The 57244-nt window shown below is 44.2% G+C and carries 59 protein-coding genes, 1 pseudogene and 1 other annotated feature (2 of these 61 running past the window's edge); of the genes and pseudogenes, 49 read left to right on the top strand and 11 right to left on the bottom strand.

Annotation, left to right across the window (positions count from 1 at the left end):
- From BQ5375_RS13620 to BQ5375_RS13540, 17 genes are all read left to right on the top strand, one after another.
- Positions 1-10: the 3' end of a glycosyltransferase family 4 protein gene (locus BQ5375_RS13620; RefSeq protein WP_076918076.1), read on the top strand. Its footprint begins 1256 nt before the window's first position; 10 of the gene's 1266 nt are visible here — the last part of the coding sequence; the start codon falls outside the window, past its left edge; it ends in the stop codon at positions 8-10.
- Between the two features lie 52 nt (positions 11-62).
- Complete coding sequence (locus BQ5375_RS13615) at positions 63-1205, top strand: glycosyltransferase family 4 protein (RefSeq protein WP_076918075.1); 1143 nt, start codon at positions 63-65, stop codon at positions 1203-1205.
- 12 nt (positions 1206-1217) lie between these two features.
- On the top strand, positions 1218-2420 hold the full coding sequence (locus BQ5375_RS13610; protein ID WP_022133656.1) for a glycosyltransferase: 1203 nt from the start codon (positions 1218-1220) through the stop codon (positions 2418-2420).
- A 75-nt stretch (positions 2421-2495) separates the two neighbouring features.
- Complete coding sequence (locus tag BQ5375_RS13605; RefSeq protein ID WP_022133657.1) at positions 2496-3806, top strand: O-antigen ligase family protein; 1311 nt, start codon at positions 2496-2498, stop codon at positions 3804-3806.
- Positions 3807-3846: 40 nt separating this feature from the next.
- Positions 3847-5166, top strand: coding sequence for an oligosaccharide flippase family protein (locus BQ5375_RS13600; RefSeq protein WP_076918074.1), 1320 nt, complete (start codon positions 3847-3849; stop codon positions 5164-5166).
- Positions 5156-6469, top strand: a complete 1314-nt coding sequence (locus tag BQ5375_RS13595; protein ID WP_076918201.1) for a nucleotide sugar dehydrogenase — start codon at positions 5156-5158, stop codon at positions 6467-6469. The genes BQ5375_RS13600 and BQ5375_RS13595 overlap by 11 nt, the downstream gene beginning before the upstream one ends.
- Before the next feature lie 355 nt (positions 6470-6824).
- Positions 6825-7898, top strand: a complete 1074-nt coding sequence (locus BQ5375_RS13590) for a Gfo/Idh/MocA family protein (protein ID WP_022133660.1) — start codon at positions 6825-6827, stop codon at positions 7896-7898.
- 421 nt (positions 7899-8319) lie between these two features.
- Complete coding sequence (locus BQ5375_RS13585) at positions 8320-8889, top strand: acyltransferase (RefSeq protein WP_022133663.1); 570 nt, start codon at positions 8320-8322, stop codon at positions 8887-8889.
- A gap of 34 nt (positions 8890-8923) precedes the next feature.
- Positions 8924-10057, top strand: a complete 1134-nt coding sequence (locus BQ5375_RS13580; protein WP_076918073.1) for a DegT/DnrJ/EryC1/StrS family aminotransferase — start codon at positions 8924-8926, stop codon at positions 10055-10057.
- A 60-nt stretch (positions 10058-10117) separates the two neighbouring features.
- The gene (gene galU, locus BQ5375_RS13575; RefSeq protein WP_022133665.1) at positions 10118-10996 is read left to right on the top strand and encodes a UTP--glucose-1-phosphate uridylyltransferase GalU; all 879 of its coding nucleotides are present in this window, start codon (positions 10118-10120) and stop codon (positions 10994-10996) included.
- 136 nt (positions 10997-11132) lie between these two features.
- The gene (locus BQ5375_RS13570; RefSeq protein WP_022133666.1) at positions 11133-11498 is read left to right on the top strand and encodes a hypothetical protein; all 366 of its coding nucleotides are present in this window, start codon (positions 11133-11135) and stop codon (positions 11496-11498) included.
- Positions 11499-11737: 239 nt separating this feature from the next.
- Complete coding sequence (locus BQ5375_RS13565) at positions 11738-13786, top strand: HlyD family efflux transporter periplasmic adaptor subunit (protein ID WP_022133667.1); 2049 nt, start codon at positions 11738-11740, stop codon at positions 13784-13786.
- Positions 13773-15011, top strand: coding sequence for an ABC transporter permease (locus BQ5375_RS13560; RefSeq protein WP_022133668.1), 1239 nt, complete (start codon positions 13773-13775; stop codon positions 15009-15011). Before BQ5375_RS13565 ends, BQ5375_RS13560 begins: the two co-directional genes overlap by 14 nt.
- A complete protein-coding gene (locus BQ5375_RS13555; RefSeq protein ID WP_205409038.1) occupies positions 14989-15873 on the top strand; it encodes a carbohydrate ABC transporter permease in 885 nt (294 codons plus the stop codon). Before BQ5375_RS13560 ends, BQ5375_RS13555 begins: the two co-directional genes overlap by 23 nt.
- The gene (locus BQ5375_RS13550; protein ID WP_022133670.1) at positions 15870-16709 is read left to right on the top strand and encodes a carbohydrate ABC transporter permease; all 840 of its coding nucleotides are present in this window, start codon (positions 15870-15872) and stop codon (positions 16707-16709) included. The genes BQ5375_RS13555 and BQ5375_RS13550 overlap by 4 nt, the downstream gene beginning before the upstream one ends.
- A gap of 11 nt (positions 16710-16720) precedes the next feature.
- Entirely contained in the window at positions 16721-17716 is a 996-nt protein-coding gene (locus BQ5375_RS13545; protein WP_022133671.1) for an ABC transporter ATP-binding protein, read from the top strand.
- Positions 17717-17962, top strand: a complete 246-nt coding sequence (locus tag BQ5375_RS13540; RefSeq protein WP_022133672.1) for a hypothetical protein — start codon at positions 17717-17719, stop codon at positions 17960-17962.
- Positions 17963-18058: 96 nt separating this feature from the next.
- Here BQ5375_RS13540 and BQ5375_RS13535 read toward each other — a convergent pair whose 3' ends face one another.
- Together BQ5375_RS13535 and BQ5375_RS13530 are read right to left on the bottom strand one after the other, a co-directional pair.
- Positions 18059-18580, bottom strand: a complete 522-nt coding sequence (locus BQ5375_RS13535; RefSeq protein WP_022133673.1) for an ATP-binding protein — start codon at positions 18578-18580, stop codon at positions 18059-18061.
- 19 nt (positions 18581-18599) lie between these two features.
- The gene (locus BQ5375_RS13530) at positions 18600-19292 is read right to left on the bottom strand and encodes a TVP38/TMEM64 family protein (protein WP_022133674.1); all 693 of its coding nucleotides are present in this window, start codon (positions 19290-19292) and stop codon (positions 18600-18602) included.
- A gap of 206 nt (positions 19293-19498) precedes the next feature.
- Here BQ5375_RS13530 and BQ5375_RS14435 point away from each other — a divergent pair, with 206 nt between their 5' ends.
- Genes BQ5375_RS14435 through BQ5375_RS13515 form a run of 3 tightly spaced genes read left to right on the top strand, consistent with a single transcriptional unit; the run spans position 19499 to position 22787 of the window.
- A complete protein-coding gene (locus tag BQ5375_RS14435) occupies positions 19499-21499 on the top strand; it encodes an alpha/beta hydrolase family protein (RefSeq protein WP_022133675.1) in 2001 nt (666 codons plus the stop codon).
- Positions 21500-21513: 14 nt separating this feature from the next.
- Entirely contained in the window at positions 21514-21948 is a 435-nt protein-coding gene (locus BQ5375_RS13520; RefSeq protein ID WP_022133676.1) for a hypothetical protein, read from the top strand.
- A 50-nt stretch (positions 21949-21998) separates the two neighbouring features.
- Positions 21999-22787, top strand: coding sequence for a DUF1835 domain-containing protein (locus tag BQ5375_RS13515; protein WP_022133677.1), 789 nt, complete (start codon positions 21999-22001; stop codon positions 22785-22787).
- Here the strand turns inward: BQ5375_RS13515 and feoB are convergent.
- Together feoB and BQ5375_RS13505 are read right to left on the bottom strand one after the other, a co-directional pair.
- Positions 22784-24922, bottom strand: a complete 2139-nt coding sequence (gene feoB / locus BQ5375_RS13510; protein ID WP_022133678.1) for a ferrous iron transport protein B — start codon at positions 24920-24922, stop codon at positions 22784-22786. The genes BQ5375_RS13515 and feoB overlap by 4 nt on opposite strands.
- A gap of 22 nt (positions 24923-24944) precedes the next feature.
- Entirely contained in the window at positions 24945-25187 is a 243-nt protein-coding gene (locus BQ5375_RS13505; RefSeq protein ID WP_022133679.1) for a FeoA family protein, read from the bottom strand.
- A 247-nt stretch (positions 25188-25434) separates the two neighbouring features.
- Between BQ5375_RS13505 and BQ5375_RS13500 the strand changes: the two genes are divergently transcribed.
- Positions 25435-26775, top strand: coding sequence for a uracil-xanthine permease family protein (locus tag BQ5375_RS13500; RefSeq protein WP_076918072.1), 1341 nt, complete (start codon positions 25435-25437; stop codon positions 26773-26775).
- A 37-nt stretch (positions 26776-26812) separates the two neighbouring features.
- Here BQ5375_RS13500 and BQ5375_RS13495 read toward each other — a convergent pair whose 3' ends face one another.
- The 4 genes from BQ5375_RS13495 to cutA all read right to left on the bottom strand — a co-directional run bounded on the left by BQ5375_RS13495 (position 26813) and on the right by cutA (position 30268).
- Positions 26813-27409 carry a hypothetical protein gene (locus BQ5375_RS13495; RefSeq protein WP_076918071.1) on the bottom strand — a complete coding sequence of 199 codons (597 nt, stop codon included), beginning with the start codon at positions 27407-27409 and terminating at the stop codon, positions 26813-26815.
- 67 nt (positions 27410-27476) lie between these two features.
- On the bottom strand, positions 27477-28985 hold the full coding sequence (locus tag BQ5375_RS13490) for a bifunctional ADP-dependent NAD(P)H-hydrate dehydratase/NAD(P)H-hydrate epimerase (protein WP_022133683.1): 1509 nt from the start codon (positions 28983-28985) through the stop codon (positions 27477-27479).
- A gap of 130 nt (positions 28986-29115) precedes the next feature.
- Positions 29116-29877: an arsenite methyltransferase gene (arsM, locus tag BQ5375_RS13485; protein ID WP_159438043.1), complete on the bottom strand. Its 762-nt coding sequence runs from the start codon at positions 29875-29877 to the stop codon at positions 29116-29118.
- Positions 29878-29920: 43 nt separating this feature from the next.
- The gene (cutA, locus tag BQ5375_RS13480) at positions 29921-30268 is read right to left on the bottom strand and encodes a divalent cation tolerance protein CutA (RefSeq protein ID WP_022133685.1); all 348 of its coding nucleotides are present in this window, start codon (positions 30266-30268) and stop codon (positions 29921-29923) included.
- Positions 30269-30464: 196 nt separating this feature from the next.
- Positions 30465-30693, top strand: a binding site (T-box leader).
- Between the two features lie 100 nt (positions 30694-30793).
- On the opposite strand from cutA, the gene pheS reads away from it, so the two are divergent.
- The 4 genes from pheS (at position 30794) to BQ5375_RS13460 (ending at position 35880) form a co-directional block, all read left to right on the top strand.
- Positions 30794-31813, top strand: coding sequence for a phenylalanine--tRNA ligase subunit alpha (gene pheS, locus BQ5375_RS13475; RefSeq protein ID WP_022133686.1), 1020 nt, complete (start codon positions 30794-30796; stop codon positions 31811-31813).
- Positions 31814-32072: 259 nt separating this feature from the next.
- The gene (gene pheT, locus BQ5375_RS13470; RefSeq protein WP_022133687.1) at positions 32073-34451 is read left to right on the top strand and encodes a phenylalanine--tRNA ligase subunit beta; all 2379 of its coding nucleotides are present in this window, start codon (positions 32073-32075) and stop codon (positions 34449-34451) included.
- 145 nt (positions 34452-34596) lie between these two features.
- The gene (locus tag BQ5375_RS13465; RefSeq protein WP_083687636.1) at positions 34597-35337 is read left to right on the top strand and encodes a class I SAM-dependent methyltransferase; all 741 of its coding nucleotides are present in this window, start codon (positions 34597-34599) and stop codon (positions 35335-35337) included.
- Positions 35338-35433: 96 nt separating this feature from the next.
- Positions 35434-35880, top strand: a complete 447-nt coding sequence (locus tag BQ5375_RS13460) for a hypothetical protein (protein ID WP_022133689.1) — start codon at positions 35434-35436, stop codon at positions 35878-35880.
- 71 nt (positions 35881-35951) lie between these two features.
- On the opposite strand, the gene BQ5375_RS13455 is transcribed toward BQ5375_RS13460, so the two are convergent.
- The gene (locus BQ5375_RS13455; protein ID WP_076918070.1) at positions 35952-37097 is read right to left on the bottom strand and encodes a DEAD/DEAH box helicase; all 1146 of its coding nucleotides are present in this window, start codon (positions 37095-37097) and stop codon (positions 35952-35954) included.
- A gap of 104 nt (positions 37098-37201) precedes the next feature.
- Between BQ5375_RS13455 and BQ5375_RS13450 the strand changes: the two genes are divergently transcribed.
- The 5 genes from BQ5375_RS13450 to BQ5375_RS13430 all read left to right on the top strand — a co-directional run bounded on the left by BQ5375_RS13450 (position 37202) and on the right by BQ5375_RS13430 (position 40100).
- Entirely contained in the window at positions 37202-38080 is an 879-nt protein-coding gene (locus tag BQ5375_RS13450) for an SPL family radical SAM protein (protein ID WP_022133692.1), read from the top strand.
- A gap of 20 nt (positions 38081-38100) precedes the next feature.
- Positions 38101-38583: a pyridoxamine 5'-phosphate oxidase family protein gene (locus BQ5375_RS13445; protein ID WP_022133693.1), complete on the top strand. Its 483-nt coding sequence runs from the start codon at positions 38101-38103 to the stop codon at positions 38581-38583.
- Positions 38584-38726: 143 nt separating this feature from the next.
- Complete coding sequence (locus BQ5375_RS13440) at positions 38727-38951, top strand: helix-turn-helix transcriptional regulator (protein WP_022133694.1); 225 nt, start codon at positions 38727-38729, stop codon at positions 38949-38951.
- Positions 38948-39265, top strand: a complete 318-nt coding sequence (locus tag BQ5375_RS13435) for a hypothetical protein (protein WP_022133695.1) — start codon at positions 38948-38950, stop codon at positions 39263-39265. The genes BQ5375_RS13440 and BQ5375_RS13435 overlap by 4 nt, the downstream gene beginning before the upstream one ends.
- Positions 39266-39611: 346 nt before the next feature.
- Positions 39612-40100 (top strand): hypothetical protein, encoded by a 489-nt coding sequence (locus tag BQ5375_RS13430; protein WP_022133696.1) that lies wholly within the window; start codon positions 39612-39614, stop codon positions 40098-40100.
- A gap of 140 nt (positions 40101-40240) precedes the next feature.
- Here the strand turns inward: BQ5375_RS13430 and BQ5375_RS13425 are convergent, their stop codons facing one another.
- The gene (locus BQ5375_RS13425; protein ID WP_022133697.1) at positions 40241-41470 is read right to left on the bottom strand and encodes an MFS transporter; all 1230 of its coding nucleotides are present in this window, start codon (positions 41468-41470) and stop codon (positions 40241-40243) included.
- A 286-nt stretch (positions 41471-41756) separates the two neighbouring features.
- Here BQ5375_RS13425 and BQ5375_RS13420 point away from each other — a divergent pair, with 286 nt between their 5' ends.
- The 17 genes and pseudogenes from BQ5375_RS13420 to BQ5375_RS13340 all read left to right on the top strand — a co-directional run bounded on the left by BQ5375_RS13420 (position 41757) and on the right by BQ5375_RS13340 (position 55223).
- Complete coding sequence (locus BQ5375_RS13420) at positions 41757-42605, top strand: M55 family metallopeptidase (protein ID WP_076918069.1); 849 nt, start codon at positions 41757-41759, stop codon at positions 42603-42605.
- Between the two features lie 101 nt (positions 42606-42706).
- Positions 42707-43234, top strand: coding sequence for a cysteine hydrolase family protein (locus tag BQ5375_RS13415; protein ID WP_022133699.1), 528 nt, complete (start codon positions 42707-42709; stop codon positions 43232-43234).
- Between the two features lie 105 nt (positions 43235-43339).
- Positions 43340-44374: a threonine aldolase family protein gene (locus BQ5375_RS13410; protein WP_076918068.1), complete on the top strand. Its 1035-nt coding sequence runs from the start codon at positions 43340-43342 to the stop codon at positions 44372-44374.
- 273 nt (positions 44375-44647) lie between these two features.
- The gene (gene ylxM, locus BQ5375_RS13405; protein ID WP_022133701.1) at positions 44648-45019 is read left to right on the top strand and encodes a YlxM family DNA-binding protein; all 372 of its coding nucleotides are present in this window, start codon (positions 44648-44650) and stop codon (positions 45017-45019) included.
- 21 nt (positions 45020-45040) lie between these two features.
- Entirely contained in the window at positions 45041-46408 is a 1368-nt protein-coding gene (gene ffh / locus BQ5375_RS13400; RefSeq protein ID WP_022133702.1) for a signal recognition particle protein, read from the top strand.
- Positions 46409-46499: 91 nt separating this feature from the next.
- The gene (rpsP, locus tag BQ5375_RS13395) at positions 46500-46742 is read left to right on the top strand and encodes a 30S ribosomal protein S16 (protein ID WP_022133703.1); all 243 of its coding nucleotides are present in this window, start codon (positions 46500-46502) and stop codon (positions 46740-46742) included.
- 13 nt (positions 46743-46755) lie between these two features.
- The gene (locus BQ5375_RS13390) at positions 46756-46989 is read left to right on the top strand and encodes a KH domain-containing protein (RefSeq protein WP_022133704.1); all 234 of its coding nucleotides are present in this window, start codon (positions 46756-46758) and stop codon (positions 46987-46989) included.
- A 151-nt stretch (positions 46990-47140) separates the two neighbouring features.
- Positions 47141-47956, top strand: a complete 816-nt coding sequence (locus BQ5375_RS13385) for an AAC(3) family N-acetyltransferase (protein WP_022133705.1) — start codon at positions 47141-47143, stop codon at positions 47954-47956.
- Between the two features lie 88 nt (positions 47957-48044).
- A complete protein-coding gene (gene rimM, locus BQ5375_RS13380; RefSeq protein ID WP_022133706.1) occupies positions 48045-48563 on the top strand; it encodes a ribosome maturation factor RimM in 519 nt (172 codons plus the stop codon).
- Entirely contained in the window at positions 48553-49308 is a 756-nt protein-coding gene (trmD, locus tag BQ5375_RS13375) for a tRNA (guanosine(37)-N1)-methyltransferase TrmD (protein WP_022133707.1), read from the top strand. The genes rimM and trmD overlap by 11 nt, the downstream gene beginning before the upstream one ends.
- 522 nt (positions 49309-49830) lie before the next feature.
- Positions 49831-50094: an HPr family phosphocarrier protein gene (locus tag BQ5375_RS13370; protein ID WP_022133708.1), complete on the top strand. Its 264-nt coding sequence runs from the start codon at positions 49831-49833 to the stop codon at positions 50092-50094.
- Between the two features lie 116 nt (positions 50095-50210).
- The gene (uvrC, locus tag BQ5375_RS13365; RefSeq protein WP_143529494.1) at positions 50211-52142 is read left to right on the top strand and encodes an excinuclease ABC subunit UvrC; all 1932 of its coding nucleotides are present in this window, start codon (positions 50211-50213) and stop codon (positions 52140-52142) included.
- A gap of 136 nt (positions 52143-52278) precedes the next feature.
- Positions 52279-52845: pseudogene (gene rsmD / locus BQ5375_RS13360) on the top strand (16S rRNA (guanine(966)-N(2))-methyltransferase RsmD); the annotation flags it as partial.
- 4 nt (positions 52846-52849) lie between these two features.
- Complete coding sequence (gene coaD / locus BQ5375_RS13355; protein WP_076918066.1) at positions 52850-53347, top strand: pantetheine-phosphate adenylyltransferase; 498 nt, start codon at positions 52850-52852, stop codon at positions 53345-53347.
- A gap of 27 nt (positions 53348-53374) precedes the next feature.
- Positions 53375-53860, top strand: a complete 486-nt coding sequence (locus BQ5375_RS13350) for a hypothetical protein (RefSeq protein ID WP_022133712.1) — start codon at positions 53375-53377, stop codon at positions 53858-53860.
- A 68-nt stretch (positions 53861-53928) separates the two neighbouring features.
- Positions 53929-54735 carry a TraX family protein gene (locus tag BQ5375_RS13345; protein ID WP_022133713.1) on the top strand — a complete coding sequence of 269 codons (807 nt, stop codon included), beginning with the start codon at positions 53929-53931 and terminating at the stop codon, positions 54733-54735.
- A 53-nt stretch (positions 54736-54788) separates the two neighbouring features.
- A complete protein-coding gene (locus tag BQ5375_RS13340) occupies positions 54789-55223 on the top strand; it encodes an EamA family transporter (RefSeq protein ID WP_076918065.1) in 435 nt (144 codons plus the stop codon).
- A 116-nt stretch (positions 55224-55339) separates the two neighbouring features.
- Here BQ5375_RS13340 and BQ5375_RS13335 read toward each other — a convergent pair whose 3' ends face one another.
- A complete protein-coding gene (locus tag BQ5375_RS13335) occupies positions 55340-56296 on the bottom strand; it encodes an RluA family pseudouridine synthase (RefSeq protein ID WP_022133715.1) in 957 nt (318 codons plus the stop codon).
- A gap of 135 nt (positions 56297-56431) precedes the next feature.
- Between BQ5375_RS13335 and BQ5375_RS13330 the strand changes: the two genes are divergently transcribed.
- The gene (locus tag BQ5375_RS13330; RefSeq protein ID WP_022133716.1) at positions 56432-57121 is read left to right on the top strand and encodes a JAB domain-containing protein; all 690 of its coding nucleotides are present in this window, start codon (positions 56432-56434) and stop codon (positions 57119-57121) included.
- 60 nt (positions 57122-57181) lie between these two features.
- On the top strand, positions 57182-57244 hold the 5' portion of the coding sequence (locus tag BQ5375_RS13325) for a hypothetical protein (protein WP_022133717.1). 831 nt of this gene lie beyond the right edge of the window; 63 of the gene's 894 nt are visible here — the first part of the coding sequence; it begins with the start codon at positions 57182-57184; its stop codon lies off the right edge, out of view.

Below are 57244 nucleotides of genomic sequence, written 5' to 3'. Positions count from 1 at the left end.
GACAAAATAAGATACAATAGGTATAATAATTACTTGATATTACAAAATGGAAGGGACAAGGTATGACCAAAGTTTGCCATTTTTCCAGCGCACATGCGCCAAACGATACCCGTATCTTTCACAAGCAGTGTGCGTCACTTGCAAGAGAAGGATACGATGTCACCTTTGTAGTCAAAGCAAAGGATTCCTCTTCGGTAGGAACTACAACCGAAAAGGGTGTGCAGATTATTCAGGTACCGGTGGACAGCTCGTCGAGACTCAAACGAATGCTTTTTGGAGCGAAGACAGTTTATCAAAAAGCTCTGGAAGTGGATGCAGATATTTATGAGTTTCATGATCCGGAGCTGCTTCCATATGGAGTAAAACTTGCGCGCAAAGGGAAAAAAGTAATCTTTGACAGCCACGAAGACTATCCGACCCAGATTATGGAAAAGGAATGGATTCCGGTCTTCCTCCGCAAGATTATCTCCGGCGTATATAAAGCGTATGAGACCCATGCGGTTAAGAAGTTTGATGCTGTATTGTTCCCGTGCACCAAGAATGGCGTGGATATCTTTGCGGGCAGAGCAAAGGAAACGGTCATCATCTCCAATGCAGTTATGGTGTCCGAGATGCTTTCTCCAGAGGAGTGCGGACAGGAACAGAAGGATGGAAAGACCATCTGCTGTACAGGAAGCCTTACCTACCAGAGAGGAATCACCCATCTGATCAAAGCTGCCCACAAAGCGGGTGTAAAACTGATTCTGGCAGGAAAGTATTCCTCCGATGCTTATCAGAAAGAACTGGAACAGATGCCGGAGTATTCCTGTGTAGAATATCTGGGATATCTGGGAAGGCAGGAGCTTGCAAAGGTATATGCGCGTTCGAGCATCGGAATGTCCACCATTTTGAATGTAGGGCAATATTCCAGTCTGGATAATTTCCCGACAAAGGTCTATGAATATATGGCAGCAGGACTGCCAGTTATCGTTTCTGATTATCCGTTTATGAGAAAATCGGTGCAGCAGGATGGTTTTGGTGTAGCGGTGGATCCGGCGGATGTGGATGCAATCGCTAAAACCATTCAGGATGTATTATCTGACCAACAGACTGCCCTTAAAATGGGAGAAAACGGCAGAGCTGCGGTACTGAACAAATATAACTGGGGTATCGAGGAAGAAAAGCTTTTTGCACTCTATAAAAAGCTTCAGAAAGGGTTATCTTAAAAGAGGTTTTCTATGTTAACGTTTCTATTATCCCGAGGGGTTCCGACACAGAAGTATTCCACCTATGGTGTATTCGAATTTGACCAGGCACGTGCGCTGACTCAGGCAGGATGCAAGGTCGTGTTTTTGGCGCTGGATCTGCGCTCGGTGCGCAGAGTGCGCAAATGGGGATTTTCCTCCTTTGAGCGTGACGGCGTACAGGTGCGGGTTTTAAGCATTCCTCTGGGCAACATTCCAAAGAAGATTTTTTATCCGATCGGTGAATGGGGATTAAAGATGTTGTATCGTCGGGCTGTCCGGGAATTTGGCCGTCCGGATGTGCTGCATGCCCATTTTACCGATTATGCATACCTTGCAGCGGAGCTGAAAAAACAGGAACACGTTCCGCTTGTTGTAACCGAGCATTCTTCGCTTGTCAATCAGGATACTCTGCCGTCTGACATTAAGCAGGCAGCAAAAACCGCTTTTCAGCAGGCAGATTGCCTGATCGCGGTAAGTCCTGCTCTTGCACAGAAGATGGAAGAACATAGCCATCGAAAGGTTCTGTGGGTGCCGGATATGGTGGACACCGAATTGTTTTCTTACAGCGATGAACACGAGCGCCAGAAAGCGCTGCGAGAAGAAGTAGAGATGGAGGAAGAAGGCGGCGAGTTTTCTTTCCTCAGCTGTGGAAATCTTCGCAAGATCAAGAGAATGGACGTCCTGATCAAAGCATTTGCAAAAGCATTTCGGGATTGTCCGAAAGTTACCCTTACCATTTGCGGACAGGGAGAGGAAGAAGCCTCTTTACATAAACTGATTACCGATTTGAACATGGATGGACGCATCGAGATGCTGGGACTTCGTCCAAGGGAAGAAATCGCCCATCGCCTGCAGCAGTGTGACTGCTTTGTTATGGCATCGGTATCCGAAACATTTGGTGTTGCGTACCTGGAAGCACTGTCCTGCGGAATCCCTGTCATTGCGACCCGCTGCGGCGGACCGGAGTGCTTTGTGAATGAGCATAACGGAATCATGGTAGATCCGGACGATGTAGATGCACTTGCAAAAGCGCTGCTTTCGATGTACTGTAATAATGGTTATTATAATCGTGCGGCAATTGCACAGGAGATACGGGAAAACTATTCCTCTCAGGCAGTTGCAGCAACTTTGATGAAACAGTATGAAAAGGTTGCAGAACAAAAAGATGAGGTTTTGCAAGGAGTTTTTGCTTAAATTTAAAAATAATTCCATAAATAGGTGTTACAATATAAAATGGGTAGAAGTGTAGAGGGGAGGTTTGAACAGGACATGCCAAAGTCAAGCTATATTCGGGAAAATAAAGGATACAGCTTTTTGCATCTTCCGCGCGAGCTGTGCGCAGCTTTTGTATTGCTGTGGGGAATCAACCCGGAATCTTTTTTATATAACTGGGCGCTCTATGCGGGAGTGGTTGTACTTTGGGCCTGTTTTGCAATGGCCTCTGACTGGATACACTTCTGGAAAACGGTGCTGCATCCAGGGATGTTATTAAGCTTTGGATGGCCGGTACTGCTTGCGGTTTATGCTGTTTTGGGGCATGTGGAGTTTCCGTTCCATCATCTTCTGATGCCGATTTTCTATCTTCTGTTTTGGTATTACGGGTCATTACAGGATCGCTTCGCCTTAAAACTTCTCAGCTTTGTGACGACGGGATATTATCTGCTGATTAATGTTGGAACTGTGTTTGCGCTCCGCCAGAATCCAGATGTATCGAGACTGCTTGCAAACGGAAACCCGGAACTGACCGGACCGCTTGCAAGTCCCTTTACCGGAGGATATCAGCACATTTACTCGCTGACCATGTTTACGGTAGCGATTGTGGGAATCATCTGGTACTATCGCCCCAAACTGTTTGAGACGATCGGGTGGGGGCTGACCGTACTGCTGGGACTGTTGGTCATCGTGATGTCCAACTATTCCTTTGCGATTTTGTTTGTGTTCAGCTTTTGTCTTCTGGTTCTTTGTCGACTGCCAAAAAGCGGAGGTGTAACTACGGCGATCCTGTTGGCATGTTGCCTTGCAGCGCTGGTAGTTGTGCCAAACCTTTACCGGATTTTCTATTTTATTGCGGAGAATACCGATAGTCTGAAGATGCAGCTTCGTTTTATGGAAGTTGGTAATCTTCTGAGCGGCAGTGGAATCACCGAAGGAAGTGATGCAGGAACCAGAATCGACCTGTACATGACCTCGATAAAAACATTTTTAACTGCTCCATTATTTGGAATTGGAGATCTTGTTTTAAAGACAGTGGAGAACCCGCGGGAGATTGTTGGCGGGCACTCGATTGTGTGCGACTATCTGGCTTACTATGGACTGGTGGGAAGTATCCTGTTCCACAGCATCCTGATTGTCAATTTTGCAAGAATTGAAAAACTGCTTGACCGCAGGGGAAGATTTTTATACTTTGCGGTATTTGTTCTTTATTATGCACAGATTACGGTAAATGCCGGATATAATGAGCCATTGATTGAAATTTTGTTCTTCCTGGTACCTTCTTTGCTGGTTCTGGTTGGAGAACATACCAAGAGAGAAGAGAAAGAGCCGATTTTACCGGCATTTTCTTCGCAGTATATCCGTTAAATCGGTCTGTGACAACCCGTGAAAGGAAGATCATGTGGGAATGAAAAAACAGCAGATCATGGGGCTTTGGGACAAGCTCTGGGATGGAATCGTTACCTTGCACAAAAAAGGTTTTTTCCACATTATTGCCGGTTCCACACTGGCAAAGATTGCAGGATTTGTCTCGGTATTTTTCCTGCCGCGATTTTTGTCCAAAGCTGACTATGGATTGCTTACCTATGTAAACAACATCCAAAGTTATGTCATGCTCTTTAATGGAATCGGTATCACCCAGGCAACTCTGCGTTTCTGTGCACAGAAGAGTGATGACGAGGTCAAAAAAGGATACTTTGTGACCTCACTAAAGGTAGGAATTATTGCAGATATCCTGTTAGTTGTGTTTACTACGGTAGCATATCTGGTGATTCCATTTCCGTATGAAGGTGCAAAGTTCCAATTAGTTATTTCATCGTGTCTTCCAATCCTATACTTTTTATTTACTGACATTCAGCTTTTGCTGCGTGCAACTTTTCAGAATCAGCGCTACTCGGTCTATAACTTCACCTACTCCTTTTTGCTGATGATCTTCCAGATTGTCTTTGCAGTGCTGTGGGGCGTTACTGGCGTTATGATTGGAAAATATATTTCCATGGGACTGTGCGTAATAATGGGGTATCTGTTGATCCGAGATCTGCCGATGATGAAGGTTAAGGCGGTGAAACTTAGCTGGCAAGAAACGAAGACAGCAATTCGATTCAGCGTAGTAATGCTTACTGCGTCTGCGACTTCAACGGTTATGAGCTACAATGAAACCTTCATTGTAGGACAGCTGTTAAAGGACAAGGAGCTGCTGGCAGAATATCGAGTAGCAGCAAATATCCTGTCCATCTCGCTGTTCTTATTGGAAGCGCTTCTGGTATTTATCCTGCCGTACTTTATCCAGCATATTGGTGATAGACGCTGGATCTGGGACAGCTATAAAAAGCTGTTTCTGATAAACGGTGTTGTTATGACAATCTTCCATTTAGGATTGTTTATCTTTGCAAAACTTTACCTGTTCATCTTTGCGGGACCCGAATATATGGGTGCAGTTAGTCTGGTGCGGATGTTCCTGGTGGCATCGTGGATCCAGGCGGTATTCCGCGGGCTCTCGGGCAATATTCTTGCCGTAACAGGAGAAGAAAAGTTTAACCTAAAAATCAACATTGTTTTCGTGGTTCTCCATGCAGTGATCGACATTGCAGCGGTCAAGATGCTGGGAATCTATGGCGCAGCAATCGCACTGATTGTTGTTTACTTCTTATCAGGGCTTATAATGAACATTCATTTAAGAAATATATGCAAATCACAGATAGGAGAGATTAACCATGATGAAAAATGAATTGCTCCGCAAGATAGAAAATAAGGAAATCGTTGTCGGAGTTGTTGGACTGGGCTATGTTGGTCTGCCTCTGGCTGTTGAGAAGGCAAAAGCTGGCTTCAAAACAATCGGCTTTGATGTACAGCCACAGAAGGTAGATATGGTCAACGCAGGTCATAACTACATCGGTGACGTTGTAGACAGCGACCTTGCTGAGATTGTAAAGAGCGGTATGCTTTCTGCTACCACCGATTTCAGCTTTGTAAAAGATGTTGACTTTATCGCAATCTGTGTTCCAACTCCACTGGATTCTCATCAGCAGCCAGATATCAGCTATGTTCGTGATTCTGCAACCGCTGTTTCCAAATACCTGAAAAAAGGTACTATGGTTGTTCTGGAATCCACAACCTACCCAGGTACTACCGAAGAGCTGATCAAACCAATTCTGGAAAATGGTTCCGGTCTCAAATGCGGTGAGGATTTCTACCTCGGCTTCTCCCCAGAACGTGTCGATCCAGGAAACCTCATCTATAAAACCAAAAATACTCCAAAGGTAGTAGGTGCAATCGGCAAAGATGCTACCGAAGTAATCGCTGCAATGTATCGTGCTGTTCTGGAAGGTGAAGTTTACGAAGTATCCTGCCCAGCAGTTGCAGAGATGGAAAAAATCCTGGAAAATACTTACCGCAACATCAACATCGGTCTGGTAAACGAGCTGACCATGCTCTGCAACGAGATGGGTATCAGCATGTGGGAAGTTGTTGACGCTGCTAAGACAAAACCATACGGCTTCCAGGCATTCTATCCAGGTCCAGGTCTTGGCGGACATTGTATTCCACTTGACCCATACTACCTCTCCTGGAAAGCAAGAGAGTATGGTTTCCATACATCCATGATCGAAAGCTCGATGATGATTAATGATAAGATGCCAGAATACTGTGTAGACCGTGCAGCTAAGATTCTCAACAAAGTAAAGAAAGCAATGAACGGTTCCAAAGTTCTGGTTCTGGGTGTTGCATACAAACAGGATATCGACGACTACCGTGAAAGCCCGGCTCTGAAGGTTATCGATGTACTCGAACGTGAGGGTGCAGAAGTTACCTTCTTCGATCCATGGGTAAAAGAATACAAACACAATGGTCAGACCCGTCAGAGCATTCCTGCATTGACCGAAGATGTCCTCAAAGCAGCAGATTTGGTTATGATCACAACTGCACATACCAATATCGACTATGATATGGTACAGAAGAATGCAGCACTGATCTTCGATACCAAGAATGCAATGAAGAACATCGCAAACCGCGAAAACATCGAAGTTCTGTAGCAGGCTATCCACCTTTTCTTTGCTAAAAAGAAAAGGTGGAGCCAAAAGAAAAGTGTTCGCCTACGGCGCCAAAATAAGTGGCATGGAAGCGAAAACAAAAATTTTTGGTAGTTGAAAACTTGTTTTCCAACTTGCTTTTCTACAAAAAGCTCACAGATTCCGAAGACAGCGTCTTTGGGCGCTCGTCGCAACGAGCGAAATATCCCAAAACAACTAAAACATAAAAAGCGATCGGGGCAGTTTGTAGTTTCGGTGCTGTGGTACGTCAGTACCCTGCCTGCGCTGCAGGCAGTCTAATATGACTCTCGTTTGAGAAAAACAGAAGCAGGCTGGGCCTGCAAGGAGGAAGATCAGGATGAAATATGCTTTAATCGGCTGCGGAAGAATCGCAACCAATCATATCAAGGCAGTACTCAACAATCATCTGGAATTTGCAGCAGTCTGCGACGTTGTGCCGCAGCAGATGGAAAATCTGCTTGCAAAGCATGAACTCAATCACGATGCATCCATCCATCGCTATACCGATTATAAAGAGATGATCGAAAAGGAACAGCCAGAACTGGTCGGCATTGCAACTGAAAGCGGTGTTCATGCAGAAATCGCTTTGTACTGCATCGACCATGGTGTCAATGTTATTATTGAAAAACCAATGGCAATGAGTATTGCAGATGCAGAAGAGATCATTCGCCGCAGTGAAGAAAAAGGCGTCAAGGTTTCTGCCTGCCATCAGAACCGTTTTAATGTAGCGGTTCAGCAGATGAGAAAAGCACTGGAAGCAGGACGCTTTGGTAAACTCTCTCATGGTTCCATCCATGTTCGTTGGAACCGCAACCGCGATTACTACGATCAGGCAAAATGGAGAGGAACCTGGGCACAGGATGGCGGCGCTCTGATGAACCAGTGCATCCACGGCATTGATCTGCTGCGTTGGATGATGGGCGGCGAGATTGATGAAGTATACGGTGTTACCAGACAGCAGTTCCATCATTATCTGGAAGCAGAAGATATCGGTATGGCAGTTGTAAAATTCAAAAATGGTGCAGTTGCTACCATCGAAGGTACAACTAACGTTTATCCAAAGAATCTGGAAGAAACCTTATATCTCTTTGGTGAGAACGGTACTGTAAAACTGGGCGGAAAATCCACCAACAACATCGATGTATGGGATTTTGCGGATGAAGGCGAAGAAGATCAGAAGAACAAAGGTCTTCAGGAAGCAACCAGCAACGTATATGGAAACGGTCATACCAGCCTGTATGCAGATGTAATCGATGCAATCGAGCATGACCGCAAACCGTATGTGGATGCATATGCAGGCAGAAATGCTCTGGAACTGGTACTTGCCATCTACAAGAGCCAGAAAGAAGGAAAACCAGTTAAACTGCCGCTGACCGATTTTGCAAGCATCGATATGAAAGGTGAATTCTAGTCCACCTTTTCTTTGCTAAAAAGAAAAGGTGGAGCCAAAAGAAAAGTGTTCAGCTTCGCCGCCAGCTTGAAGCTGGACCCTGTTTCGCGCTTGGGTTTTGTGTAAAATGACAGATACTATCCGCGGCAATCCCTCGTGTTAACACACTCGCTCGGCAAGCTAAGCCTGTACCCTGTTTGCTTATGATGCAAAGACTCCAGTTTAAAGCTGGACACTGTTTGTGCTCTGGTTTCAGCACGTGGTATTTGCTCGTTGGATAGAAAAGGTTGTAGAGCTACGAGGGTAAAACCTCTGTGACACTTAACTGAGCAGAAGAGAAACCAATCAAAAATAAACAATCAACCACAAAATAAAGCAGCCGGATCAACAGGCTGCTTTTGTGGCATACAATCCTAAAAACAGTACGAAAGGACGTTTTAAAATGTCAGACTATTTTGTACATGAGAGCAGCTATGTGGATGATAATGTAACCATCGGAAAAAACACAAAGATCTGGCATTTTTGTCATGTCCAGAGCGGTGCAGTGATCGGTGAAAACTGCTCCTTTGGACAAAACGTCAATATTTCCAGCAATGTAACAATCGGAAATGGCGTCAAGGTCCAGAACAATGTTTCCATCTACGAAGGGGTGGAATTGGAAGACTATGTGTTCTGCGGCCCTTCGATGGTATTCACCAATGACCTGACTCCCAGAGCGAAATACCCCAAAGGTTCTGCCGGATACAAAAAAACTCTGGTAAAACAGGGTGCTACCATCGGTGCAAATGCCACTGTTGTTTGTGGACATACTATCGGCAGCTGGGCACTGATCGGTTCTGGAGCAGTTGTAACCAAGGATGTGCCGTCTCATGCACTGATGGTAGGAGTTCCTGCACGTCAGATTGGATGGGCTTGTGAATGTGGTCAGGTGCTGGATGAACATCTGACCTGCCCGGACTGCGGCAGAAAATACCGTAAGAGTGATGACGGGCTGGTTGAAGAAAAAGAATAACAGATATCGTTAAAGAAGAGAGGGGAAAATCCTCATGGAATTTCGTGATTTAAAAAGACAATATCAGGTTTTGAAGCCACAGATGGATGCAGCAATGCTGGAAGTAGCAGAAAACTGTAACTTTATCAGCGGCAAGCAGGTAACAGAACTGGAACAGCAGCTGGCTGAATATGTTGGTGTAAAACACTGTGTTACCTGCGGTAACGGTACCGATGCACTGACTCTGGTTATGATGGCATGGGATATCAAAGCAGGAGATGCTGTATTTGTACCGACTTTCACCTTCTTTGCAAGTGCAGAGGTAGTTGCATTTGAGGGTGCAACACCAGTATTTGTGGATGTAGATGAAAGAACCTTCAATGTAGACCCTGTTAAGCTGGAAGAAGCAATCGAACAGGTAAAAAAAGAAGGCAAACTCAATCCACGAGCAGTGATTGCAGTTGACCTGTTTGGACAGCCGGCAGATTATACCAAGATTGAAGAAATCTGCAAAAAGCATGGCTTGCTTCTTCTGGAAGACGGTGCACAGGGATTTGGCGGAAAGATCGGTGACCGTACAGCGTGCAGCTTTGGCGATGCAGCAGCAACATCCTTCTTCCCGGCAAAACCTCTGGGATGCTATGGTGACGGCGGTGCAGTATTTACCAATGACGATGAGATGGCAGATTATATGCGCTCAATCCGTGTACATGGAAAGAGTCCTGCGGACAAATATGACAACCTCCGCATTGGTCTGAACTCCCGTCTGGACACCATTCAGGCAGCAGTGCTCAAGGTAAAACTGCAGGCATTTAAAGACCATGAGCTGGAGAGCGTAAACCGTGCAGCAAAACTTTATGACGAGTATTTGGGCAACGTTGTTAAAACACCAGTTGTTCCAGAAGGATTTTATTCCAGTTGGGCACAGTATACTTTGATTCTGGACAGCAAGGAACAGAGAACACATCTGCAGAAAGAGCTGAAGGAACAGGGAATTCCGACCATGGTTTATTATCCAAAACCGATGCATCTTCAGGGAGCATTTGCAGACCTGGGATACAAGAAAGGGGATTTCCCAGTAGCAGAATCTCTGTGCGAGAGAGTTCTTTCTCTTCCGATGCACCCATATTTAAACGAAGAAGATATTCGATTTGTAGCTAATGCAGTCAAAGCAGCACTGAACCTGTAAGAAGGATTCGGTCTGTATGGCTGCAAAAGTACAAAGCAGCGCAAAGCGATGGAGGAATGTATGAAAATTAAAAAAGCGGTAATTCCGGCTGCCGGTCTTGGAACCAGAGTTCTTCCGGCATCCAAGTCCATGCCAAAAGAAATGCTCCCGATTGTTGATAAACCGGCAATCCAGTATATTGTAGAGGAAGCGGTCAAGAGCGGAATTGAGGATATTCTGATTATCACCAGCCGAGGAAAGACGACCGTTGAGGACCATTTTGACCGCAATCCAGAATTGGAAGCAAGACTTCTTGCAAGCAAAAAACAGGAAGTTTATGACCAGATGGTTGCCATTTCCCATATGGCAAATATTCAGTATGTCCGCCAGAAAGAAACCAAAGGCTTGGGACATGCCGTGCTTTGTGCAAAAGCATTTGTAGGCAATGAACCATTTGCTGTTTTGTACGGCGATGATGTTATCCTCAACGGGGAACGTCCAGCCTGCCGTGAACTTTGTGAAGCTTATGAAGAGTTTGGCGTCGGTGTAGCGGGAATAAAACCGGTACCGATGGAAGATATCAGCAAATATTGCTCTCTTGCTATTGAAAAGGTGGAGGGAAAAGACCGCGTCTTTCATCTGACCGATATGATTGAAAAACCATCCCTGACCGAAGTGCTTTCCAATTATTCGATTTTGGGAAGAGTGGTGCTTCCACCGGAAATTTTCCCGATTCTGGAGAAGACCAGACCGGGTGCAGGCGGCGAAATTCAGCTGACCGATGCGATGAAAGTGCTGGCACAGACCAAAGGAATGATGGGTGTGGAATATACCGGAACCCGTTATGATATGGGCAATAAATTCGGTATTTTGCAGGCAATTGTGGAAGTTGCCCTGCAGCACCCACAGGTAAAAGATCAGTTCCGCGATTACCTGAAAGAAGTTGCAGCTAGACTGTAAACGATGATAAACGTAAAAAACTGGCAGAAGTATCTACTTTTGCCAGTTTTTTTTGGTTTAAAGTGACATTGAATCCGATAGAAGAAAGGTATATAATAAAATCAATAAAATTATTGTAATATTTTGAGGTGGTTTTATGAAGCGTGAACAAAAAGCATTTGCAATGTTAATGGCGGCATGTATGGCATTTGCAGGAATTTCCACAATCTCAACAGCATCTGCAGATTCTTTCTATCCAACATCATTTGAGCAGGTCCAGTTGGGTAACTATCTGCCGGATGAGGATGCTGCAAAAGAAGTTCCAAATGAGATTGTTTTGCCTTCTGGTCGCAAAGTGATCAAAAAATCCACCAATACTTCTTCTAAAAAGAAGACTACTGTAAAGGAAAAAGAAGAAGCAGAAAAAACAACAAAGAAAGCAAAAGTAATCAAGGCAAAGAAAAATACTGCTACAACAGAAAAACAGGTAAGAAAGAGCCTTTCTGCAGCAGCCAAAAACTAGAACTTGATGTTGTCGTTTAGTTTAACCCCCTTACAAATACAGATACAAAATAAAAGACGGTTTCGAATGTTCGAAACCGTCTTTTTACTGTCTTTATTTTGAAAAGCCCGCACCAAAATGGTGAGGGCTTTTCTTTTGTATTTCGTTTTTTACGCTTAAACAATTCCTGAAAAAGAATAACTTCCAGTTTTTTTAGAGAAAAAAATGATAGGATAACTTGATGACAGGAGGTTTATGGTATGGATTATCATTTGTTCGAAAATACAAAGCAGATTGCCGCAGATTCACAAGGAGCTATAAAGGATCGTTTGGAGTTGGAGAAGGAACGATTGCTTAGTGGAAAAAGGCCAGAACACCTTTTTCAAAATCCTCAGCAAAATAAAGCTTTAAAATTACTGGCAGCTTTTTTTGCTGTCATGTTAATCCTAACAGTAGTTTCCCGTACAGCAACAGCAATGGCCATTGCAGAAGTATCGGTGGAAACTTCAAAAGCAGGAATCTTAACACAACGATACACATTATCCGGAAGCGTTGCGTCTCAAAATACCGTTGATGTTGAGCTGCCAGATGAGGTTCGTGTAACCAGCATCCTGGTACAGGAAGGGGATCGTGTCAAAGCAAATGATCCTTTATTGGAGATGAATCTGGAAGATGTGCAGGATAAATTGGAGCAGGTTAACTATGAGATTCAGATTCTTGATCAAAAGATTGCAAACTACTCAATTGACATTTCTACTTCACAAGATGAGCAGATAAAGCAGGCAGAAGAAAAGGTAAAGGCAGCCCAACAGGATTATGATTTGTTGTTAAAAAGTTTGGAGTTATCGGAAAATCGCTCCAATGAAGATATGGATCAGGCAGAAGAAGATTACCAAAATGCATTGTCTGATCTTGATAAGGCAGAAAAAGAAGCAAAAGATTCGACCATAGAAAATGCGGAAAATAAATTAAATGATGCCTGGAATGCGCTGGAAGACGCACAATACGGAAGCGATTCTGCGATTGCTTCCGCCCAAAATGCGCTGGAAATAGCACAGGAATCCGCCAGCACAGCAGAAAGAAAATATAACAATGCCCTTACCGTTTATAATCAGTTCATGGATGCTTTAACAAAAGCGCAGGAAAGATTGGAAGAACTTCAGCAGCAGGACCCACCAGCTTCCCCAGAAGAAATAGAGCAGGCTCAAAAAGAAGTTACAGAAGCCAAGTTACAGGCAGACGAATTTAAGCCTACTCTAGAGGATGCTTCAGAGAATTTGGATCATGCTAATTCAGCAGTCAGACGAGCACAGGAAGAAGTGGATCGAGTAAGAGAATATCAATCAGAATTGGTTGATCGTGCAGATGAGTCAGTTGAATCAGCAGAAGATGACTTATTTTCTGCTCAAAATAGAACAGATTTCCGTGATGACGCATCGGTGAGCGGTGCAGAAGGAAAGGTTGATTCAGCAAAGTCTTCGCTGAAGACCGCAAACAGGAATGAAGAAGATCGACAACTTAATCAAGAAAAGGAACTTCTGGCAGCGCAAAGAGCAATTGATTTGGCAAAATCAGAGTTAAAAATGGCACAACAGCAAGCAGTGAAGGCAAAACAGAGCGATGAGTCTGCCAGATTACAGAATGAATCAGAAAAATTAAACTGTATTGCCCAGCGAAAAGAAAAACAGAAATTACAAACATTGCTTCGGGAGATCAGTGAAAATCAGGGTATCATCTTTTCTCCAGTTGATGGAACGATAAAAAAATTGCCGGAACAGACAGGCAATATACAGGACGGCTCCTCAGCAGTGACACTGGCACGTACTGATAAAAATTTTCAGTTTTCTGCAATGGTGGATGAAGAAACGGCAGAGCAGTTGTCGGTGGGTGATGAAGGAAGATTGTCCTATACAACTGGAGGAAAAACAAAAAATGAAACGGTTCAGATTGCTTCTATTGGTACAGTAAATGAAGAGGGAAAAGTTCGTGTTATTGTAAATTTACCAGAAGGCAGTGTATTTAACGAAGTATCGGCAACTTTGGAAATTGAAAAGAACAGTGAGCAGTATCAAAATATCCTTCCACTTTCTTCTCTTCGAAATATCGATGGAGCGGACGTTGTGCTGGTCATAAGGGAATATCAAAGCGTAATGGGTACAGAGCAGCAGGTAGAAGCTATAGAAGTAAATGTCAAAGCACAGGACAGTAAAAATATGGCAGTGGAAGGTCCTCTCATGCCTGATGATCAAGTTGTGGTTTCTGCCTCTAAGCCAATCGAGAAAGGGGACAGGGTGCGTGTCAAAGATTAAAGGAGCAGGAGCTTTTTTTATCTGCCTGTTGTTTGTTCTTGCATGGTATCTGGCTTCTTTCTACAGTGAATGGACATTATGGTATCAAAACGATATTTCTGTTCGGTGGGAAGAAACAAGCGGCGTTTCTCCAGCATATCTTTCCAAGGAACTCAGGTGGCAGCATCAAGATGGAGGATTTGTACCAGAGTTTGTGATGTGGAGGACCGAGCAGTCCCAGCAATTGTTGGGAGACCAAAATGACCGGAGTGTTACAGGAGAGATTTTAGAATACTATGGAGATATATCCCTATTATACCCAGTTAAATTTCTATCAGGATACTGGGCATCAGACGAAAGAGGATGTGTGATTGACAAATCAGTAGCGGACACTTTATGGGGCTCCAGTGAGGTTGTGGGACGATCTATTTTATGGAATGGAAAAACTTGGTATGTACGAGGTGTTATTGATGGAGATGAAAGCACCGCATTTTTTCCAGCCCAGGAAGATAATACAACAGAATTTTCAGGGATTTTGTTTCGTCTGCCAAAATCTCAGACAGGGGTTATGCAGGCAGAACAGATACTGAATCAATGCCATCTTCCAGCAGGCAAGATAACGGATCTGGGATTATTTTCATGGATTACAGAAGCGATGAGTAGTATACCAGTTTTTCTGATGTGGGGAAGTCTTACACTGAAACTGATTTATCAAATCTGGAAAGTGCGGAGTACGCAATTGATTCTATTGGTTACGATTCTGTTTGTTTTAATGCAGTTTCTTTTCATTTGTTGGGCAGCAGGATTTCCATGGACCATCCCAGATCGTTTTTTGCCTACACGATGGTCAGATACCAGTTTTGGGAGCGAATTGGGAAGAAGTGTTATTTATCCCATAAAGGAGATTCTTATCAAGCTTCCTTCTGTCTGGGAACAATGGTTTTGGAAACAATTTTTTTATAGTGGAGTTTTTTCCATCATTGCAGTGGTGTTGCTTTTATTTATTTTTAACTTGCAATATGTTAAGAGAGCAGGATTTGTCTTTTGGAAAAGTATTGTGTATTGGGGAATGGTGCTGATTTTAACCTGGATCTTTGGTGAGCGGATTTTTCAATATCCACCAGCTTCCATCTTAACAATGCCGCCAGTTTGGATGACATCACAGTGGATGATGGACAGATATCATAAGTGGCTTGATTTAATCAAAGAACAGGAAAAAGGAAATGACAAAAATGAAGAAGAGTAAGAGTACAGCACTGAGATTTTCAAAAGAAAAGATGGTTCCGTGGCTTTTTTTGCTGCCCAGCCTTATATTAGTCAGTATTTTTGTACTGATTCCTTTTGTGGATGTTGTGCGGCGTTCCTTTTTTTCATCTATGAGCGGACAATTTGTAGGATTAAAAAACTATGTGGCTGTGCTACAAAATGAAGCTTTTAAGCTTGCTGCTAAAAATACAGTTCGTTTTACCTTGGTGTGTATACCTTTGCTGCTGATTCTTTCGCTGATTTTAGCGTTGTTGATTGATGCAATCAAAGAACAAAAAGGGATTCTCAAAACCTCCTTTTTGATTCCAATGTCCATTCCAGTAGCTTCTGTCGTGTTGCTATGGAAGGTATTCTTTCATGAAAATGGACTGCTCAATCGGATTTTAGCAGGAATTGGAGCAGAAAAAATAGACTGGCTAAACAGTGAATGGGCGTTTGTTGTATTGATTTTTACATATATCTGGAAAAATGTTGGTTATGATATGGTGCTGTGGCTTTCGGGAATTACATCCATATCACCGGTTTTGTATGAGTCTGCTTCTCTGGATGGTGCAAATTCCTGGCAACGATTTTTAAAAATCACACTGCCTAATTTGATTCCTACCCTGTTTACTGTGACAGTACTGTCGCTCTTAAACTCCTTTAAGGTGTTTCGGGAAGCATACCTGATAGCAGGAAGCTACCCACATGAGAGTATTTATCTGCTGCAGCATCTTTTTAACAACTGGTTTACCAAGTTGGATGTTGACAAGATGTGTGCAGGAGCAGTTCTCATGGCAATAACAGTGGTTAGTGTGATTGGAATTTTGCAGTGGATGTGGGGAAGGGGTGAAGAGTCATGAGAAAGTGGCTGATTGCAATACTGCTTTGTGTATTGGCATTGCTTGTGTGGATTCCGTTGTGGATGATAATTTCGGCTTCCTTTATGGGAAGTGAGGAGATGACACAGAATCTGGCTCCGGTTTTATCTGACAAAACCGGTTATGCATTGTGGCCACTTTTGCCGCAGTATCCAACGCTTCATTCTTATGTGGAGCTGCTTTTGGATTCTCCAGAATTTTTCACCATGTTCTGGAATTCCTGTGGTCAGGTATTTCCGGTTGTGATAGGACAGATTTTGGTTGGAGCACCAGCGGCCTGGGCTTTTGCAAGATATGACTTTTGGGGGAAGAAGTTTTTGTATGCTATTTATATTGTGCTAATGCTGCTTCCATTTCAGGTAACGATGGTATCAAGCTATTTTGTTTTGGACCGACTTGGATTGATGAATACTGTCTGGGCAATTATTCTGCCCGGAGCGGTATCGACCTTTCCGGTATTTTTGATGATCCGTTTCTTTGCAGCGATTCCAACAGCGTTAACAGAGGCTGCTGCTTTGGATGGAGCAGGACCATGGCAGATATTCTGGTATATTGGACTTCCGCTCGGAGCTCCCGGAATCTTGTCTGCAGTTGTATTGGGATTTTTGGAATATTGGAACATGCTGGAACAGCCCATGACCTTCTTAAAGGATAAAACCTTGTGGCCGCTTTCGCTCTATCTTCCTGCAGTAACGTCAGAAAATGCAGGAGCATCTCTGGCAGCGTCAGTAATTATGCTTTTGCCAGCGTTGCTGATCTTCCTTTTTGGACAAAGATACTTGGAAGCAGGGATTTCAGCTTCTGGTTTAAAAGATTGAGGAAAATAATCATGAAGGATGTATTTTTAACATTAGAGCAGGTAAACAAATGGTACGATAACAAAGTTCATGCAGTCAAAGATGTGAACTTGGAGGTGAATGAGGGGGAGCTTTTGGTATTTGTCGGGCCATCCGGATGCGGAAAGTCAACGACTTTGCGTATGATTGCCGGACTGGAAGTGCTTGACAGTGGGGTAATTTGTATGGATGGAAAGATAATCAACCATGTTCCTCCGAAAGAACGGGATATTGCCATGGTGTTTCAAAACTATGCATTGTATCCTACCATGAACGTTTTTGATAATATTGCCTTTCCATTAAAAATGCGGCATATGAAAAAAGATGAAATCCGCTATCGTGTCACTGAGCTTGCCAAAACACTGGAGCTGACAGAATATCTTAAGCGAAAACCAGCTGCATTATCGGGTGGTCAAAGACAGCGTGTTGCTTTGGCGAGAGCAATGGTTCGCGAACCGAAATTATTTTTGATGGACGAACCACTGTCCAATTTGGATGCAAAATTGCGGGTTCAGATGCGAAGGGAGATTACTGTCCTCCAAAAAAATCTGGGGACTACAACAATCTATGTAACACACGACCAGACGGAAGCAATGACAATGGGGGATAGAATCGCGATCTTTCGGGAAGGTGTTCTTCAGCAGGTTGATACGCCGCAGAATGTATATCAGAGACCGGAAAACTTGTTTGTAGCACAGTTTATTGGCTCTCCTCCGATGAATATCTGGGAAGAAGAGGGAAAGATATGGGGGATTCGCCCCGAGCATATCTACATTACGTTAAACTCTGATCATATCCAAGCAAAAGTCATGACAGTGGAGCACACAGGAAGAGAGAAGATTCTCTTTGTTTTAACACAGAGGCAGGGCACTTTGGCCGTTTTAGCAGGTGTTGATTGCAGTTTAAAAGAGGGCGACAGATGCTTTTTGCAGATGGATAGAGAACTTTTGCACCAGTTTGATCCAGATAACGGAAGGAGGATTTTATAGATGGAAATAGAACATCTTGTGGAAGAATGCATTGGATCAGCGATGGCTGATACTCTGATGGATTTGGCAAATGATATAGATATTACTGCTGTCAGACATGGAGTGAATAGACTGGAAATTGCCAATGAGCTTTATCATATTGTCTTTGGTTCTGTCAATGAAGAGTTGGTTGCACGAAAAATTGTTTCTGTGCCACAAAATTTGCCGAAAGAAGGAAGATATTTTAAATGTATTGAACTGTATTAAGTATATGGTTATAATGATTTAGAGTATAATAAAAGCCAGCATCATTTGGATGCTGGCTTTTATTGCAGAAAGAAACGTTTTGGAGGGTTATTAGTTTTAAGAAAATGATGTTGTAATAAGTGAGATAATAGCTTTTGCAGCTTGGTTTGGTGTAAGGTTAGAAATATCGAGTTTTTGAGTAGAAAGTTTATCGTATAGGGCAAGGCGTGCCAGACTGCGTTCTATAATATCTTCTTCACGCAGTTGAGCGTCAATATCTTTTTGCAGATGTTCCCGAATAGCTTGGGGAGAAGCTGTGAGTGTAATACAAAAGAGAGAAGTATCTCCCAGTGCAGGTTCAATACGGGAAATGACCTCATCCAAAATACTGGGCTGGTCCATTACCCAGCAAAAGATAACATTTTGATAATCGGGGCATTTCAGAAAATTTTTCAGCGTAAAACCGATATTTTCCATAACAACCTGTTTGGTCTGTTCGGTAACGGTAAAAGGATGGCTGTACCAGCACCAGTCCCCGTCCAGAAATACGCTGGCAGGAAGCAGTTTCATCAGTTCCTTACATACTGTGGTTTTTCCAACGCCCATGGTTCCGTTAATTAAGATACAGTGTTTGGACATGCAGAATCCTCCCGTTAGATTATAGTGTCTTGTCAGGATTGGAATACTTTTTATTGAGTAGAACCGAAGAAACTACGGAAATACCAATTAATACCACGATGGTGACAAGGCTTTTCGGGGTAAGTGCGGACAGGAATCCGCCAGATAGACTTTGTGAGAACAGGTCAGCAAATAAAACATGGAGAATCATTACCGGAGAAAGTCCCAGCAGTGAGCCGATCAGATATCGTTTGTAATCCGTTGAGCAGGCTCCCAGAAAAAGACTGCACAAATCACCGGGAAGAACAGATACAATGCGAAGCAGATAGGAAAGCATGATCTGGTTGGAAATACCAAGTTTTTGAATCTGTTGTAGTTTAGGATATTTCTCAATTAAATGATCGATAAGATCGCTGCCGAAATGGTGACCAATCCAATAAGGGACCGAAACGCAGACGATAAGGCCAATATAATTGATGATAATTCCCCACAAAGTCCCAAACCAAAAGGCAGAGACAATATACAGAGCAGATAGCGGAAAAATTACCGAAAGAGATTTTACCGCAAACAGAACAACAATTCCCACAGCAGCGAGGATGATATTGGATGGTTGATAGGAAATCAGTCCGGAAAGGGACATACGGCTTCCAATTATGATAGAAATGATGACCAGAAGTATGGTAAGAATGGGCGGAAGGATTTTGAGTGTTTTTGTCAATTTGGATGGATGCAAGATGAATACGCTCCTTAATATATAAAATAAAAAAACAACAAACACGGCTGATAATGACTTAATTGTAGTATATAAAAGAGAAAAGTCAAGGAACTTTTTGTTAAATAGATTCAAAAATATCTTTCTATTTGAAAAATTATATGATAAAATGGAAAAAGAAATCGAAGAAAAAAAGATACCAAGTATATTAAAAGAGGTGTTTTTCGATGCAAGCAATCAAGCTGGATGAATTTTTAAACTATCACTTTTTGTCCAATGTAAAGCTCAGCCCAAGTGCAAACAAAGCTGCTTTTGTTGTAAGCAAAAGCAATGAGGAAAAAGATGGATACACATCGGGAATCTGGACTGTAGATTTGAACACCAAAGAGTGCAGAATGTTGACTGCCGGAAAAGATGAATCTTCTTTTTTGTGGTTAAATGATGATACACTGCTCTTTACTTCGCGCAGAGACCGTACAAAACCGGAAGAAGTGGACCAGTACTACACCGACTGTTTTGTAATCTCCCTGCACGGCGGTGAAGCAAGAAAGAGAATGACCATCGATGCTCCTGCAAGAGTTGTTGCATCTATTGATGCAGACACCTATCTGCTGGATGTATCTTATGATAATAACCTGCCGGAAAACTTTTTCACAATGAGCCGGGAAGAACGTCAAAAACTGCTTGCTTCCCGCAAGGAAGAAAAGGATTATGAGGTATTTTCCGAGCTTCCATTCTGGAGAAATGGTGCAGGAATTACCAACCTCCAACGCAGCCGCCTGTACCTGTACCATGCAGTAGAAAAGGTGATGGAGCCACTGACCGAAGCAAAATATCAGCTGGAAGGATATGACCTTTCGCAGGATAAGAAAAAACTGGTTTACTGTGGAAGCGATTTTCAGGGAGTAGAATCCCTGAAACAGGAATTGGTTGAAATCGATCTTGCAACCAAAGAGAAAACCGTACTTGTTCCACTGGCAACCTGGAACATTCACCATGTTGTATATGCTGGGGAAAAGATTGTGGTGACAGCCACCGAAAACAAAAAGTATGGCATCAATGAAAATGCAAATCTGTACTGCTATGACAGAGAAAATAAAAAATTACAGCTGATTTCCCAGCCTGACCGCTCCTATTACAGCAGCGTCGGTTCTGACTGCCGTTATGGCGGAGGAAAGAGCATGGTCGGTGAAGAAGACGGTATAACCTATATCACCACTGAGCGTAACTGGTCTAAAATCAACCACGTTTCTTTTGATGGTATGATTAGTTCTCTGACAGCAGATGAAGGTTCGGTTGACTGCATGGACAAAAAGAATGGTCGACTTGTTTATGTTGCGATGAGAAAAACCGGTCTTCAGGAGCTGTACACAGTAGAGCATGGAGAAGAGGTTTGTCTGACCCAAATCAACGCCATGGCATTGGAAGGCAAATCAGTGGTAACACCAAAGATGATTCGTTTTACCGATACCGATGGAGTGGAGATCGACGGATGGGTGCTCGAGCCGGTTGGATTTGACCCACAAAAGAGCTATCCGGCTATTCTGGATATTCATGGTGGTCCAAAGACCGTTTACGGAGCTGTGTTCTATCACGAAATGCAGTACTGGGCAAACTGCGGTTACTTCGTATTCTTCTGCAATCCACGCGGCGGAGACGGAAGAGGAAACCGCTTTGCAGACATCCGCGGACGTTATGGACAGGAAGATTATGATGACATCATGCAGTTTACCGATCAGGTGCTGTCTGCATATCCACAGATCGATAAAGGTCGTATCGGCGTTACCGGCGGAAGCTACGGCGGTTTTATGACCAACTGGATTATCGGTCATACCCATCGCTTTGCAGCAGCTGCTTCTCAGCGTTCCATTTCCAACTGGATCTCGATGGAGGGAACTTCGGATATCGGTCCTTACTTTGGTATGGATCAGGCAGGAGGAAACGCATGGGAGAACTTTGATCAGGCATGGTGGCATTCTCCGCTCAAATATGCAGATAAATGTACTACACCAACCCTCTTTATCCATTCAGATGAAGACTACCGCTGCTGGATGGTAGAGGCGTACCAGATGTTCTCAGCTCTAAAGGTACATGGAGTGGAATCGAGAATCTGTCTGTTCCACGGAGAAAACCATGAACTTTCCCGTTCAGGTAAACCAAACCATCGTATCCGCAGACTGAAAGAGATCACAGATTGGTTTAATCACTATCTCAAAGAAGAAAAGTAGCGGGAGGAGTCATCATGCTGTCGATTTGCGGCAAGGACTGCTGTGAAAAGTGCAGCCGGAAAGAAAGCTGCGGCGGATGTATCAAGGTAAAGGATCACCCGTTTGGTGGACAGTGCGTTGCGGCAAACTGGGTCCAGAACTTTGGCACAGAAGGTATGGAAGAACGAAAACAGGCTCTCATACAGGAGATTAACGCCCTGTCTATTCCAGATCTTCGCATCACGGACTTAAATCTGCTCAATGGATTCTATGTGAATCTGGAATATCCTTTACCAAACGGACAAACGGCTAAATTTCTTCGCGACGAGAATATTTATTGGGGAAACCAGATTGAGCGTCCAGACAGTGAACGCTGTTATGGACTTGTAGCAGATGACGATTTTGTACTTGTCTGTGAGTATGGCTGCAATGGAACAGATCCTCAGATTGTTCTGTATAAAAAGAGATAATAAAAAAGGATGTGCTTTTTCGGCACATCCTTTTTTAGAAGGAGAAAAAGATGTTAGAAGTATGCTTTGACCTTTCCGTGGAAGGGTTGTTAAAATCGGCAAAAAATAAATTTCTTGGCAATGACCAAGGAAGAGTACTTTCATTAGCCTTTGCATTATCGCTTGGAAATATTGCGGATTTTCCGGATTTTGAAAGTCGAAAAGAAGTGTTTGAGCATTTAAACGAACTGAGCCCATGGCGGGATGAAGAAAGAATGTATCTGGAAAAACAATTTAAAAATAGAGAAGATCTTTTTCAGTTATCAAAGACAGAACCAGTAAGGCTTTGGGTGGATAAAACGGCGGACAGTTTGTGTGGATTCCTTTCCATTGCAGAATTGTTGTACCAAGCAGAATCACAAGTCAGCATGGTTTTTCTTCCATTTTGGGAGGAAAGTGAGGGAGGGATTGTTTGTTATAAAGGTTGGGGAGAAGTCGAATCACAGAGATTGCCGGAGTATCTGATGCAGGAAAGAAAATTATCCCAAACACAGCTTCAAAGTCTTTCTTGTATATGGAAAACGCTTCAAAGAGAAAATGCACCGCTCCGTGTCTTTTTGGGAGGGAAAATATTAGGGGTAGATGATTGTTTTTATGATCATTTCATTCTGAAAAGGCTTACAAAAGAGATGCGTGTATCAGAGCTGATTGTTTCAACTTTGGTAAATTTTGATTTTTCTATCGGCGATGGTTTTATTGCACAAAGAATCCATTCTATGATCAAAGATGGACAGATAAAATTGATACAGGAAGATGCAGAAAATTTTTATCAAATGGTAATTTGCAAAAAATCAATTTAAAAGATAAGCTCTAAGACAAAACATAACCCAAAACCGATTGCAGTGGGGAGCAGAAAAGCAAGAGAAGTCCATTTGAGACTTTTGGTTTCCTTCCATATGGTCAGGCAGGTGGTGGAGCAGGGCCAATGAAACAAAAACAGGATAGTGACTGCGATTGCAGTTTGTACAGTCCAGCCGTTTGCAAGCAAAAGGCTGTGCAGTGCCGTCAGATTTTCTGTTTCCATCAGGACACTGCTTTGCAGATACCCCATCATGATCAGAGGAAACACAATTTCGTTTGCGGGGAATCCGAGGATAAAGGCAAGCAGGATAACCCCATCAATTCCAAAAGCTTGAGCAAAAGGGTCCAGAAAGCTGGAAAGGATGAACAGCAGGCTTTCTCCATCAATAGTGAAGTTTGCAAGCAGCCAGATCAAAAGTCCGGCAGGAGCGGCAACAGCGGCAGCACGACCCAATACAAACAAAGTTCTGTCAAAGACAGAGCGAACGATTACTTTGCCTATTTGTGGGCGGCGATAGGGTGGAAGCTCAAGCGCAAAGGAAGAGGCTTCCCCTTTTAGGACGGTTTGAGAAAGTAATCGGGAGGAAAGAAAGGTCATACCAATCGAAAGAAGAATCCATAATGTAAGTGCAGCAGAGGACAACAAAGAATGAAATATCCCCTGACCGACCACAAAAAACATAGAAATCAGGGCAATCAGAGAGGGAAATCTTCCGTTGCAGGGCACCAGGTTGTTTGTCAGAATGGCGATCAATCTTTCTCTGGGGGAATCGATGATGCGGCATCCAACAACACCGGCAGCGTTGCAGCCAAATCCCATACACATAGTTAGTGCCTGTTTGCCGCAGGCATTTGCTTTTTGAAAACAGTGATCCAGATTAAATGCAACGCGTGGAAGATAGCCAAAGTCTTCCAGCAGGGTAAAGAGAGGGAAAAAAATCGCCATTGGCGGGAGCATAACCGAAACGACCCAGGCAAGGACACGGTAAACACCCAGGACCAGCATATCATGAAGCCACTGAGGAGCGTGCAAAAAGACAAAAAAGTCGCTGAGCCTTTCCTGAAACCAGAACAGGAGGTTTGAGAGTAAAGCGGAAGGATAGTTTGCTCCGGTGATGGTGAGCCAGAATACCAGAAAGAGCAGAAGCAGCATAACCGGTATCCCTGTTTTAGGACTGAGAAAGATGTGGTCCAGCTTGCGGTCAAACTCACGAGAGGAGTTGGGAGCAGTAAAAACGCAGGCAGAGCAGATTTGCTCTGCACGATGAACCAGGGAAAAAACGATTTTGTCTCGAAGTGATTGGTCGGTGTAACCCGCCTGATGTAATGTATCAAGAGCAGAGGAAATCTGAGAGTTAATCTGGCTGTTTTCTGTCAGGGGAATGCCGTTTTGGTCGGTAAGGTGTTCTATAATCTGGGAATCAGGACAAAGTAAGCGCAGTGCGGTCCATCTTACCGGAAGATGAGGCGGCAAAACAGGCTCCAGTGACTGACACAGGGAGGATAGAACATTCTCAATATCCCTTGGAAGTGGTGCGGGGGTAGTGTTTATATTGGGAGCAGGATTTTTTGCAACCACGAGGATAGTTTCCAGCAGATTTTCCAATCCTTTTTTGTCCCGGGCAGTCGTTTGGATAACAGGGATTCCCAGTTTTTTGGAAAGAAGATTTGTGTCAATATAAATCTTCTTCTTTTTTGCTTCATCCATCAAATTTAAGCAGAGAATGGTTTTAGGCGTGATTTCCAGCACCTGCAGAACCAGATTGAGGTTTCGTTCCAGACAGGTCGCATCGCAGACAACGACGGCAGCATCGCTTTTTCCAAAGCAGATAAAATCCCTTGCAACGACCTCTTCCGGGGAATGGGCCATGATGGAGTAGGTGCCAGGCAGATCGACAAAAAGGTATCCCTGGCCATGATATTCGCATCGTCCACAGGCATTGGAAACGGTTTTTCCAGGCCAGTTTCCAGTGTGCTGGTGCATTCCGGTCAAGGCATTAAAGATAGTGCTTTTGCCGACGTTGGGATTTCCAGCGAGGGCGATAATCAGATCGTCTGGTTCTTCTTTTTGAATCGACAGCTCACGAGCAGAGCAGGCAGCAGAACCTCCAGTTGAGTCGAATGTAAGTCCCATAGTAAAAATCCTTTCAGCATCATCAGCATAGTTTGATTAGAATTTTTTGGGAATCGGTTTGCCGCAGAGCGATAGCGGCTCCGCGGACAGAGTAGGCACAGGGATCACCGAAAGCACTTTGATAAAGACATGAAACACAGGTCCCGGGAATGAGACCAAGATCCTGTAAGCGGCGGCGCATTTCACCAGAAAGAAGCAGGTCAGATACCTGTCCTTTCTGGCCTTCTCGAAGTTTGGAAAGTGGTAAAGTTGCAGAAGAGGACATAACGAAAACTCCTTTTATTCTAAAGTGGATTGAGATATCGTGCAGATTGCAGAAAGCTGTTTTATTCTATTCACGTCAGAACAAAAAGGTGAGAGAGAATGGACAATCTGCACAGAATTGAGGGAAGGCATTTCGTTTAACTGGAACAGCTTACAAATTGAGTAAAAAAGATGAAAATGATTTGTAAATAATAAAAAATAGAAGTATAATGGAAGCACGTTAAAAATGTCGAAAAAGGAGAGCGGTTATGGCAGAAATCAAAAATGTATCGACAGAAAATATCTATCGGTTGGATGGAAGGGTGCCGATTTTAAAGGCAATTCCGTTTGGCCTTCAGCACATTCTGGCGATGTTTGTTTCAAATCTTACCCCGATCACCATCATTGGCGCAGCTTCTGGGCTGGATAATGCACAGATTGCAATTTTATTACAGAACGCAATGTTTATTGCGGGTATTGCAACCCTGATCCAGCTTTATCCATTGTGGAGAATCGGCTCCAGACTCCCGATTGTCATGGGTGTCAGCTTTACGTTTGTTACAATTTTGAGTTATGTCGGCAGTACATACGGTTATGAAACGATGGTCGGCGCCGTGCTGGTCGGAGGTTTTGTAGAAGGTACTTTGGGTCTGCTTGCCAAGTATTGGAAAAAGATCATCACACCGGTTGTAGCAGCATCGGTTGTTACCGCAATCGGCTACTCTCTGTTTACCGTTGGTACCCGCTCGTTTGGTGGCGGATATACACCGGAGTTTGGTTCGGCACAAAATCTTCTTCTGGGTTCCATTACGCTGGTAACCTGTCTGGTATTCAATATTCTGGCAAAAGGATACTGGAAACAGCTTTCGGTTCTGGCAGGTCTGGTTGTGGGATATCTGTGTGCGATGATGATGGGTGTTATCGACCTGTCTCAGATCTTTTCCGGCGGGCTTTTCTCTCTGCCGCATCTTTTCCCATACGTTCCAAAGTTTAATATCGGTGCAATCCTTTCGGTAACCATTATCTTTATGGTATCTGCAGCAGAAACAATCGGTGATACAACCGCTATGGTTTCCGGCGGTTTAAACCGCGAGATTGAGCTCAGAGAAATTTCCGGTTCTCTTGCATGTGATGGTTATGCAAGCTCGCTGTCTGCCCTGTTTGGTTGTCCTCCGGTTACCTCGTTCAGCCAGAACGTTGGTTTGATCAACATGACCAAGGTTGTCAACCGCTTTACCATTATGACTGGTGCGGTCTGCATGATCCTTGCAGGTCTGCTGCCGCCAATCGGAAACTTCTTTGCAAGTCTTCCAGAGTCGGTTTTGGGTGGATGTACCCTTATGATGTTCGGTACCATCACAGTCAGCGGTATCCAGATGATTTCCAAAGCAGGTTTTTCTCAGCGCAACATTACCATCGTGGCACTGTCTCTGGCAGTCGGTATTGGTTTTACCTCTGCAAGCGAAATGGATATCTGGCACATTTTCCCTCAGGTGATTCAGGATGTATTTGCAGCAAACTGCGTAGCGGTCGTATTTGTTGTTTCAATCGTTCTCAGCCTCATCCTTCCAAAGAATATGGATATTGTGACAACACAGAATAAGGACTAAAAGAAAACGCTCCATTGTTTTAACAATGGAGCGTTTGTTAGTTTGCACTGCTGGGAGAAAAGTCGGATACGACCACCTTAAAATTTTCCTGTGGGAAAGAAATTTCCAATAATTCTGCATCGGTGGGATTTAGTTTTGCAGAAAAGGCAGGCTCTTCCTCACCGCCGGGCAGGGATAGGGTAAGGATGCCATCCTCTGTCTGGGAGGAAAGTCCCTGCATCGAAGTGATGGTTTCCAGAGCCTGTAAGAACAAACCGGCACCGGAAGACTCAAACAGCTGATCATTTGAGATGCTGGAAGAAATCCCGCGGTAGCAGACTGTCACCTTTCCATCGGAGAGTGTGAGCTCAAATCCATCCAGAGAAGGAGGAGAACTGAAGCGGAAGGTACAGTCCCCAATATAGCGCTGTTCAAACTGGGCAGCAGACTGAAAATCACCGTACTCCATCGAAAGATTTGCCGTAAATCCACCGGAGAGGTTGGCAGCAATACGGGAAAGATCCTGCGCAGATGCTTCATCGGAAGAAGAGGAAAACTTCTGAAACAGGAAGATGGAACCGATCACGACCAAAAGGGCCAGCAGTACCGCAATCAGCTTTTTGGGTACAAAAAAACGGGACAACATTTGCATCATAAAACCGCCTCCTGAACAAGAAAAATCAGTGCGGATTGCAAACTGTCCCGTTTTTTATGATCGAATTTTATCGAATATGTTCCTTAAAAAGTCTGCCCAGATCAATGAGAATATCATCCGGCTGCATGAAGTACTCGGACATCCGTTCTACACATCGATCAGCAGCAGCACCGTGCAGATAAACCGCACTGACAGCGGCATCAAACGGCTGCATTCCCTGAGAGATGAGCGAAGCGAGGATTCCGGTTAAAACATCGCCGCTTCCAGCTTTTGCAAGTCCGGGATTTCCGGTCTGATTGATGAAGGTACGACCATCTGCCGAAGCGATGATGGTGTGTGCGCCCTTTAAAACGATGGTTGCCTTTAACTGGGCAGCCAGTTCCTGTGCGCACAGCAGCGGTGCTTTTTGAATCTCGCTGACCGAAGTCTGGCAAATTCTTGCCATTTCTCCAAAGTGCGGGGTCAGAACAACAGGACATTTTGCATCCGCTACTATGGATATGTCCATAGCAAGGTTGTTTATGCCGTCTGCATCAATAATAACAGGACATTTTGCAAGATAAAGAACCTCTTCCAAAATGCCGCGCTGGCGCTGACCGGTTCCCATGCCGCAGCCGATGGAAACAGCCGAAACGCCGTTTAAGGCACTGGCAACGTCCGAAGCATTCTCGATAAAGCAGAATGGGGACTGTACCAGACTTGGAGCAACGATAGGATAAATTGCCTGCGGAACCGCAGTAACCACATAACCGGCACCGCTTCTCAAAGCAGCAGTGGAGGAAAGAATGGCCGCACCGGTGCAGCCAACGCCGCCCGCGATATTGAGCAATTTCCCGGTAGAGGTTTTGTGAGCATTATCCTCTTTGACCGGGATTTTGGAGTAAACAAATTCATCGTCGGTGACAAAGTGATTCTGTTCGACGTCCACATAGGAAAGAGGATCAATTCCGATTGGAGCGAGGGTAACCTGTCCGAGATTTGGAAGATATTTCGGAAGCATATGTGCAGGCTTGTAGCTGTCAAAGGCGATGGTAAAGTCAGCCTGAACTGCATCCTGAGCAGCTTCTCCGGTATCACAGTTAACGCCGCTTGGGATATCCAGCGAAAATACTGCTGCGATCGCGGAGTTGATCATTGAGCAGACCTGACGGCGACGAACGTCCATTTCTCCGTGGAATCCACTGCCAAATACAGCATCGATAATGACGTCAACGTCAGCTAAAGCAGAGTTTACCAGTTCCAGATCATCCTCGAAGGAGAGGACAGTCAGTTCCATCATGCGGGCAATGTGCAGCATCTTTGCAGCGTCATCAGTTTTTGGTTCTCCGTCAGTCAGGACGATGGTGACATTGGCACCAAGTTCGCTTAATTTTCGGGCAACAACAAATCCGTCACCGCCATTATTGCCTTTTCCGCTGAAGACAACGCAGTTTAATCCATTTACGTCATGCAGGGTCTGTGCAATAAACTGAGCAGCAGCGCATCCGGCGTTTTCCATCAGGCGCAGATAGCTCATCTGGTATTGAATCGAGTTTTGCTCGATTTGTTTCATCTGTTTGGATGTCACAATTCTCATGTGTTCATATCCTTTCTATTGGGGTCAACGCGCCATTTCACAAATAAGCTCGGCGCAAAAGTATTCTGATTTGATTATAGCAACTTTTCCCCGTACAAACAAGCAGAATTTATCGATTGGAGACAAAAGGTTACTGTGGTTTTCTTGCAAATACTTTGGCAGAAAGAATATACTGCCCAACGGTAAGTTCGCCGCCCCACTTTTCTTCATACTCCTTGGAAACCGGTTCGGTACGGATGGAGATATCACAGAATCCAGCCATGCGGACAATTTTTTCGAGTTCTTCGACCGAAGAAGCACCCGACACTCAGCAGGCATACATTTTATCATCCTGCTTGATTTCTTTTGGGAGTTCTTTCATGATGACAATATCGGAAATCCCAATGCTGCCGCCCGGTTTTAATACGCGAAGAATCTCGCGGTATACGCGGGCCTTGTTCTGCGAAAGATTGATCACACAGTTTGAGATAACAACATCGGCAAGGTTATCTGCAGCTGGAAGATTTTCGATCTCTCCCAAGCGAAATTCCACATTTCGGTAGCGGTTTTCTTTTGCAATCTGGCGGGAAAGGGAGAGCATCTCCGGTGTCATATCGACACCGATTACCTTGCCTCTTCTGCCAACTTTGTGGGAAGCAAGAAAACAGTCAAAACCAGCGCCGCTGCCAAGGTCAATGAGGGTGTCGCCTTCTTTGACTGGAACGATATGAAATGGATTTCCGCAGCCAAGTCCCATATTTGCTTTTTCTGGAACAAGGCTGATCTCCTCTTCGGAATAGCCAATACTGGAGCTGACAGTCTGTTCATCCTGCGAAGCAAACAGGATGGTATCCTCCTTGCCCTGTGCAATATCGGAATAGCTTTGGCGAACAAAATCGGTTTTATTATTCATGAAGTTTCTCCTTTAAATTAGAGTAAAAGTTTTCCAGATCCTGTTATAGCTCTGCAAGATCGGACGGGTCGATCAGTGGAATCAGGTTGATGACGGGTTCTTCGTACGGATGGATGTTTTTGATTACCTGCACAGCCTTCTTCGCAAGTTCTGCCGGGCAGTACAGTTCCATCTTGATTTCTTCATCCTGACTGATTTTACCGACCTCGCCGGAAAAAGGGTTGCTTCCTTCCAGAGGACGCCAGCAGCCTTTGCTGTTCTGAAAGGAGATGACGTGATCATAATTTCCGACATGGCAGGCTCCAATCTGGTTTAAGGCGTCGCGCAGCTCAATGACATACTGGGGTGGGGTATAGATTTCAATTTTCAGGTTTTTTACTTCCAGTTTCATTTTTTCCCTTCTTCCCGAAACTTTTAATATCCTAAAGATTGTACCACAAAAATACAGACTGCCGCAATGCAATTTCCGGCAGAAAAGGGCGGCGGTTTTGGAAAAAAGAGAAAAATCACCGAAAAACAGACCGGATTTTTGGAAATAACTCTTGCAACAAAAGGAAAGTTGTGCTATCCTATGGATAAAATCGCATAAAAACGCAAGGAACAGGATCAGTAGTATCGGGAAAACTTCTTTTCAGAGAGCGTGTGTCACAGGCTGAAAGCCACGCAGAAGACCGGGTATGAAATTTCACCTGGGAGCGGTCTTTCTGAATCAAAGTAGGAAAGAACGGAGGGCACCGTTATATGCAGAATGAAGATGCCGGAGCATAGTCCGGAATGTGGGTGGTACCGCGGAAAGTAATGCTTTTCGTCCCTGTGCTGTACAGATGCAGCAAAGGGCGAAGAGCTTTTTTTATGCGGTAAATCCGGTAAGAAAAAATACCGGATCAGGACAGAACAGGAAAGGAATGAGATACAAATGAAAGCTCAGTTGGAAGCAATCGAAAAGAAAGCATTTGAAGAACTGACTGCCGCACAGGATTTAAAGGATCTGGATGCAGTCAGAGTAAAGTATCTTGGTAAAAAGGGAGAGCTGACCGCAATCTTGAAACAGATGGGCAAACTCTCCGCAGAGGAACGTCCGGTAATCGGTCAGCTTGCAAACCAGGTTCGTGCACAGATCGAGGAAAGACTGGAAGAAACCAAGACAAATCTGGAAGCACACCTTCTGGATCAGCGCCTTGCAACCGAGACATTGGATGTTACCATGCCGGGCAAACGCAGCGTTCTGGGCAAAAAACATCCAATCACCATCGTTCTCGATGAGCTGAAAGAGATCTTCATCGGTATGGGATTTGATGTTGCACAGGGACCAGAGGTAGAGCTTGACTACTATAACTTCGAGGCACTCAATATTCCAAAAGATCATCCTGCAAGAGATACACAGGATACCTTCTATATCAACGACAATGTGGTACTGAGAACCCAGACTTCCCCAATTCAGATCCGTGTTATGGAAAAACAGAAACCACCGATTCGCATTATTGCTCCTGGTCGTGTTTACCGTTCGGATGCATTGGACGCAACCCATTCTCCACTGTTCCATCAAGTAGAGGGTCTGGTTGTTGACAAGAACATCACCATGGCGGATCTGAAAGGTACTCTGGAAGTATTTGTAAAACGTCTGTATGGAGAAGAATCGGTTGTTCGTTTCAGACCACATCACTTCCCATTTACCGAGCCATCCGCAGAGCTGGATGTACAGTGCTTTAACTGTCACGGCGAAGGCTGCCGTCTGTGTAAAGGTGAAGGCTGGATCGAAATTCTTGGATGCGGTATGGTTCATCCAAAGGTACTGGAAAACTGTGGAATCGATCCAGAAGAATACAGCGGTTTTGCATTTGGTATGGGTCTGGAACGTCTGGTTATGAGACGTTACAACATCGATGACCTGCGTCTCTTCTACGAAAACGACGCTCGTTTCCTCAATCAGTTCTAGGCGGCATGATGCCGCGCCCTGTTCGCCTACGGCGCAAAGACAGGCAGTTTGAAGGGAAAAATAAAGTTTTTGTAGTTGAAAACAGATTTTCAACTGGCTTTTTGTACACAAAAGTTTGTGGGAGTACGGGGGCAAAGCCCCTGTGACACAATCAGAAAGGCAAGAAAACGATACATACAGGAAGCGTTCGATGTTGGGTGTACATCAGTACCCTGCCTATGGTGAGTGTCACACCACAACAGGAAAGGAATGATATAGTATGAATCTTTCGATGAGATGGCTGAAAGATTATGTAGATATTGGAAATGTTTCGATGAGAGACTTTTCTGAAGCAATGAGTATGTCCGGTTCCAAAGTAGAGGGCTGGGAAACTGAATTTGAAGGTGTTAAAAATGTGGTTGTCGGCAAAATCCTGTCGGTAGAACCTCATCCAGATTCTGACCATCTGGTTATTTGCCAGCTGGATGTTGCACAGGGAGAACCAGTACAGATCGTAACAGGTGCTTCTAACGTACATGCAGGAGATTTGGTTCCAGTAGCTCTGCACAAATCAAAACTGCCAAATGGCGTTGAAATTACTAAAGGTAAGCTCAGAGGTGTTATGTCTAACGGCATGATGTGTTCTCTGGGTGAGCTCAACCTCACAAAAGGTGATTTCCCATACGCAATCGAGAATGGCATCTTCCTGATTGAGGAAGGCTGCAAACCAGGTCAGGACATCGCTTCCGCAATCGGCTGCAACGATACCTGTGTTGAGTTTGAAATCACACCAAACCGCCCTGACTGCCTGTCTGTTATCGGTCTGGCAAGAGAAGTTGCAGTTACCTTTGATAAACCAATCAACCTGCACACACCGGTTGTAAAAGGCTGCGGCGGCAATATCAACGATTATCTCTCGGTAGAGGTTCAGAATAAAGAACTCTGTCAGAGATACGTTGCACGTGTTGTAAAAAATGTTAAGATCGGACCATCCCCACGTTGGATGAGAGAAAGACTTCGTGCAAGCGGTGTTCGTCCAATCGACAATATCGTAGATATCACAAACTACGTTATGCTCGAGTACGGTCAGCCAATGCATGCATTCGATATTGAATATGTAAAAGGAAACAAGATCATTGTCCGCAACGCACTTAGCGGTGAAACTCTGACCACTCTGGACGGAGTAGAAAGAAACCTGACCGAAGATATGCTGGTTATTGCAGATGCAGAAAAAGCTTCTGCAGTTGCTGGTGTTATGGGTGGCGAGTACAGCGGTATCAACGAAGGAACCCACACTGTAGTATTTGAATCTGCATGCTTTAAAGGAAGCTCGGTTCGTGTTACCGCAAAGAAACTTGGTATGAGAACCGAATCCTCCAGCCGTTTTGAAAAAGGTCTGGACCCACAGAACTGTCTGCCAGCGATCATGCGTGCTTGCGAGCTGGTTGAAATGCTGGGTGCAGGTGAAGTGGTTGATGGCGTTATCGATATTGACAACTCCGGTTATAAGCCAACTGTTCTTCATCTGGATGCTGAATGGACCAACCGCTTCCTCGGAACTGACATTCCAGAAGAAAGAATGAAGAAGATCCTCAGCGACCTGCATTTTGGTGTAAACGGCAACGAAATCATCGTTCCTTCTTTCCGCGGCGACGTTGAGCACAAAGCAGACGTTGCAGAAGAGATCGCACGTTTCTACGGATACAACAATATCCCAACCACAACCGCAAAGGGAAGCCCACAAGGCAAACTCAGTGAATACCAGAAATTTGAGCGTACAGTAAACCAGACCATGCTGGCACAGGGACTGTACGAAATCATGACCTATTCTTTTGTTAGCCCAAAACAGTATGATAAAATCCGTCTGCCAAAGGATGACCCAAGACGCAAATCGGTTGTTATCTTAAACCCACTGGGCGAGGACACCAGCATCATGCGTACCAATGCAATTCCATCCATGATGGATATCCTGTCCAAAAACTATAACAACAGAAATGGTGCTGTTTCCCTGTACGAAATCGGTAACGAATATATTCCGGTTGACGGTGAGCTGCTGCCGGATGAAGTTCCAAACTTGGTACTGGGTATGTACGGCGAGGATAAAGATTTCTTCACACTCAAAGGTGTTGTAGAAAACCTGCTGGATGTTCTGGGCATCGAAGACTATGATGTTACCGCATGTAGCGATAACCCAACCTTCCATCCGGGACGCTGTGCAATCCTCTCCAAAGGCGGAGAAGAATTTGGTATCATCGGTGAAGTTCATCCTCTGGTTTGCCAGAACTATGACATCAATACCCGTGTTTACACCGGTAAGCTCAATATGAACACCCTGTTTGCCCTGATGAACGATGAAAAGACCTATGTTCCAATGCCAAAATTCCCGGCATCCACCCGTGACCTGGCTCTGCTGTGTGATGACAGTCTGCCAGTACTGACCATGGAAAAAGCAATCAAGAATGCTGCTGGAAAGATTCTGGAAAAGGTTGAACTGTTCGACGTTTACAAGGGCAGCCAGATTGAAGCAGGCAAGAAGAGTGTTGCATTCAACATTACCATGCGTGCAGCAGACCGCACTCTGACCGATGAGGAAGTTGGTTCTGCAATGAACAAGATCCTCAAAGCAATGGAAGAACTGGGCGCTCAGATCCGCTCCTAGCAGGCTGAGCCTGCACGCTGTTTCGCGCTTTGGTTTTATGCGAAATGGTGGTTTCAGCACGCGGCGTTCGCTCGTGTTAACACACTCGCTCGTTTGAGAATGGAGCAAAGCGACTTTTTGCTGCGGTAGATGGAAATTCCATTCTTTGGGAAAAATCAAAAACAAAACAAAACTCCGGCTTTTGGGCCGGAGTTTTGCTGCATCTTGGAAAGAGAACGAGGAAAGGAGGAAAAATAAAGTGTCTGATACAAAAGAAAAATATTGGGATTTTATCTGGAATCAACCAGATTTACCGGAAAAAATAAAATCTGCTTTCAGTGTAAAAAAATTTGATAAACAAAAAATACTGGATATTTTGAAGAAGGAAAATAAGAAAACGATTTGTGATGCAGGGTGTGGATTTGGAATGTATGCCTTGTACTTTGCAAAGTATGGGTTTCAAGTATCTGGATTTGATGTATCTCAAAAAGCCGTTACAGCTGCACAAAAAATATTGCAGGAAAACAATTTCCTGTTTGACTCCTTTGTTGTTTCATCCATTACAGATGTTCATTTTGAAGATCATCGTTTTGATGCTGTTTTTTCTAATTCTGTGCTGGATCATATGATGCTTTGTGATGCCCAAAAGGGTATCGCCGAGCTTGAAAGAATTACAAAAGAAGATGGTATTATTTATCTGTCTTTTGATATTCTGGATGAAGAAGATGAACGTTTGCCGCATGAAATTTTACCAGATGGAAGTTATCAATATACACAAGGAAACAGATCCGGTATGATTTTATATCCTCACACAGAAGAAAGTGTGCGCGAATTTGTAAAAGGGCATGAAATTCTTTTTATGGATTGCAGCAATGGACAGATTGAAGTAATCTATCGAAACAGATAAACCTTATTTGACTCTGTACAAAGCCGGAGGTTTGTTGTATTCTTGTATCAGTAAAAATGTGATGCCCTGAGTTTGGGAAAGAAAGGAAGTCTTTTCATGCTAACTTTGGAATTTGAGGAACACAGAACGAACGAACAGGGAAAAGAACAGTTTGAGGAATATGACTGGTGGAAGGAGCTTGTCAGAAAAGCTGCTGAAAAAGCAGACTCTTTCCAGCTTCGTTGCTGGGAAGATGAGAAAGAGGGCATTGCCTTCGGAGAAAAATTTGGTACGAAGCAGGAAAGCAGCACCAAAGAGCTTGTATTTACTGGAACAGTAACGGAGCAGATGATGGATGAGCTGACAGAAAACTGTGTGGGCAGTGATGGATGTTTAAAATATTTTACGATTGCTTTTTATACAGGAAATCAGCTTATTTTTGAGAGTGCGCACTATGGCTATGAAATTTACTGGCTGCATACTGGTTTTGCCGAGATGGGCTTTATGATGACCCTTGCAAAAAATCATCCGCTCATCAAAGGATTTCATAATCAGAAAGATTAATGGGATAGATAAGAGAAGATCCCGGACCTCTTCTTTTGGCAAAAAGAGATCCGGGATTTTTATTTTCCATATTATTTTTTTACCTGCTGAAAGGTGCCCCATCCATCCATTTCCAGTGGGATGATGTTGGAATGGGTGTAGTGAATGATGCTGTCCAGACGCTTCTGTTCGTCCTTAGAGTGCAGGACAAAAGAAATGCCTTCCTTTTTAGCGCGTCCGGTTCGTCCGATCCGGTGAAGGTATGAGTCATTGTCTGGGGTGATATCGTAGTTAAAAACTACCTGAATATCGCTGACATCAATGCCGCGGGCAGCAACATCGGTCGCAACCAGAATATCGATAGCTCCGGACTTGTATTCCTCCATAATTTTGTTTCGTTCCGACTGACGCATATCTCCATGCAGACAAGCGGTATTGAGCCCGCTTGCGTACAACTGTTCAGCAACCATACCGGTGGTATATTTGGTGTTGCAGAAGACAATGGCGCGTGTTACCTCAAACTGCTTCATCAGCCGAAGGATAATCTCGATCTTTTCACGTCCGATGCACTGGATGCTGTACTGGTCGATCTTCGGTTCACTTTCCTGTACTGGCAGAACAGTGATTTCCTCCGGATCACGCTGGTAAAGCCATCCGATGTCCATAACTTCGCGGGAAATGGTAGCAGAAAACATACACATCTGTTTTAGATTTTTAAGGCTGTCCAGAATTTTGCGGACATCCTTGTAAAAGCCCATGTCCAGCATTTTGTCCGCTTCATCCAGAACCGCTGTGGAGACTGCCTGAAGGGAAAGAGCCCGGTGCTGCATCAGGTCAAGCAGACGTCCTGGGGTGGCAATCAGAATCTGTGGATTCTTGCGAAGCTGCTGTTTCTGGCGTTCCATCGACTGACCACCGTAGACAACGACCGTTTTGACCTGGGGCAAAAAGCGGGTCAGATTGCGGATATCATCGCAGATCTGGGTAGCAAGCTCGCGGGTCGGGGCAAGAACGATTGCCTGGATTTGTGGCAAATCAGGGTCAATGTGCTCAATCACCGGGATTCCAAAAGCACAGGTTTTTCCGGTTCCGGTCGGAGCTTTGGCAATCAAATCTTTTCCGGCAAGCATGACAGGAATTGCTTTTTGTTGAATCTCGGTCATCTGTGTAAAGCCCAATTCTTCGGTGGCTTTGATGATAGCCTCCGAGATAGGGAGGGATGCAAAGGTATTTTCCATAAGGGTCACGCTCCAAAATATGAAATTGTACTGGTTTCTTTTATGTAATGGTAGTATTATTATAACATAATCCAAACGAAGTGAAAAGTAAGGGGGAAAGTGGATTGGAAGAGACACAGGCGCGACATATCCTGTACCGAAAAAAGGATACCGGCTGGTTTGGAAGCGACTACAACTTTAATCTATATCGGGGTTGTCCGCATGGGTGTATCTACTGTGACAGTAGAAGTCAGTGTTATGGAATAACCGATTTTTCCAAAGTCCGTGTCAAAAAGGACGCACTTTCCATTCTACATGCAGAGCTTCGATCCTGCCGCAAAACCGGAGTGGCAGCGACAGGTTCTATGTCAGACCCGTATAATCCTATGGAAAGGCAGTATGAGTTTACCCGAAGTGCACTCAAACTTCTGGATGCCTATGGATTTGGCACAGCGATTGCAACCAAGGGCAGCCTGGTAACAAGGGATATTGATGTGTTATCCTCCATCCAAAGTCATTCTCCAGTTATCGTGAAGATTACAGTGACAACCCCGCATGATGAATTGTCCCGATGGATTGAGCCTTGTGCGCCATCTTCCTCTCAACGTCTGGAGGCGTTGCATACCCTTTCCAAATCAGGGATTTTTGCAGGTGTTCTTTTAATGCCAGTGCTGCCATTTCTGGAAGATCGGGAAGAAGATATCAAAATGCTGGTAAAGCTTTGTGCTGAAAAGGGAGCGAAATTTGTTTATCCTTATTTTGGAGTGACCTTGCGGGATCGGCAAAGGGAATATTTTTTAGCAAAGGTACGGGAATATTCTCAGGACATCTGGAAGCGGTATCTGGATTATGAGGAAGATTATTCCTGTTTGTGCCCAAATCACAGAACTTTATGGGCAGTGTTTGAGCAAGAGTGTAGAAAATACGGAATTTTGTGGAGAATGAAAGATATCATTCAGGCTTATCAGAAGCCATACGAGATGCAGCAGCTCAGTTTGCTGTAAAATCAAGGGGAGTGAACAGAATGTTTCGAGCAATGAGAAGAGAAAAACAGCAGTTATCAAACAGGGAAGCGGTAAGAATTCTGGAACAGGGAAAGACAGGCATTCTCGCGGTAATTTCAGAGAACGGATACCCTTATACGGTACCGCTTAATTATGTTTATTATGATGGCAAAATCTATTTTCATTCAGCCAAAAGCGGACATAAGATAGATGCAATCCGTGATTGTGAAAAAGTATCTTTCTGTGTGATTTCCAAGGATGATGTCATCAAAGAAAAGCTGACCACCGCTTATGAAAGTGCGATTGTTTTTGGCAGAGCGAGAATTCTGACCGAGGAGCAGGAAATTGTGGAGGCAGCTAAGCGTTTTTCTCTTAAGTACAATGAAGATGAGGAACTTGCAGAGCGGGAAATTAAAAACTATTGGAATAGCCTTTGTTGTGTGGAAATCGCAATTGATCATCTGACAGCAAAAGCTGGTTTGGAACTGATGGGACAAAAATAAAAAGCAGATTCCTAAAATGCATCTATGAGATAAATCAACATATGAAATTGTTACCTTTCTATTTCGCAGGACATATGAAACTTTTTAGACAAAATAAAAGAAATATGCTATAATAAAACATTTATAAGGGAAGGAGAGATTGAATGGCGAAGCAACCGTATTCTTTTGAGAGTAAGATACATATTTACAGAGCAACGAAACGAATGACGCAACAGGAACTTGCTGATTTAGTCGGTGTGTCCCGTCAGACAATTATGCAGCTTGAACGGAATCGTTATAATCCCTCCATGTTATTAGCGTATAGTATTGCAAAAGTATTTGATGTGACGATTGAAGATTTATTTGATTTTAAGGTGGAAGAAAAATGATAGAGTTGTTATCGTCGATTATTAGCAATGAAATGGTGTTCAAAGTAGGAACGTGGTATTGTATACCGATTACCATTGCGGTAATTGTATTGTTCTTTGTGAAGACGTCACGGGACGAAAGAGGACGGGCTATCATCGGAAAAGCCAGTATCATTTCTACAATCGCATTTATCGTTTTAATCAATATCTATGCCAAATTATCAGATGAACTAATCGTTGATTATTTGACAATGGCTTGTTCTATTCAATGGATCTACAATATTGTGTTGACTATAGAAATTGCTGCTATCTTGATATATAAGAGAATCGAATAGTGAAAGAGCCTTTTTCTTAAAGAAACATCATCCGATTTGTCCATAGCATACATATCAAGGAGAATAATAATGTCAGATGGATTTCTTTATTTAATAATTCAATTGTTACGAGGTTAGTTTCTATTAGCAGTCTATCATATCGGCTTTTTTGTCTACGACTGTACTTGACAGCAAACGTTTCCGTTTTGATAGTGAGAAAAATGAAAAATTAAGTTTGTTACTGCTATCTTCTATTAGTAAAGGAAGATGGCAATATTTTTATTTTATAATGTAAGAAATATATTGCATTTTGAATGAGGTATGTTATACTGGTGATAGATTAATTTTGTAAAGGAGGGCCATTAAAATGCCTGCTGAAAAATTTGTCCATGATTTTGTAAAAGATGCTGGTTATACCCCAATTCCAGATCGTGCAATTATTGTGACCTATGCTCCTGCTAATTTGAGTGATAAGATTGCTCGATTCTTCTCTAATGAATTCTTTGCTTTGCAGATGTGTGAAAATTCTCTGGTACTTTTACCCTTTGGCAGAATGTCTATGATACTGAAAAAAGATATTGTGTTGGAGATTCCATATGATCGTATCCACAGGGTGGAAGTTCGAGAGGATATGCTCAACTATTGTATTGAACTGGATACGGATGAAGGTCTAATAGCTCTTTCTACCCAGCAGAAAGAACTGAATGAGTGGAGACACTCTGGCACTTTGTCAGTGGGTATGAGTGGATTTGGCTCAGGTGTGACCAGTGAAGGTGTAACCAAAAAGACAAATTGGCATCGAGCTAATTTGGATGCTACATTGGAAGATTTGAAAAAACTGGGCAATAAAAATTAGAAATCTAAATGGTGAGTTGTACCATATTTTTGTGAATAGCACTCAGTTAAGGAACAGGCTACTTTGTATCCAATTCAGATTGTTTTGTAAAATGAAAAAGGGGAGACAGCAAGAATGCTGTCTCCCCTTTTGGGAAGATATTATTTTTCCTGATTTTCCGGAATTTTTCGCAGAAGGACATAGCCGACTACAAAGAGTAACAACAACCCCAAAATACCGTAAGTGGAGGAGCCCAAAACCAAAGCACAGAAAGACATGATCATCGGACCGAAGAAATCAGCAAATTTTCCGAAAATATCAAAAAATCCAAAATATTCGTTCGATTCGTTCTTTGGAATCAGACGTCCAAAATAGGAACGGGAAAGAGACTGAATTCCGCCTTGTGCCATGCCGACAACGACAGCCAGTACCCAGAATTCCCACGCTTTGTCCAGCTGATAGCCGAAAATACAAATACCGCAGTAAATGAGGATAGAGACACGGATAACTTTTAAAGTGCCGACTTTTTCTGCCAGATTTCCGGCAAAGATCGCACATGGGAAGGCGATAAACTGAGTGAGCAGCAGCGCCAGAATCATATTGGTGTCGCTGATGCCGACCTCACCGCCGTAAGTGGTTGCCATCGAGATGATAGTGTACACACCGTCGATATAGCAGAAATAAGCGATGATAAAATAAAGGACAGAAGGATTTTTGCGAATTTTCTTTAAAGTTTGTCCAATACGGGAAAGAGCGTGGCTGACCTGATTGGAACGATTTTCCAGATAGTGTGTCTGGTGGACGTTTTTCAGAAGTGGAATGGTCAATCCAACCCACCACAGCGCGGTGATGACAAAGGAAATCTGAGTAGCGGCCTGGGTGGACAGTCCGAAAGGACGAACCAGAATCAACAGAATACCGATGATGAATGGAATACAGCTTCCGATATAGCCGAGTGCGTAACCATAAGAGGAGATGCGGTCCATTCGGTCGTCCGCGGTGACATCGACCAGCATGGAATCATAAAAGATGTTGCACGCGCTGTAACCGATTCGGGTGATTACAAAGAGAATCATGTAGGAAATCCAGTTTCCGGAAAAGGAAAGCAGCAGCAATCCAATGACACCGACAACCAGAAACAAAGAAAACATTTTTTTCTTCATTCCCTTGTAATCGGCAAGCGCTCCGAGAAAAGGGGAAAGTACTGCCAGAATCAAGACAGCGACAGAAGTTGTCAGTGCCCAGATTCCGGAAGCGGTAGAAGCGGAAACGTCCTGTTCTGCCAGCGAACGGAAGAAGATAGGAATGGTGGTGGAGATCAGCATGGTAAAAGCGGAATTTGCCACATCGTACAAAATCCAGCTCTTTTCCGGCTTGGTAAATTTTGACATAAAAAGCCTCCTGTTGGATCAAACATAATGTCTTAAAAGTGATACCTGTTACATAAAATAAAGGATTTTTCCGAATGTGTCAAGAATGAGAATGTTAAACCCAGGACAAATTTTGAAAAGGACAAAGAAAAAGTGAACTGTTACGATAATATTTATGGAAAACTTCCAAAAACATTAAGAATCAGAAAAAATCCTCTTTTATCTGGTTAAAGTCAGTGTTAAAATGATAACAAGAAGATTGATCGATAAAATCGATGATTTTAAATTCAGAAAGGAAGGGCAGGATATGAAACTTTATATTTCGGTTGATATGGAAGGTCTGGCGGGAATTACCCACTGGAAGGATGAAACCGAGGAAAGAGAGCGTTTCCGCAAGGCAATGAACCAGCAGGTAGAGTGGGTGCTGGACGGCATTGCACAGAGCAAACGCAACGCGGAAATCACACACATTATGATTGCAGATTCTCATGGCGGCGGTGAAAACCTTTCCTATGATCTGCTCAGTGAAAAGGATTCCAGAGTTTGGCTGATCAGCGGAAGTCCTCGTCCACAGTACATGATGCCGGCAATGGACGACAGCTTTGATCTGGTTTTCTTTGTGGGTTATCATGGCGGTGCAGGTGAGCTTGCAAGCTCTATGGACCACACCTATTCGGGTGCATCGGTACAGAATGTATTCATCAACGGTAAACTGATGAATGAGGCTACGATCAATGCAGCTTATGCGGGTATTGTAAACAAGGCGCCGGTCGGATTGGTAATCGGTGATTCTGCTTTGGAGCGTCAGCTGAAAACAGACGGTATGATGCCTTGGGTTGAGTATGTCAGCACCAAAGAATCGCTGGCAAGATTTGCAGCAATGTACAAACCAAAACAGCTGATTCGGGAAGAAACCATTGCAGCAGTCAAAAAGGTACTGGACAGCGATTATACCAAGCTTCCTCTGTATACCTTTGAAGCTCCATATCACTGCCATATCGATTTAGCAACCTCTTCCAAGTGTGATGTAATCCAGCAGATGCCGGGAATCAAACGTGTTGGCGGCCGCAGCCTGGAGTTCACAAGCAGTGATTATACTGAAATGTTTGATGCAATCCATGGTATTGCAAGCATGGGACGCATTGCTTACTGCTAATAGTGAATGATATTTACAGAATAACTTTTTACAGATAAGCCAGCCTGACAGCTTCAGGCTGGCTTCCTGTTGGGCAAAACAGAGTGAAAGGAGCAGACACATTGAAAAAGGCACTGATTGTAGTGGATTATCAGAACGATTTTGTTGATGGTGCGCTGGGATTTGAAAAAGCCCCTTCGCTGGAACCTGTCATTGTGGAAAAAATCACCCGTGCAAGGGAAGAAGGAATCGAAGTCCTTTTTACCTTTGATACCCATACAGAAAACTATTTGCAGACCCAGGAAGGTAAAAATCTTCCAATTCCTCACTGTATTCAGGGAAGCGAAGGCTGGAAGCTGTTTGGAAAAGTATCACAAATGGTGCAGCCGCAGGACAGATGCTTTTATAAGCCATGTTTTGGTTCGTGGGAGCTTGCAGAATATGCAAGAGAACGAAATTTTGAGCAGATGGAACTGTGTGGTCTGGTCTCCAACATCTGTGTGCTGTCCAACGCAGCTTTGCTTAAAGCAGCACTGCCGGAAGCAGAAATTCTGGTGGACGCAAAGGCAACAGCAAGCTTTGATGAGAGCATGAACGAAAAGGTTCTGGATATTTTGTCTGGAATTCAGGTTAAGGTAATAAACCGATAGGGGAATGTTTCTTTTGCCAATCATGTGGAAAAAGAAAACAGATATTTAATTTGTGTTGATAAAAAAATTATAATAGAGGATTTTAAAAAGTAAGGAGAGAGAACGATGATTTATTTTCATTGTGACTATGTAGAAGGCGGACATCCAAAAATTCTGGAAAGAATGGTACAGACCAACATGGAACAGCTTCCGGGTTACAGCACAGACCATTACTGTGACACAGCTCGTCAGCTGATTCGTGAAGCGTGTGGCAGAGAGGATGCTGACGTCCATTTCCTGGTAGGAGGAACCCAGACAAACCTGATTGCGATTTCTTCTATTCTGCGCCCATATCAGGGTGTTATCGCAGCATATGATGGACACATTGCATGCCATGAGACCGGTGCAATTGAAGCAACTGGTCACAAGGTTCTGCCGATTCCATGCAACGAAGGTATCATTACTGGACAGCAGGTGCGGGATTATTATCACAGCCACTTTACCGACAGCATGAGGGAACACACCGTTCAGCCAGGAATGGTTTATGTTTCTTTCCCAACCGAGATGGGAACTTTGTATACCAAAGAAGAACTGACCGATTTGAGCAATGCGTGTCATGAATGCGGCATCCCGCTCTATATTGATGGAGCACGTCTGGGCTATGGCCTTACCAGCCCGAAAACAGACCTTACTTTGAAAGAAATTGCAAATCTGTGCGATATGTTCTACATTGGCGGAACCAAGTGCGGTGCTCTGATGGGAGAAGCTCTGGTAATTTTGAATGATAAACTCAAAGATGGCTTCCGTTACATCATCAAACAGCATGGTGGTCTGCTGGCAAAAGGTCGTTTGCTTGGTCTTCAGTTTGAGACTCTATTTACAGATAACCTGTATTTTGATATTTGCAAACATGCAGTAGAACAGGCAATGCAGATCCGTCATGCATTTGAGGAAAAAGGTGTTGAAATGTACACCGATTCCTACACCAACCAGCAGTTTGTTATCATCCGCGATGACTGGATGCACAAGCTGGCAGAAAAATATACCTTTGAAACCTGGGAAAAATATGATGCAGATCACACCGTTATCCGTTTCTGCACCAGCTGGGCAACAAAGGATGAAAATGTTGCGGCACTGGTTCACGATATCGCAGCACTGTAAACAAAATATCAGATGGAACAAAAGGCATGGACTTTACCATGCCTTTTGTTTGTGTAAGGCGTAAAAATCAGCTTCCTCAAAGGTCTTTGGTGGAAATTTGGTTAAAAACACCGAAAGACATCCCTTTTCCACAGCAAACTTTTTGAGCAAGTGTAAAGGAAAAAGCCTTGACAGAATGGGAAAGCTTTTGTATAATAGCTAAGGTAAGTTCAGTAAAGGTATTTCCCTTTACAGTTTCAAAAGATACCCGATCACAAAAAGGGGAGCTGCATCATGGCAAAAAACCTGGAAATATCGGTGCTGCTGGATTATTACGGTCAGATGCTGACCGAGAAACAGCGGGAAGTGGCGCGGCTTTATTATAACGAAGACCTCTCCCTTGCGGAGATTGCCCAGTTTGCAAACATCACCCGTCAGGGTGTGCGGGACAGCATCAAGCGTGCAGAAAGCACTCTGCTTGAGATGGAAGAACGACTGGGGCTTGCAAGGAAGTTTCGGGATTATCAGAGGAAACTAGAACAGATCACATCCTGTGCCAAAGAGATCGCCTTTGAGGCGGATAAATATGCTCTTGGCAGAAAGATACAGCAGGATGCAAAAAAGATCATGGAACTTGCACGAGAAATAGACGAAGAAACAATTTAAACCGGGAATGGGGGAAAACCAATGGCATTCGAGGGTCTTGCCGAAAAACTCAATCAAGCCTTTAAAAAGCTCCGATCGAAAGGAAAGCTCTCGGAGAATGACGTCAAGGAAGCAATGCGCGAAGTACGTCTGGCGCTGTTGGAAGCGGATGTTAACTACAAGGTTGCAAAAGACTTTGTTAAGAACATCACCGAAAAGGCAGTTGGTGAGGAAGTTCTTTCCAGCCTGACACCGGCTCAGCAGGTAATCAAGATTGTAAGAGATGAACTGACCGAGCTGATGGGTTCCACTGACAGCCGAATCAATTTTTCCTCTAAGATTCCAACCATCATCATGATGTGTGGTCTGCAGGGTTCCGGTAAAACCACCCACTCGGCAAAACTGGCAAAAATGTTCCGCAAGCAGGGCAAACGTCCTCTGCTGGTTGCCTGTGACATTTATCGTCCGGCAGCGATCGAACAGCTGAAAGTTGTCGGTGAGCAGGTAAACACTCCGGTGTTTGAGATGGGAACCATCAGTCCAGTTGAGATCGCAAAGAACGCGATCAAGCATGCGAAGGACTACGGAAATGATATCGTTATCCTCGATACCGCTGGTCGACTGCATATTGATGAACAGCTGATGCAGGAGCTTCAGGACATCAAGTCCGAAGTTCATCCAAATGAGATCCTGCTTGTAATTGACTCGATGACCGGTCAGGACGCAGTTAATGTAGCACAGACCTTTAATGATACCCTCGGTATCGACGGCGTCATCCTCACAAAGCTCGATGGTGATACCCGAGGCGGTGCGGCACTGTCAGTAAGAGCGGTTACCGGAAAGCCGATCAAGTTTGTCGGTATGGGCGAAAAGCTCGACGACCTGGAAGTATTTCATCCGGATCGTATGGCTTCGAGAATTCTGGGCATGGGCGACGTGCTCACCCTGATTGAGAAGGCACAGGATGAAGTGGATGAGCAGAAGGCAATGGAAGTTGCCAAGAAGCTCAAGGAAAATTCTTTTGATATGGAAGACCTGCTCGAACAGATCAAGCAGGTAAGAAATATGGGCCCTTTGGGCAAAATCCTGGAAATGTTCCCAGGAATGTCCGGCAAGATCACTGATGAGACTGCACAGGCAGGCGAACAGGAGATCAAGTATCTGGAAGCGATCATCAATTCGATGACCAAAGCAGAAAGGGCAAACCCAGATATCATCAATCCTGCAAGAAAGAGAAGAATCGCAGCAGGCAGCGGAACCGATGTACCGCGTGTCAACCGTGTTCTCAAGCAGTATAAGCAGATGAAGGAAATGATGAAGCTGCTGGGAGGCAAGGGCAAAAACGGTAAACGCCGCAGAAGAATGCCGCCGTTTAATCCGGCAATGCTTAAAAACATGCCACCAATGTAACATAAGGTTTATCAAATTCCGGAAAAGATTGCATATCAATTCCTCCGGAATTGATATATAGAGTATTTGAAAGGTTCAGGAGGTGACAGAAATGGCTGTTAAAATTAGACTTCGCAGAATGGGTGCTAAAAAAGCTCCTTTCTATCGTATCGTTGTAGCTGATTCCCGTTATCCACGCAACGGTAGATTTATTGAAGAGATCGGTTACTATGATCCGGCACAGACTCCAGCTACCGTTAAGGTTGATGCTGAAAAAGCAAAGAAATGGATGTCTAACGGCGCTCAGCCAACCGACACAGTTCGATCCCTGCTTAAAGCGAACAATATCCTGTAGGAGGTAATCGCAAATGCAGGAACTGATTGTTACTATTGTGAAAGGCCTTGTAGATGATAAGGATGCCGTTTCGGTTACCGTTGATGAACCAAAGGAAGACGGAACAGTTGTTTATCATCTCCATGTTGCAGCTGATGACATGGGCAGAGTAATCGGCAAACAGGGCAGAATTGCAAAAGCAATTCGAACAATTGTAAGATCCGCTGCCGGTAAGGTTGAACAGAAGGTTGCAGTTGAAATCGACTAGGATGGACACTGCAATCCAAATCTGAAAATGGATCATCCGAAAGGGCGCAAGGGCAATTTAGCTCTGGGCGTCCTTTTTTATTGCTTGACATCCGAAATATTTGTGTTAAATTTTTATTAGTATCTTTGTGATGGCAAGGGAGGAGACAGATTTGGAAAACCTCGAAACAATGATTCAAAAGGGACAGAAACCCTATTATCGGCCTGATTTGGAACGTTTGCTGAACAATCTGGGCGTTACTGCCGGTGATACACTGATTCTTCATACCTCGCTCAAATCTTTTGGCTATCTGATCGGCGGGGCAGCGATGCTGATTGATACGGTGCTTAACTGCATCGGTCCGGAGGGAACGCTGGTGATGCCGTCTCAGTCGGTGAATAATATGAACCCGAAGTTTTGGCAGTATCCGCCGGTTCCTCAAGATTGGCACGATGATATACGGGAAACGATGCTGCCGTATGATCCGCAAAGAACTCCGGTAGATGATGCATTGGGAGCTGTTGTAGCTTATTTTTATCGTTACCCAAATGTACATCGAAGCGCACATCCATTATATTCATTTTGTGCTTACGGCAGGGATGCAGAAAAAATTGTGGAAAATCACCCTCTGGATTATGGGCTGGGTACTGGGTCACCACTGCAAAAATTATACGATGCAGGTGCTAAAATTCTGATGCTTGGTACAACTTTTGAAACAAATACATCCCTTCATTTAGCGGAATATTTTGCAAATCGTCCGGATATCGAAGAATCGGCTCCTGTTTTGGTGGACGGAAAGAAACAGTGGGTCTCCTTTAAAAATGTAGACCTTGATATTTTTGATGATTTTTTGGATGTGCAAAAAGAATTTTTCCAGAAATATGCCGATCAGATCAAACAATGTTCTTTACCAAATGGGGAAGCATATTGTTTTAGCATGAGGGATTGTGTGGACTTTGCAAAAGCATATTATCAGGTAAAAGGCTAAAACAGATATCAGGGCAGGATTTTTCTGTCGTGATGTTTGAGATAGAATGAATACTTCGACCAAAGATTTTGGATGAAAGGAGAAGCGTATGAGAAAAGAGTATATCGAAGCGGGAAAGATTGTAACCACTCATGGAATCAAAGGGGAAGTTAAGCTCTATCCATGGTGCGATGATCCGGATATGTTTTACGACATTGAAACGGTCTATCTGGACAGTAAAGGAACCAATCCAGTAAAACTGCAGGGAGTACGATATGCCAAGAACATGCCGCTGCTGAAGCTGGAAGGCTTTAACTCAATCGAGGAGGCGTCCAAGCTTCGCGATAAGATTGTTTATGTTCATCGCGATGACATCCCGATGGAGGAAGGCGAATATCTGATTCAGGATCTGATCGGTCTCAAGGTAATTGATGCAGACAAGGACACTGTCTATGGTGAATTGACTCAGGTCAGCCCTACCGGTGCAAACGATGTTTATCATATTCGTTTTGAAGATGGTAAGGAGAGATTGATTCCGGCCATTCCACAGGTAGTGCTGGAGATTGACCTGGAAAGCAACGTGATGAAAATTCGTCCGCTGGAAGGATTGTTTGACGATGAGGATTGATATTGCGACTCTGTTTCCGGAGATGTGCGAGACGGTTCTGAGTGAAAGTATCATTGGACGTGCCAGACGCGCAGGAAAACTGGAGATTCACTGCCACAATATCCGCGATTATACCAAGGATAAACACCGCAGGGTGGATGATACTCCCTATGGCGGCGGTAAGGGGATGCTGATGCAGACCGAACCAATCTATAACTGCTATCAGGCAGTGTGCGAAATGATCGGAGAAAAACCGCATGTAATCTATATGTCCCCAAAAGGAACGCCTTTTTCTCAAAAAAGGGCAGGGGAACTCAAAGCTTTAGCGAATATTTTTATCCTGTGCGGGCATTATGAAGGAGTAGACCAGCGTGTCCTTGACGAAATTGTCGATGAGGAAATCTCAATTGGGGATTATGTGCTGACCGGCGGTGAGCTGGGTGCACTGGTCGTTGCAGATGCAGTCGGAAGGCTTTGTCCGGGCGTATTGTCCGAGGAAGTTTGCTTTACCGAAGAAAGTCACTATGATGGACTGTTGGAATATCCGCAGTATACTCGTCCTCCGGTCTGGCATGACCGAGAAGTACCGCCGGTGCTGATCAGCGGTCACCACGCCAACATCCAGAAATGGCAGCGCGAGCAGTCCCTTGAGGAAACTGCAAAGAAGCGTCCAGATCTGCTGAAAAACGCAATGCAGCAGGGAAAACTTGACAAAAAGGAAATGGTGCGTGCACAGCAGCTTTTGGAAGGTATCGAGGAAAGATAACAGCGCATACATTAGTGTTGAGATGAGGCTTTGTTTGACAGAAAAGGAATATTTATTCTGTCTTTTCAGTGAAGCTGTATGAAAGTGTTTCTCAATTTATTTTGATAAAGTGTAAAAAAATACAAAACATTTGTCTCTGTATCAGACTTGTCTTTGTACTTTTTGAGCAAAAACAGTACGAAAAGGAACCCGCCAAAAGAACGACACATATTCTGTACTGAGGGATATGTATAAATTTGGGGGAGAAAAGATGTATATAGTGACAGGTATGTTGAAAACTTTGTAGTGAATACTGCCAAAGAGAATGTGAAATGGAACCGTTCATATAGAAAAGAAGCAGAAAATCAAAGCTCCATGTAAAAGAATAGCAAAATATGCGTTGACGAAAAGTCCCTTTGTGATATAATTAATTTGTGTCAAGAATCATGCAGGACGGACCATCCGGAATATTTTTTCGGTGAGATTTCTGGAACTGCGTTGATAACAATACTTTAAACATCTTAGAATAGGGGAGTAACTGAAATGTTTGTTAAAGAAGTAGTGGTACAGAACCAGGTAGGTCTTCATGCTCGTCCAGCAACATTCTTCATCCAGAAAGCAAATGAATACAAAGCTTCTATCTGGGTTGAGAAAGAAGACCGCAGAGTAAACGCTAAGAGCCTTCTGGGCGTTCTTTCCTTGGGTATCGTTGGTGGCACCACCATCCGCATCATCGCTGACGGTGCAGATGAGAAGGAAGCTGTTGAAAGTCTGGTAGAACTGGTAGAATCCGGTTTTGCTGAATAATCCACAGTAAGCTGCCAAAAGCTTCGGCGACGAATCAGTCGTATAGGAACCGAAAAGGTGTATCGGCCATTTTGGCTGATACACCTTTTTTGACATAGTGGAAAGGAGGAAAGATTGTGGACAATCCCAGATTGGATTACCTCAGGGATAAGGTAAAAAAACTGCCGTTTCAGCCAGGAATTTACATTATGAAGGATAAAAAGGGGCAGATCATCTATATCGGTAAGGCGAAGGCGCTGAAAAACCGTGTCAGCAGCTATTTCCGCAGTGTGGACAAACATACACCCAAGGTCTACCGCATGGTAGAGAATGTTTGGGATTTTGAATATATTGTGACCTCCAGTGAGTTTGAAGCACTTGTTTTGGAATGCAGCTTCATCAAGCAGCATTCCCCAAAATACAATATCCTCTTAAAAGATGACAAAGGGTACCATTATATCCGGATCGGCGGCGGGGAATATGGCAAAATCACAGCAAGCCACCAGCCGCTTAAGGATGGTGCGAGGTACCTTGGCCCCTATCTTTCCGGATATGTGGTCAAGCAGACGGTGGATGAGGTAAACAAGGTCTTCCTTCTGCCAACCTGCAACCGTAATTTTCCGCAGGAGATCGGAAAACAGCGTCCCTGCTTAAATTACCACATCAAACAGTGTATGGCTCCGTGCAGCGGAAAGATCAGCCCGGAGGAATATGCGGAGGCACTTGAAGAAGCGGTGAGCTTTCTCAAAGGTTCCAGCACCCAGATTCAAAAGGTGCTGACAGAAAAGATGATACAGGCATCGGAAAATCTCCAGTTTGAAAAAGCTGCCCGCTATCGGGACCGTATCCGAGCCATTCAGGGACTTCAGGAGAACCAGAAAGTGGTGTCCATCCGCTATGAAGAGGAGGATGTCATCGCTCTGGTGCAGTCTTCGATCAAATGCTGTGCCGTTGTTTTGCAGTTTCGGGATTATCGTCTGGTGGATAAGGAATATTTTATGCTCGACGAAATGGGAGAATTTTCCGAAGAAGCACTCTTTTCGGCGGATGAGCAAAAGAAAAATCAGGCTGCGGAAAAGGTGCTGCAGGAGATGCGTACCCAGTTTGTGCTCCGATATTATGATATGAAGGGCAGTGTTCCAAAATCGGTGGTTTTGGATGGACAGCCAAGCTGTCAGCAGGAACTGGAAGAATATCTCTCCAAAAAGGCAGGCAGAAGCGTTCAACTGTTAATCCCACAGAAGGGAGACCAGATGAAGCTGCTTTCTATGGCAAAGGAAAATGCCAGCCAGCAGATTGCCGAACAGACCCGCCGCACCAGTCGGGAAATTTCTGCATTGGACGAGCTTGCAAGGCTTTTAGGGCTGCAGAAGGTTCCAAACTATATTGAGGCATACGATATCTCCAATATCGGCAGCGAGACCATTGTAGCCGGTATGGTAGTGTTTGAGGGAGGACGCCCGCTCAAGGGAGCATACCGCAAGTTTTCGGTGCGTTCGGTACAGGGAAAGCCGGACGACTATGCTTCGATGCGGGAGGTCATTATCCGACGTCTGGAACGCTATTCCCAACACAAGGAAGAAGGAGTTGGCTTTGGTCATCTGCCGGATCTGATTTTGCTTGATGGTGGTCGGGGACATGTAGCGGCAGTCAAGCCGATTGTACAGCAGATGGGATTTTCCATTCCGGTGTTTGGTATGGCAAAGGATGACAGACACCGCACCAGAACCATCGCCACAGAGGATGGAGAACTGTCTGTTTCTTCCTTCCGCTCAGCGTTTGATCTGCTGACCAGTATTCAGGATGAGGTACACCGTTTCTCCATCACTTATTCCCGTCAGAAGCATGCAAGCCGCGCAATGGATTCGGTGCTGCGTTCAGTAGAGGGAATCGGCGAAAAGAGGGCAAAAAATCTTTTCCTGCGTTTTAGGACGCTTAAAGCGATGGAGGCTGCTACTTTAGAACAGCTGGAGGAGACACCAGGCATGACCCATCTGACCGCCTGCAATCTTTATCGTTATCTGCATGAAAAAACAAATGAAGCGTGCGGGGAAGAAACGGAAAATTAAGAAGCAGGAAAGTTTGTCCGGAAAAATTGACAAAGCACAGTTTTAGCATTGACAAATACAGGAAAAGTGAACATAATAAAGAGGAATCCAACAAGGACATCTTTCGAAATCAAAAATATAAAAACTTGTCCATAGAAAGGGAAATGATATGAGAGTTACCACAGGTCTTGCAAGAGGAAGAAATCTGGAAGCACCACAGGGGCTGGATACCAGACCATCTTCCGATATGACAAAGCAGGCGGTATTTAATATTATTCAGAATTATGTAGAGGGAGCTGTATTTGTCGACCTGTTTGCAGGTTCCGGACAGATGGGTATTGAAGCACTCAGCCGCGGCGCAAAGACTGCGATCTTTACCGATACCTCCAACAAAGCAATCGAAGTAATCAAGGCAAACCTCAAGCACTGTGGATTGATGGAACAGGCAAGAGTAGCTCAGATGGATGCAAAATCCTTTTTGCAGGGAGCATCCCAGAAGTTTGATATTGTCTTTCTTGATCCGCCATATCAGAAACAGATGATCGATGAAGTGCTGCCGATTCTGGTATCCAAAATGGCAGAGTCCGGTATTATTGTGTGCGAAACCGAGCGCAACGAACAGCTTCCAGAAGAAGCAGGAAACTTTGTGCGCCACAAGACCTATCTGTACGGCAAAGCGAAGATCACAGTATATCGTGAGCGTGAGGAGCAGGAGGAAGAATAATCAAATGCAGCAGGAAAGAATTGCAGTAGTCCCGGGAAGCTTTGATCCAATCACCAAGGGACACATGGATATTATCCGTCGTGCGCAGACTCTGTTTGATAAGGTTATCGTTCTAGTTGTAATCAATGCACTGAAAAATCCTTGTTTCTCGGTACAGGAACGTGTGGAATTGATTCGGGATTCTATTCAGGGAATTGACGGTGTGGAAGTGGACAGTTATGATGGACTGCTTGTAGATTATGTCAGGGATGCAGGTGCCTGTGCGATTGTTAAAGGACTGCGTGCAGTTTCCGACTTTGAATACGAGTTTCAGATGGCATTAATCAACAAAGAGTTGTATAATAAAGTAGAAACCGTTTTCCTGACCACCAGTGCAGAAAATCAGTACCTCAGCTCAAACGTGGTCAAACAGATCGCTTCTTTTGGAGGAGACATTCATCAGTTTGTTCCGGAAGAAGTACATGACCGTATTGTTCACCGTCTGGACAAAACCCGGCAATAGCAAAAGCAGGAACAGGAGGAATGTACGATGAATATTGATGAAATTTTGAATATGATCGACGACATGTTGGAAGAAGCATGGAGCCTTCCTTTTTCGGGAGGACGCTGCGTGGTTGACGCACAGAAGGTAAAAGAGTGCGTGGAAGATATCCGTCTGAATCTCCCAGGTGAAATTAAACAGGCAAAGATGATTGTTGCAGACCGCAACGATATTATCAAAACCGCAGAGCGTCAGGCAGAAACCACTCTGCGCAAAGCAGAAGAGCGTGCCAGAATGCTGATTGCTCAGGAAGAGATTGTCAAACAGGCACAGGAAAAAGCAGCTGACATCATCGCTCAGGCACAGATGGCTGCAAAGGAAATCCGCCGTGCATCTCACGAGTTCTCTGATTCGATCTTAAAACAGACAGAGGAAAACCTGAGCACTTCTCTGAAAAATGTTCGGGATACCCGTCAGGCACTGCGCAACGCAACCAGCAAATCAAAACAGATTCAGGTACAAAAAGAAGACTAAAAAAGTACAGCTTTCCCATTAATCTTTGGATTTGGGAAAAGCTGTTTTCTTTTTGAAAGGAGGTTATCATGAGTACCTCTGCATTAAAATGGACTGCACTTGTTTTGATGGTTTTGGATCATCTGGGAGAATTTTTCCCCGGACAGATTCCGTTGTGGTTTCGTTATCTGGGCAGAATGTCAGCACCGCTGTTTTTGTTCTGCCTTGCAGTTGGAATGCGTAAGACCCGAAGTCGGACAAGATATATCAAGCGGCTGTGGATTGGTTCGGCGGTGATGGGGAGTGGAAATCTTTTGCTGACGCTGCTTTATCCCAATGCCCCGGTTGCGGTCAGCAATAACATTCTCTCCACGATGGTGGTTATCGCAGTTCTAATTTGGATTTTTGAAAGCTTTGATGATAATTATCAACGGACCGACCGTCTCAAGCGTCCGGAAGCAGCACTGGGGATCTTTGCAGCAGTTCAGGTTCTGGTGATTGTGATGAGCAATCTGACATTAGGACAGGGAAAACAGTGGGCACGATTTATCAATGGACTGATCCCGAACATTGCTTTCTGTGAAGGGAGCATCGATGTTGTACTGTTGGGATTGATTCTTTATTTTTGCATGAACTCTTCCAAACGTCTCTGTATTGGGTATATCATCTATTGCGCATTGCAGCTGTATTCTTCTTTCAGTCGTTCGCTTTCCTATGGGCAGCTCAATTATATGGTGCAGTATTTTTATCAGTGGATGATGATTGGTTCCTTGCCGCTGATGCTTTTGTATAATGGCAGGAAGGGAAAAGGAAACGGAAAATTCTTTTATTTCTTTTATCCGGCACACATCTGGATATTCTTTCTTTTGTCTAATCTAATAGAGAAAACAAGATAAAAACGCTCCCGGTCAGGGAGCGTTTTCAACATTTGTTATGAGGAGGAATGATTATGAACCAAACAACAGGTTCTCTCTGGGTCGTTTATGCGCTGCTGTCGGCATTGTTTGCGGCATTGACCTCTATTCTGGCAAAAATCGGAATTAATGGAGTGGATTCCAACCTTGCAACTGCGATCAGAACGGTGGTTGTTCTGGTAATGGCTTGGGGATTGGTTTTTATGACCGGTGTACAGAAACAGATTTCCAACATTGGAGCGCGCTCCTGGCTGTTTCTGGTTTTATCCGGAATTGCAACTGGACTGTCCTGGCTATTTTATTACCGGGCGCTGCAGATGGGGGATGCAAGCAGGGTCGTACCGATTGACAAGTCCAGTGTGGTAATCAGCATGGTGCTGGCATTTGTTGTACTAAAAGAGCAGCTTACCTGGCAATCGATTGTGGGAGGTCTACTGATTACAGCCGGAACTTTTGTACTGATCTTGTAAGGTGTTTTGGCAATATCACAAAAAATAAACAAAAAAACAGGGAAATCACACTAATTTTTATAAAAACTATTGCATTATGTGCGATTTCCCGTTATCTTATAAGAGTAGAATTTATTTTATCGTTTTGCAATTTCTTTTGCAAACGGAACATTTTCTACGCAGAATTCCCGACCATCCAGATAAGAGAGGATTCCGCCGTCAGTCTGGAAAGCAAAACGCAGTTTGTAAGCGTACAAAGCCTGATAGGAATAGCCAAGACCTTTGTTTTGGGCATTGGTTCCGTATTTAGTATCGCCAACCAGAGGATGTCCGTAGAAAGCCATGTGAGCGCGGATCTGATGAGTTCTGCCTGTTTTGAGATCCACTTCCAAAAGGCTGAGCTTTCCGTTGGTTTCCAGTGTTTTGTAGCGGGTAATGATGGTTTTGCTGCCCGGTACCTGATTCCGATAGATTCGGACCTGATTGCGACTGCTGTCTTTGAGCAGAAAATCTTTTAAGGTTGCAGATTTTGGTTCTGGAACGCCGTGTACCAGACAGAGGTAAAGTTTCACAAGCTCCCGATCTTTGACCTTCTGGTTGAGGATGCGCAGGGACTGAGCGTTTTTGGCAGCGATTACAATGCCGCCGGTATTGCGGTCAATGCGGTTGCACAAAGCGGGAACGAAGCTGTTTTCCTGTTCAGGATCGTACTCTCCTTTCTCATAGAGATAGTGGAGGATGCGGTTGATCAGGGTATCGGGGGTGTTGTTATCATCCTCATGGACGACCAGACCGGGCTTTTTATCCACCAGCATGATATTTTCATCTTCATAGATGATATTGAGTGAGCTGGGCACCTTTAAAAATGCAAGGTCCTGGCGGCCTTCTCCGAAGAATTCGTCGTTGATATACAATTCTACAAGGTCTCCAGCCTGAAGCTTGTCCTGAGGCTGACAGCGTTTTTTATTGAGCTTAATCCGTTTTAATCGGAAATATTTATATAACAGATTGTTAGGGAGAGCAGGAACTGTTTTTTCGACAAACTTGCTGATCCGCTGTCCCGCATCATTTTGATTGATGGTAAACGATTTCATAGAACATACCTTTCTGCATCAAGAGCGGCTTGGTGTTTTGGAATGATTTGATTATAACATACCGATAAAATTTTGCAAGGAATGAAGGCATGTCAGAACAGATTCTGACAAAAAGGAAAGGAACGATGTGCTATCATGCAGCAGGAAAACAAAAATATCCATGAGGGACATCGCAAACGATTAAGACAGCGGTTTGATCAGGTAGGGCTGGATGGATTCAGCGAGCACGAGATTCTGGAGCTTATCCTGTTTCAGGTAATTCCACGCCGCGACACCAATCCTCTAGCACACGAACTGATCAATCATTTTGGAAACCTTGCAGAAGTGCTGGATGCTTCCAAAGATGAACTGATACAGGTCCCAGGGGTAGGAGAAGCGGTCGCTTCCTTTCTGTGTCTGTTTTCGGCAGTAAACCACTGGCAGAGAAAGCAGGGAGAGAAACCGGAAAAGGTGATCCTAAACACCTCGGCAAAGGCAGGAAGTTACCTGAGTGCCCGTTTCAGAGGACGCACAAAGGAGACTTTGATTATTCTGTGTATGACACCCGACCGACGGGTTTTGTACTGTGATGAGCTTGGGAGCGGGGTCGGTGACAGCGTCACAACCACCCTGCGTGAGGTGGCACGGCTATGCATGAAGAAAAACACACACGACATCATTCTGGCACACAACCATCCCAGTGGTTTGGTGCTGCCATCCAGAGAAGACATTACCATGACGAGACGCGCGCAGGATTTTTTAAAGGATATTGGAGTAAAGCTGCACGATCATTTCGTTATAACAGATGGAGAGTATTATTCCATGAAAGACCATAAGCTGTTTTAGCTTAAGGATAAAGCCCAAAGAGGCAAAAACTCCGCTTTACGGAGAAAAAGGAGGAGAACGATGATGAAAAAAACGATGACTATGTTACTCACAGCAGCAATGATTCTGTCAATGAGCGTAACC

The organism is Negativibacillus massiliensis, assembly GCF_900148495.1.
Classification (GTDB): Bacteria; Bacillota; Clostridia; order Oscillospirales; family Ruminococcaceae; genus Negativibacillus; species Negativibacillus massiliensis.
Note: the sequence above shows the minus strand (reverse complement) of the source record. Positions and strands in the feature narration are given on the sequence as shown.

What these genes read in the sequence shown, in the direction of transcription:
- BQ5375_RS13550 (WP_022133670.1), top strand. Translation starts at nt 15,870, where the DNA reads ATGAGAAAGTGGCTGATTGCAATACTGCTTTGTGTATTGGCATTGCTT.
- coaD (WP_076918066.1), top strand. Translation starts at nt 52,850, where the DNA reads ATGCAGCAGGAAAGAATTGCAGTAGTCCCGGGAAGCTTTGATCCAATC.
- BQ5375_RS13410 (WP_076918068.1), top strand. Translation starts at nt 43,340, where the DNA reads ATGATTTATTTTCATTGTGACTATGTAGAAGGCGGACATCCAAAAATT.
- ylxM (WP_022133701.1), top strand. Translation starts at nt 44,648, where the DNA reads ATGGCAAAAAACCTGGAAATATCGGTGCTGCTGGATTATTACGGTCAG.
- BQ5375_RS13430 (WP_022133696.1), top strand. Translation starts at nt 39,612, where the DNA reads ATGCCTGCTGAAAAATTTGTCCATGATTTTGTAAAAGATGCTGGTTAT.
- BQ5375_RS13440 (WP_022133694.1), top strand. Translation starts at nt 38,727, where the DNA reads ATGGCGAAGCAACCGTATTCTTTTGAGAGTAAGATACATATTTACAGA.
- BQ5375_RS13425 (WP_022133697.1), bottom strand. Translation starts at nt 41,470, where the DNA reads ATGTCAAAATTTACCAAGCCGGAAAAGAGCTGGATTTTGTACGATGTG.
- BQ5375_RS13570 (WP_022133666.1), top strand. Translation starts at nt 11,133, where the DNA reads ATGAAGCGTGAACAAAAAGCATTTGCAATGTTAATGGCGGCATGTATG.
- BQ5375_RS13520 (WP_022133676.1), top strand. Translation starts at nt 21,514, where the DNA reads ATGCTGTCGATTTGCGGCAAGGACTGCTGTGAAAAGTGCAGCCGGAAA.
- BQ5375_RS13340 (WP_076918065.1), top strand. Translation starts at nt 54,789, where the DNA reads ATGAACCAAACAACAGGTTCTCTCTGGGTCGTTTATGCGCTGCTGTCG.
- BQ5375_RS13610 (WP_022133656.1), top strand. Translation starts at nt 1,218, where the DNA reads ATGTTAACGTTTCTATTATCCCGAGGGGTTCCGACACAGAAGTATTCC.
- BQ5375_RS13615 (WP_076918075.1), top strand. Translation starts at nt 63, where the DNA reads ATGACCAAAGTTTGCCATTTTTCCAGCGCACATGCGCCAAACGATACC.
- BQ5375_RS13335 (WP_022133715.1), bottom strand. Translation starts at nt 56,296, where the DNA reads ATGAAATCGTTTACCATCAATCAAAATGATGCGGGACAGCGGATCAGC.
- BQ5375_RS13590 (WP_022133660.1), top strand. Translation starts at nt 6,825, where the DNA reads ATGAAATATGCTTTAATCGGCTGCGGAAGAATCGCAACCAATCATATC.
- BQ5375_RS13350 (WP_022133712.1), top strand. Translation starts at nt 53,375, where the DNA reads ATGAATATTGATGAAATTTTGAATATGATCGACGACATGTTGGAAGAA.
- BQ5375_RS13585 (WP_022133663.1), top strand. Translation starts at nt 8,320, where the DNA reads ATGTCAGACTATTTTGTACATGAGAGCAGCTATGTGGATGATAATGTA.
- BQ5375_RS13495 (WP_076918071.1), bottom strand. Translation starts at nt 27,409, where the DNA reads ATGATGCAAATGTTGTCCCGTTTTTTTGTACCCAAAAAGCTGATTGCG.
- BQ5375_RS13490 (WP_022133683.1), bottom strand. Translation starts at nt 28,985, where the DNA reads ATGAGAATTGTGACATCCAAACAGATGAAACAAATCGAGCAAAACTCG.
- cutA (WP_022133685.1), bottom strand. Translation starts at nt 30,268, where the DNA reads ATGAAACTGGAAGTAAAAAACCTGAAAATTGAAATCTATACCCCACCC.
- BQ5375_RS13600 (WP_076918074.1), top strand. Translation starts at nt 3,847, where the DNA reads ATGAAAAAACAGCAGATCATGGGGCTTTGGGACAAGCTCTGGGATGGA.
- BQ5375_RS13595 (WP_076918201.1), top strand. Translation starts at nt 5,156, where the DNA reads ATGAAAAATGAATTGCTCCGCAAGATAGAAAATAAGGAAATCGTTGTC.
- BQ5375_RS13330 (WP_022133716.1), top strand. Translation starts at nt 56,432, where the DNA reads ATGCAGCAGGAAAACAAAAATATCCATGAGGGACATCGCAAACGATTA.
- rimM (WP_022133706.1), top strand. Translation starts at nt 48,045, where the DNA reads ATGAGAAAAGAGTATATCGAAGCGGGAAAGATTGTAACCACTCATGGA.
- BQ5375_RS13420 (WP_076918069.1), top strand. Translation starts at nt 41,757, where the DNA reads ATGAAACTTTATATTTCGGTTGATATGGAAGGTCTGGCGGGAATTACC.
- BQ5375_RS13390 (WP_022133704.1), top strand. Translation starts at nt 46,756, where the DNA reads ATGCAGGAACTGATTGTTACTATTGTGAAAGGCCTTGTAGATGATAAG.
- galU (WP_022133665.1), top strand. Translation starts at nt 10,118, where the DNA reads ATGAAAATTAAAAAAGCGGTAATTCCGGCTGCCGGTCTTGGAACCAGA.
- BQ5375_RS13540 (WP_022133672.1), top strand. Translation starts at nt 17,717, where the DNA reads ATGGAAATAGAACATCTTGTGGAAGAATGCATTGGATCAGCGATGGCT.
- BQ5375_RS13345 (WP_022133713.1), top strand. Translation starts at nt 53,929, where the DNA reads ATGAGTACCTCTGCATTAAAATGGACTGCACTTGTTTTGATGGTTTTG.
- BQ5375_RS13500 (WP_076918072.1), top strand. Translation starts at nt 25,435, where the DNA reads ATGGCAGAAATCAAAAATGTATCGACAGAAAATATCTATCGGTTGGAT.
- BQ5375_RS13505 (WP_022133679.1), bottom strand. Translation starts at nt 25,187, where the DNA reads ATGTCCTCTTCTGCAACTTTACCACTTTCCAAACTTCGAGAAGGCCAG.
- BQ5375_RS13565 (WP_022133667.1), top strand. Translation starts at nt 11,738, where the DNA reads ATGGATTATCATTTGTTCGAAAATACAAAGCAGATTGCCGCAGATTCA.
- feoB (WP_022133678.1), bottom strand. Translation starts at nt 24,922, where the DNA reads ATGGGACTTACATTCGACTCAACTGGAGGTTCTGCTGCCTGCTCTGCT.
- ffh (WP_022133702.1), top strand. Translation starts at nt 45,041, where the DNA reads ATGGCATTCGAGGGTCTTGCCGAAAAACTCAATCAAGCCTTTAAAAAG.
- trmD (WP_022133707.1), top strand. Translation starts at nt 48,553, where the DNA reads ATGAGGATTGATATTGCGACTCTGTTTCCGGAGATGTGCGAGACGGTT.
- BQ5375_RS13535 (WP_022133673.1), bottom strand. Translation starts at nt 18,580, where the DNA reads ATGTCCAAACACTGTATCTTAATTAACGGAACCATGGGCGTTGGAAAA.
- BQ5375_RS13545 (WP_022133671.1), top strand. Translation starts at nt 16,721, where the DNA reads ATGAAGGATGTATTTTTAACATTAGAGCAGGTAAACAAATGGTACGAT.
- BQ5375_RS13445 (WP_022133693.1), top strand. Translation starts at nt 38,101, where the DNA reads ATGTTTCGAGCAATGAGAAGAGAAAAACAGCAGTTATCAAACAGGGAA.
- BQ5375_RS13555 (WP_205409038.1), top strand. Translation starts at nt 14,989, where the DNA reads ATGACAAAAATGAAGAAGAGTAAGAGTACAGCACTGAGATTTTCAAAA.
- BQ5375_RS13370 (WP_022133708.1), top strand. Translation starts at nt 49,831, where the DNA reads ATGTTTGTTAAAGAAGTAGTGGTACAGAACCAGGTAGGTCTTCATGCT.
- pheT (WP_022133687.1), top strand. Translation starts at nt 32,073, where the DNA reads ATGAATCTTTCGATGAGATGGCTGAAAGATTATGTAGATATTGGAAAT.
- BQ5375_RS13515 (WP_022133677.1), top strand. Translation starts at nt 21,999, where the DNA reads ATGTTAGAAGTATGCTTTGACCTTTCCGTGGAAGGGTTGTTAAAATCG.
- BQ5375_RS14435 (WP_022133675.1), top strand. Translation starts at nt 19,499, where the DNA reads ATGCAAGCAATCAAGCTGGATGAATTTTTAAACTATCACTTTTTGTCC.
- BQ5375_RS13605 (WP_022133657.1), top strand. Translation starts at nt 2,496, where the DNA reads ATGCCAAAGTCAAGCTATATTCGGGAAAATAAAGGATACAGCTTTTTG.
- BQ5375_RS13435 (WP_022133695.1), top strand. Translation starts at nt 38,948, where the DNA reads ATGATAGAGTTGTTATCGTCGATTATTAGCAATGAAATGGTGTTCAAA.
- BQ5375_RS13460 (WP_022133689.1), top strand. Translation starts at nt 35,434, where the DNA reads ATGCTAACTTTGGAATTTGAGGAACACAGAACGAACGAACAGGGAAAA.
- rpsP (WP_022133703.1), top strand. Translation starts at nt 46,500, where the DNA reads ATGGCTGTTAAAATTAGACTTCGCAGAATGGGTGCTAAAAAAGCTCCT.
- pheS (WP_022133686.1), top strand. Translation starts at nt 30,794, where the DNA reads ATGAAAGCTCAGTTGGAAGCAATCGAAAAGAAAGCATTTGAAGAACTG.
- BQ5375_RS13580 (WP_076918073.1), top strand. Translation starts at nt 8,924, where the DNA reads ATGGAATTTCGTGATTTAAAAAGACAATATCAGGTTTTGAAGCCACAG.
- BQ5375_RS13455 (WP_076918070.1), bottom strand. Translation starts at nt 37,097, where the DNA reads ATGGAAAATACCTTTGCATCCCTCCCTATCTCGGAGGCTATCATCAAA.